33 protein-coding genes are annotated in these 43,010 nt (G+C 63.4%); 18 read left to right on the top strand and 15 right to left on the bottom strand.

Features of this window, described 5'->3' with window-relative positions; translation table 11 throughout:
* A partial coding sequence (locus HR9077_RS10560) for a type VI secretion system Vgr family protein (protein ID WP_136066964.1) occupies nt 1–1,691 on the bottom strand: 1,691 nt, incomplete at its 3' end.
* 126 nt (nt 1,692–1,817) lie between these two features.
* Here HR9077_RS10560 and HR9077_RS10555 point away from each other — a divergent pair.
* A complete protein-coding gene (locus tag HR9077_RS10555; RefSeq protein ID WP_136066963.1) occupies nt 1,818–2,087 on the top strand; it encodes a PAAR domain-containing protein in 270 nt (89 codons plus the stop codon).
* Here HR9077_RS10555 and HR9077_RS10550 read toward each other — a convergent pair.
* From HR9077_RS10550 to tssJ, 9 genes are all read right to left on the bottom strand, one after another.
* Nucleotides 2,078–3,238: a hypothetical protein gene (locus HR9077_RS10550; protein WP_136066962.1), complete on the bottom strand. Its 1,161-nt coding sequence runs from the start codon at nt 3,236–3,238 to the stop codon at nt 2,078–2,080. The two genes, HR9077_RS10555 and HR9077_RS10550, sit on opposite strands and share 10 nt — an antisense overlap.
* Before the next feature lie 2 nt (nt 3,239–3,240).
* Complete coding sequence (gene tssA, locus HR9077_RS10545) at nt 3,241–4,356, bottom strand: type VI secretion system protein TssA (protein ID WP_136066961.1); 1,116 nt, start codon at nt 4,354–4,356, stop codon at nt 3,241–3,243.
* A gap of 222 nt (nt 4,357–4,578) precedes the next feature.
* The gene (locus HR9077_RS10540) at nt 4,579–5,109 is read right to left on the bottom strand and encodes an Hcp family type VI secretion system effector (protein ID WP_136066960.1); all 531 of its coding nucleotides are present in this window, start codon (nt 5,107–5,109) and stop codon (nt 4,579–4,581) included.
* Nucleotides 5,110–5,494: 385 nt separating this feature from the next.
* Entirely contained in the window at nt 5,495–7,987 is a 2,493-nt protein-coding gene (gene tssM, locus HR9077_RS10535; protein ID WP_136066959.1) for a type VI secretion system membrane subunit TssM, read from the bottom strand.
* Nucleotides 7,988–8,006: 19 nt separating this feature from the next.
* Complete coding sequence (gene tagF / locus HR9077_RS10530) at nt 8,007–8,936, bottom strand: type VI secretion system-associated protein TagF (RefSeq protein ID WP_136066958.1); 930 nt, start codon at nt 8,934–8,936, stop codon at nt 8,007–8,009.
* 16 nt (nt 8,937–8,952) lie between these two features.
* On the bottom strand, nt 8,953–12,948 hold the full coding sequence (locus HR9077_RS10525; RefSeq protein ID WP_136066957.1) for a type VI secretion protein IcmF/TssM N-terminal domain-containing protein: 3,996 nt from the start codon (nt 12,946–12,948) through the stop codon (nt 8,953–8,955).
* 15 nt (nt 12,949–12,963) lie between these two features.
* Nucleotides 12,964–13,677: a type IVB secretion system protein IcmH/DotU gene (gene icmH, locus HR9077_RS10520; RefSeq protein ID WP_136066956.1), complete on the bottom strand. Its 714-nt coding sequence runs from the start codon at nt 13,675–13,677 to the stop codon at nt 12,964–12,966.
* Nucleotides 13,674–15,023: a type VI secretion system baseplate subunit TssK gene (gene tssK / locus HR9077_RS10515; protein WP_136066955.1), complete on the bottom strand. Its 1,350-nt coding sequence runs from the start codon at nt 15,021–15,023 to the stop codon at nt 13,674–13,676. The genes icmH and tssK overlap by 4 nt, the downstream gene beginning before the upstream one ends.
* Before the next feature lie 93 nt (nt 15,024–15,116).
* Nucleotides 15,117–15,662 (bottom strand): type VI secretion system lipoprotein TssJ, encoded by a 546-nt coding sequence (gene tssJ / locus HR9077_RS10510; RefSeq protein WP_136066954.1) that lies wholly within the window; start codon nt 15,660–15,662, stop codon nt 15,117–15,119.
* A gap of 186 nt (nt 15,663–15,848) precedes the next feature.
* On the opposite strand from tssJ, the gene HR9077_RS10505 reads away from it, so the two are divergent.
* The 17 genes from HR9077_RS10505 (at nt 15,849) to HR9077_RS10425 (ending at nt 37,925) form a co-directional block, all read left to right on the top strand.
* Entirely contained in the window at nt 15,849–16,340 is a 492-nt protein-coding gene (locus HR9077_RS10505; protein ID WP_136066953.1) for a copper resistance protein NlpE N-terminal domain-containing protein, read from the top strand.
* Nucleotides 16,341–16,590: 250 nt separating this feature from the next.
* Nucleotides 16,591–17,346, top strand: coding sequence for a hypothetical protein (locus HR9077_RS10500; protein ID WP_136066952.1), 756 nt, complete (start codon nt 16,591–16,593; stop codon nt 17,344–17,346).
* A 58-nt stretch (nt 17,347–17,404) separates the two neighbouring features.
* Complete coding sequence (tssB, locus tag HR9077_RS10495) at nt 17,405–17,938, top strand: type VI secretion system contractile sheath small subunit (RefSeq protein ID WP_136066951.1); 534 nt, start codon at nt 17,405–17,407, stop codon at nt 17,936–17,938.
* 12 nt (nt 17,939–17,950) lie between these two features.
* Nucleotides 17,951–19,450, top strand: a complete 1,500-nt coding sequence (gene tssC, locus HR9077_RS10490) for a type VI secretion system contractile sheath large subunit (RefSeq protein ID WP_136066950.1) — start codon at nt 17,951–17,953, stop codon at nt 19,448–19,450.
* A gap of 73 nt (nt 19,451–19,523) precedes the next feature.
* Nucleotides 19,524–20,009, top strand: coding sequence for a type VI secretion system baseplate subunit TssE (tssE, locus tag HR9077_RS10485; RefSeq protein WP_136066949.1), 486 nt, complete (start codon nt 19,524–19,526; stop codon nt 20,007–20,009).
* Nucleotides 20,009–21,844 carry a type VI secretion system baseplate subunit TssF gene (gene tssF, locus HR9077_RS10480; RefSeq protein WP_136066948.1) on the top strand — a complete coding sequence of 612 codons (1,836 nt, stop codon included), beginning with the start codon at nt 20,009–20,011 and terminating at the stop codon, nt 21,842–21,844. The genes tssE and tssF overlap by 1 nt, the downstream gene beginning before the upstream one ends.
* Nucleotides 21,808–22,884, top strand: a complete 1,077-nt coding sequence (gene tssG / locus HR9077_RS10475) for a type VI secretion system baseplate subunit TssG (RefSeq protein ID WP_244613152.1) — start codon at nt 21,808–21,810, stop codon at nt 22,882–22,884. Before tssF ends, tssG begins: the two co-directional genes overlap by 37 nt.
* Nucleotides 22,881–25,550, top strand: coding sequence for a type VI secretion system ATPase TssH (gene tssH / locus HR9077_RS10470; RefSeq protein WP_136066947.1), 2,670 nt, complete (start codon nt 22,881–22,883; stop codon nt 25,548–25,550). Before tssG ends, tssH begins: the two co-directional genes overlap by 4 nt.
* 41 nt (nt 25,551–25,591) lie before the next feature.
* Nucleotides 25,592–28,219, top strand: coding sequence for a type VI secretion system Vgr family protein (locus tag HR9077_RS10465; protein WP_136066946.1), 2,628 nt, complete (start codon nt 25,592–25,594; stop codon nt 28,217–28,219).
* Nucleotides 28,220–28,255: 36 nt separating this feature from the next.
* Nucleotides 28,256–29,110 (top strand): DUF4123 domain-containing protein, encoded by an 855-nt coding sequence (locus HR9077_RS10460; RefSeq protein WP_168380932.1) that lies wholly within the window; start codon nt 28,256–28,258, stop codon nt 29,108–29,110.
* Entirely contained in the window at nt 29,103–31,793 is a 2,691-nt protein-coding gene (locus tag HR9077_RS10455) for a T6SS effector BTH_I2691 family protein (protein ID WP_210725911.1), read from the top strand. Before HR9077_RS10460 ends, HR9077_RS10455 begins: the two co-directional genes overlap by 8 nt.
* 1 nt (nt 31,794) lies before the next feature.
* Nucleotides 31,795–32,871: a DUF6708 domain-containing protein gene (locus HR9077_RS10450; RefSeq protein ID WP_136066944.1), complete on the top strand. Its 1,077-nt coding sequence runs from the start codon at nt 31,795–31,797 to the stop codon at nt 32,869–32,871.
* Between the two features lie 15 nt (nt 32,872–32,886).
* Nucleotides 32,887–34,305 (top strand): T6SS effector BTH_I2691 family protein, encoded by a 1,419-nt coding sequence (locus tag HR9077_RS10445; protein WP_210725910.1) that lies wholly within the window; start codon nt 32,887–32,889, stop codon nt 34,303–34,305.
* A 1-nt stretch (nt 34,306) separates the two neighbouring features.
* Nucleotides 34,307–35,383 carry a DUF6708 domain-containing protein gene (locus tag HR9077_RS10440; RefSeq protein ID WP_136066943.1) on the top strand — a complete coding sequence of 359 codons (1,077 nt, stop codon included), beginning with the start codon at nt 34,307–34,309 and terminating at the stop codon, nt 35,381–35,383.
* A gap of 263 nt (nt 35,384–35,646) precedes the next feature.
* Complete coding sequence (gene hemN, locus HR9077_RS10435) at nt 35,647–37,035, top strand: oxygen-independent coproporphyrinogen III oxidase (RefSeq protein ID WP_136066942.1); 1,389 nt, start codon at nt 35,647–35,649, stop codon at nt 37,033–37,035.
* Nucleotides 37,036–37,039: 4 nt separating this feature from the next.
* On the top strand, nt 37,040–37,513 hold the full coding sequence (locus tag HR9077_RS10430; RefSeq protein ID WP_136066941.1) for a hypothetical protein: 474 nt from the start codon (nt 37,040–37,042) through the stop codon (nt 37,511–37,513).
* 28 nt (nt 37,514–37,541) lie between these two features.
* The gene (locus HR9077_RS10425; RefSeq protein WP_136066940.1) at nt 37,542–37,925 is read left to right on the top strand and encodes a YbaN family protein; all 384 of its coding nucleotides are present in this window, start codon (nt 37,542–37,544) and stop codon (nt 37,923–37,925) included.
* A 44-nt stretch (nt 37,926–37,969) separates the two neighbouring features.
* Here HR9077_RS10425 and HR9077_RS10420 read toward each other — a convergent pair whose 3' ends face one another.
* The 5 genes from HR9077_RS10420 to HR9077_RS10400 form a co-directional block, all read right to left on the bottom strand.
* Nucleotides 37,970–39,169: an NnrS family protein gene (locus tag HR9077_RS10420; RefSeq protein WP_136066939.1), complete on the bottom strand. Its 1,200-nt coding sequence runs from the start codon at nt 39,167–39,169 to the stop codon at nt 37,970–37,972.
* 236 nt (nt 39,170–39,405) lie between these two features.
* Entirely contained in the window at nt 39,406–40,113 is a 708-nt protein-coding gene (locus tag HR9077_RS10415; RefSeq protein WP_136066938.1) for a succinate dehydrogenase iron-sulfur subunit, read from the bottom strand.
* Nucleotides 40,114–40,232: 119 nt separating this feature from the next.
* Complete coding sequence (locus HR9077_RS10410) at nt 40,233–41,393, bottom strand: cytochrome P450 (protein ID WP_136066937.1); 1,161 nt, start codon at nt 41,391–41,393, stop codon at nt 40,233–40,235.
* A gap of 277 nt (nt 41,394–41,670) precedes the next feature.
* Nucleotides 41,671–42,180: a ubiquinone anaerobic biosynthesis accessory factor UbiT gene (gene ubiT / locus HR9077_RS10405; RefSeq protein ID WP_136066936.1), complete on the bottom strand. Its 510-nt coding sequence runs from the start codon at nt 42,178–42,180 to the stop codon at nt 41,671–41,673.
* Between the two features lie 108 nt (nt 42,181–42,288).
* Nucleotides 42,289–43,010 (bottom strand): sigma 54-interacting transcriptional regulator (locus HR9077_RS10400; RefSeq protein WP_168380931.1); only part of this gene is annotated, 722 nt, incomplete at its 5' end.

The following is a 43,010-nucleotide window of genomic DNA, read 5'->3' as shown; positions in this document are numbered from 1 at the left end:
GCTTCGGAGTTGAGACGCACCCGCTCCTGGTCGGTGGCGTCGTCGAAGACGAGTTCGTTGTACTTGCTGCCGCGATAGGTCTTGCTCTTGAACCCGGAGAGCAGGCCGTGGCTGTGCCAGTCGGGGGTCTGCTCGCCGTTGTAGACCCGGCCGGTGATCAGCGGGCGGTCGGCGTCACCCTCGAGGAAGTCGACGAGGACTTCCTGACCGATACGCGGCACGAACACGCCGCCCCAGCCGGCGCCGGCGTTGGGCTGGGAGACCCGCAGCCAGACGCTGGAATTCTCGTCGCTCTGCCCCTGACGGTCCCAGTGGAACTGGACGCGGACGCGGTTGAGGTGATCGGTGTGGATCTCCTCATTGGCAGGGCCGACCACGGTGGCGGTCTGGGGCCCGCCGATCACCGGACGCTGATGGACCAGCGGGTGGCGATAGGGCTGGCTGCGACGCTGGGCCTCGAGATCGACCAGAAAGTGGCCGGTGCCGCCGGTGGCATAGTCCTTGAGACGGCCCGCAAGGCGTTCACCGGTGGGATCGGCCGTTTCTGCCTCGAGACCGTGCGCCTTCTTGGCGGCGTCGAGCCGGGGCTGCAGGCTGCCGGGTAGCGCCTGGAGCTGGGCCGAGACCGGCAGCGCGTTCTCGGCGTGGACGGTGACGCCCAGCAGCAGGAACTGGCGTTCTTCTTCGCCACCGGTGTCGTGCAGCGGGTGCTGGCTGAGTTCGAACCAGCGCCCGGCCTGGAGCTGGCGGGCGCCGCCGCTGCCGCGAAAGCGCTTGGCCAGGGACTCGTGGGCCTCGAGGCGGTTCTCGGTGAGGCGCTCGCCGCGCTCGAAGCCGTGGTAGTAGTACTCGCCGGCGTAGTCGTAGACCTCGGTTTCCGGCAGGTTGCCCTGGTCGCTGAGCGTATCCAGCCCGGTGTGCTTGGTGAGCGAGGGCTGCTTGTAGTCGAAGGTGCCGACGCTGACCCGGGTGGGTTGCTGGGTGCGCACGCCGCCCCAGCGGGTCAGCGCATCCTCGCGCTCGGTGGCGTCCTGGCGGTGGAAGCGGATCGCCTGGGGCGAGACCGGCTGGCAGGTGTCGACGTCGTCGGTGAAGACGATGCGGTGGCCGTCGAAGTCATCGTCTTCACCGGCAAACTCGGCGTACCACCAGAGACCCTCTTCCTCGCAGAGGCGGCTGATGAAGTTCAGGTCGCTCTCGCGATACTGCACGCAGTAGCTGCGCGCGGGGTAGTCGCGACGCAGGTCGAAGCGGTAGCGGCCCCTGGCCAGTTCATGACCGTCGAACACGGCGGTGAGCACATCGACCACCGAGCGGTCCTGGAAGATCCGGCTGTCGCGGCCCAGTTCGAGCATCTTGAGCCACGGCACCAGGGTGAGCTGGTAGTAGGTGACCCCGCCATCCTCGCCCAGCAGCGCCGCCTCGGAGACCAGCCCGTGCAGGCGACGGTAGCGGCCGTCGGCCTGCAGGATCGCCAGCCGGGCCGGCTGGGCCAGCAGCGTCTTGAGCTCGAGATCGTTCTGCTGCGAGATGCAGTCCAGGGTGTAGGTGAACGGCGCGCTGACGCGCTCCTCGCCCACCAGCCGGTGGGGCACCAGCCGCGCCCCGGCGATCTCGAGGGTCAGCAGACGCTGCGACTGCGACAGGTCGATGCCGGTGTCGAATCCATTGTCGAAAACTGTTTCTGCCATATCGCCTCGCTGCCATCGCTCATCGCACGCTTGTACCGTCGCGGTGTCGATGGCTAAATTAACGCTCGCTACTGAGCCCGCTTGACCGGGCTTGTTCCATCACTTCTTGCCAGGAAGCCCGGATCGATGAAAGGCATCGTTGTACTCGGTGACGCCACCAGCCACGGCGGCAAGGTCATCACCGCGCAGAGCAGCTACCTGATCGACGGCAAACCCGTCGCCTGCGTGGGTGACAAGGTCACCTGTCCGAAGGATGGCCACGGCAGTACCACCCCCATCGTCGAAGGCCACCCGACCATGAAGATCAACGGCAAGCCGGTTGCGCTGCATGGCCATAAGACAGCCTGCGGAGCCACCTTGATTTCGTCCCACAACGGCGACAGCGGTCACGAGTGATCGCCCGGCTGCGCGGCCTCGGCCGCGCAGGAACGCAGCGCCCATACCCTCGAGCGCGTCTCGGCTTCCAGCCCCAGAACCAGCGCGCTTTCCGTCGAGGCTAACGGTGCAATCGCCAGCGCCATCATCAGCGCCGTCAGCGCCTCCCCCGGCCAACCACAGAACTGATCGACGCCGATACCCTCCTCGATCATATCGATCTCCGGCCAGCGCTCGACCAGCGCACTGCCGACTTCCACCGCCCTGCCGGGCAATCCCATGGCATCGATGACGATGCCTGACGGCACGCTGCTCTCGATCCCCTGCGGGGAAGTGGAAGGCGGCGGCCAGGCATCCGCCAACAATTCGAGCATTGCCTGGCGCCTGGCATGATCCCGACGGCTCGAACGAGCCTGGTGTTCGACGACAATCCCCTTGTCGATGCGCCAGCCATCGTCGAAGGCCAGGTCTTCCGGCAGCAGGCGTTGCACCAACAGCGCGGCGACCGCTTCACCGGGATACAGGCCTGCGCCCCGGGAGGAACGCCCCAACACACCACGATGGTCCAAGGCGCCGACATCCTCTTCATTGAGCAGCGAGTCGGCACTGATCCACAGCACGTGTGGCATCCCGCTGCCGTCCCCGACCGCCAGCGTGGAGTGTGGGTCGTCGCCATGGACGGTGTGCCGAATCTCGCCCAGCACCGAGGCGTACTGCGTTTCGACGATGGCGGCGCGCAGCTGCTCGGCGACGATGCCGACCGCCTCAGGCGACTTGAGCGGTGCCGTCAACACGACATCGAACCCGGTGTCTTCGGGCAGCGCCTCGAGCATCATCAGCGCCTCCACCACGATGGCCTGCACCAGCGTGTGCAGGCGTGGCGCCTTGGCCTCGAACCGCCCCAGACGCGGCTCGCTGACGGGCATCACATCGCCGATCTGGTGCACCAGCAGCGGAAAGCCATCCGGGTCACAAAGCGTGGAAGAGAGCCCTGGCGCCTGCTCGTCCGGCATCACGCCCGCGCTGACGAAGCCCGATGCGGTCAGCGCCACAGCGTCGACCAGGCGTAACCGATCCGGGTCATAGTCATTGCGGGCCGCGGCGGTTTCCTCGACCGGCGCGGCAACGGATTGGCGCTGATGAAGGAGATCGAAAATCGAGGCACGAGACATGGTCAGTAATCGTCATCCCTGGACTGCGTACCCAGGGTGTCGCGAATGTTGTCGATCACGCCGTGGTCCTTGATCACGTCCTTGAGCCACTCTTCCAGCGGCATGCGTCCCCATTTCACGGCACGCTCGATCAGATACGGCACCGGGCTGTGAGGTTCGCGCTCCTTGAAGTAGCGAGCGACGCCGTTGAGCATCTCGAAGGCTTCGTCACGACTGTTCGGCTTGGTGCGCAGCTCGCCGGCGGGCTGGGCCGAAGGCGGCATGTCGAAACGGGGTTCGACCCGGGCCTGGGCTTCGGTAGGCGCCGGGGCGGCGGCTTCTTGCGCTTCCGAGGTCGCGATGCCGGCACCGCGCTCACGCAACAGTCTTTCAGTGAGGTCGCGGCATTGGACCAACACCTTCTCGAGCGAGGCAAAACTCGGGGCCTCCCGGCCGAACCGTCGGTCGCCGACTTCTTCCAGTTGCGCCAGCGCCACCAGGGAAGCGGCAATGCTGGCATGGCGCTCCTGGAGGAACGCAGTGCTGCTCAGCACCACCGAACGCTGGAAGATCTCGTCGTTGATCTTGCCCTCGGCCAGGGCATGCTCCATGGCATCGGGATCGCTGCGGGCCTGGTTCTCGACCTGGCGGGATTCGTCATAGTCCGCCAGGCCATACGCCTCGCCATCGACCAGCGGCAGGCTCCTCACCACGTCGATCAAGGCGTTGCCCAGCCAGCTCAGACGCGCCGCACGCTCTTCGAGATCCTCTTCGTCGAACTCGGGGTACAGCGACGACCAGTACTCGTCGAGCAACCGCGCCGTAAATGTCAGACCGAAGCGGATACCGTCGAAGCCATGTCGATGCGCGAGCCCCTCGCAAAGCCAGCCCGCCAGTTGCAGATCCTTGCTCTGCTCGGCCAGCGCCTTGCCGGACAGGTTGACGACCTGCCCCCAGTCGGACTGCTTGAGCTCGGCCTGCCACTCCCCCTGGGGCAGATAGGTGGGGTCGGCCCGGCGTGCTTCCTTGATCTCGTCGAACAGCAATGAGAAGGCCAGATCTTCGCCACCAGCGCCATGGCTACCGCCTTCGATGGGCTCGAGAAGCGCATCGATAGAGAGTTCGCCGAGTTGATCCATGTCTTCGACCTCATGCTCATTCCGGGCCACGGCGGACTTCGGCGTTGTCCGGCCAGCGGCGGCATTGATTCACGCAGAGAAGGCAATATCACTCGGCGAGCGACATGACCTGCCTGGGTCAACCAACGCTCATGTACGCCAAACGAGGGACGACACGTCCACCGGCCGCAGCGGTGGCCGGTGGACGTGTCGTTGAACCGCTCGCGAGAACGGCGACGCGACTTAGGCGTAAACCTTGTTGCGCGTGCGGTCCCAGCCGCCCGCGACGTTGCCGCCACCCTGGCCATCGGAACGCTTCTGCTGGGTGTAGGTGATCTTGATCCGCGCGTAGTTGAACTTGACGGTCTCGTACGGTAGATCGTGGCTATCTTCGTTTTCGCTCTGCTCGAAGCCGGTGGCCGTGGAGGTGCCTTCCATCTCGGTGGACGACACGATCACTTCTTCCAGCTTGATTTCCAGGTAGCGCACCTTGTCACCACCGGCGCGGTTGACATGCAGTACCACTTCCTTGATGTGCTGGCCCTTGCAGCAGGATTCGAACAACTTGGCGGAAGCCTTGTCGACGAATTTCTGGATGCGGAATTCGCTCAGGTTGACGCGCTCGGCAGAGGCGCCGCCTGAGGAGCTTGCGGTGGCCGACGTCGCCTGGCTGGCACCGAAGTCGAAGCTTTTCAGCTCGATCCAGTCCGGGTGCTTGTCATCGAGGCTCTCGCCGGGAATACCGTCGATCTTGAGATATGCATCGAATGCCATTTTACTTGATTCTCCTGGTTTCTAGCTGGAAAAAGCCGCCTTCGCGAATCGGTGCCAGGGTGGCATCAACCCGCAATTCGTGACTCAACGTCACCCTTCGCTCGCCGCTCATGGCAGCGAAAATGAATCGAAATAGCCATTTAACAAAATGATTTCATTGGCCATTGAGAACATGCCCATGGGGAATGACAATCGAAACCCATCCGGGTTGACTCCGCAAGCCTGCCGGCAAATTTCCGAAATCACTGACATCAACCATGGCAAATCTCCTACAAGGAATTACCTATTTCTCCTAAAGCCTGCTCCGGGAAAAATCCATCCAGAAGCGTCGAGAGTACTCCACCGCCCACGCAGTGCCTGGCTGCCCCGGCGTACGCCCCGTGACTCATTGTTGCTTCCTGACCTCGATCTCGACCCGGCGATTCGGCGCCAGACACTCGATCAGCCGCGCCCTGGGCTGACTGCGGTCGCAGGACACCAGCGGCCGCTCGCTGCCCACGCCCTTGGCCTCTATCAGCCCGGCGGGCACCCCCTTGCCGACCAGATACTGGCGAACGGTCATGGCGCGCTGCAGCGACAGTTGCCGGTTGTGCGCTTCATTGCCGATGGGGTCGGCATGCCCGGTGATCAGGATCTGCCCGAGATCCTGGGTGTTGAGCAAGCGCTCGGCTAGCTCGTCCAGCGTCTCCTGCCCCGCCTTCTGCAAGCCCGCGTAGTCGCCACGCCCGAAGGCGAACAGGGTGTCCGATTCCAGCACGATGGTTTCGGTGCTGGTCAGGGTCTGCTCGAGCAGGCCATCGATGTAGTTGCGACTGCTCGATATCAGGAAGGCGTTGGATGCGATGCGCGGTACGTCCGGCTCGCTTATCTGCCGGCTGTAGAAGTCGATCTGGCGACCGGCGTAGTCATAGTCCGCCTGTCGTTCGTCGATCCGGGTCGCGGTGCGGCGCTGGATGGCGGGATACCAGAACGCGGGCAGCCGGGCACGCAGTTCGCCCGAGTCGATCTCCCCGCGCGGGAAATCGGACAGCATCAGATAGGTATCGAGGGTCGTGCGGCCGAACTTGGCCAACGACTCGGCGCTGTTGTCCTTGGGACGGGCATAGGGCGCCACGGTTTCGGGGCCGTCGACCGGATGCAACTCTTCGCTGCTGCGCCGATAGACGCCGATCGTGGTCAGCGCGAACAGCGACCGGGTGAGGTTGCGCTCGACCGGATCGAGCATCACGGGCTGGAGCCATGAGAAGTAGCGTTCGCGGACCACCGGCTCGATCGCCTCGCCCTGATAGAGGCCCCAGCCCATCGACCAGGGCACGCCAGCGCCGTGCCGCCGCTGGTAGTAATGGCTGCCCCACTCGCGCAGCGTATCCAGACTCGCCCACCGGGCATATTGCCCGGTGCTTTCGACGTCCTGGGCGTGGGCCTCGTTCAGTGCCTGGGAAAACGTCGCTATCTCGCCGTGATTGCGCACCGCCGAGGTGATCCAGAGCGCGCACATCGCCATGCCTGCCACGCCGGCCACCAGGGTCCAGCGCAGCTTGCGCCGCCGCCCGCGGCTATCGCCCGCATAGAGCCCGGCCAGGTGCTGATCGGCGACGATGACCTGACGGAACAGGTTGGCGATGAAGAAGGGATGATTGACGCGTTCCGCCACCAGGGATTCGGGCCTGGCCAGGGCGAAGTGACGGCCGACGCGATTGGCGTGCTCCCCTTCGATGACGTCACCTTCCTGGAGCGCGCTGACGAAATAGAAGCCACGCAGCAGCGGCGCACTCTGATAGGGATTGGCGTTGGTCAGCGCCTCGACGAAGTGCCTCAATGAGCCACGCATCGCCGCCAGTTCCAGGGGAAAGCGGAATGCCGCGGCATCGCGCCGGGGGTCGGCGATGTCGCCATGCACGATCTCGTCGTCGCCGACCGCCAGCCAGTGACGGCAGATAGCGTCCAGGGCGGCGTCGAACCGCTGCCCCCAGTCGACGTCATCGGGCTGCTGGTGCGGGAAGGTGTGGCCAAGCACATCGCTGCGATGCTGGGGATCGAGACGCTCGAAAAAGGTCGTGAAACCTTCGATCAGGTCGCACTTGGTGAAGACCAGATAGATCGGTAGACGCGCCTCGAGATGATCGCGTGCCTCCTGGATACGCTCGCGCAGCCGACGCGCCAGATTGCCGCGCTCACTGTCGCTGGCCTGGACTACATCGCTGATGTTGACCGCGACGATCAGGCCATTGAGCGGGCAGCGCCGACGATGCTGCTTGAGAAGCGAGAGAAAGCCTTTCCATTTGCCGGCTTCCTCCTCGCTGCTCATGTAGCGCCCGGCGGTATCCAGCAGGATGGCGTCCGAACTGAAGAACCAGTCGCAATGGCGCGTTCCGCCCATGCCGGCCACCCGCGCGTTCTCGCGCTCGGCGAAGGGAAAGTTGAGGCCGGACTGGTACACCATGGTGCTCTTGCCCGCCGCGGGCTGGCCCACGATCATGTACCACGGCAAGGCATAGAGCGCATCGCGCCCACGCCTGCCCTCCCCGTCACCGCTGTGCTTGAGCCGCTCGATCGTCTTCAGCAGGCGTTCGCGCAAGAGACCGATCTCCTCGCGGTCCTGCGGGCTCGCCTCGAGCACGGCGGCATCGGCGTCCTCGATCAACAGGTGCTCAAGATTGCGCTTCTGTCCCACGCCGCGATAGAGCAGCAGCACGTAGAACGCCGAGACCAGCAGGAACAGCACCATGCCGGCCAGCAGACTGGCCAGCGACGAGAAGCCGAGTGCCACGCCGCCCCACCAGACCAGGAAGATGGCCGCAAAGAAGAGAAGCCCCAGCACATAGGGCTGGTACTTGAAGAAAAGGTACTTCAGGTAGGCGAATCTGAAACGTTTCATCGGTACGACCTGCTCGAATTCATTCAATCAATGGCGCGCCGCCGCGCGGAAAACGGACCATGAAATCGGCCAGACTCAACCGCACATCCGGCAGCGGCAAGGTGCCCGGATGCGGCTCGTCAGCGGCGAACGGCGACAGCACGTCGATACACAGCCGTCGGTCGTCGGGATCGGACAGCACCTCGAAGAACTGCTCGGCGCTCTGCCAGACCGGCATCAGCAGCAGTCGCGGCCGCATGAAGTCGTCGATCAACAGGCTCATGACCGGCGTGCCGCCGGCGCAGGCGCTGCCCAGCCACCGCTGCCAGAGATCCGCCACCGGCCTTTTCAACCCGCGCTCCGCCGGCAGCGGCAGCATCACCGCTTGAGTACTTCCCGCATTCCAGCGCTCCAGGGCGTAGTACAGCCGATGCAGGCAGGCCCCGCTGACGAACTCCGGCCAGCCCGACTCAAGGGCCTTGGCGACGTCCTGGTAGCTGTAGTCCTGCAGGAAACGCGCATGGATCCGCTGATACAGCGCGAGATCCTGCTCGTTCAGGACGCGCAGCTCGCCGAGGGCCGCGACCGGATCGATGGGCGATGCCCCGTACACCGCGTCGGTGAGAATCTCCCGCGCCTGACCGGCGAAGATCTCTCCCAGTGTGTTGATGCAGGGCAATACCGCCGGTCGACCTGCCGCCTTGAGCATCTGGAAGATGAAGAACGGGTAACGCCGCCCCGAGGCGTCCTCCGAGCTGATCATCGCGCCCATCACGTCGCTGCCGTCGCGGGCGTGATAATTGAAGAAGCAGACCGGCAGGGCGTCGAAACGGCACTTCCAGTCCTCGTGATCGAGGAACCTGAGCAATGCGCTCTGCAACCACTGGTCGAGCTCCTGAATCACCGCGCCGGCGGCATTCACCCCCACGAAATCCGCCTCGGCGGGAATCTTGCCAAAGCAGCCGATCATGCCGACTCCCCGCTCGTCATCTGCCCACCTCGGGTATCCGAAGCGACTTGATGCGCTGCAGATCGGATACTTTCACGCCACCGAAGTTGCGCACGTCGAAACTCACCGTGCCCATCCAGGTATGCCAGCTGAAACGCTGCCGCGCGCTGTCGATCGGCGCGATATGCGCGCTTTCGATCATGCGCAGGAATCCCCAGCGGTTCGGATAGTCGAAGACCGTGTGACGCTGGCCGTCGCGGTTGATGATGTCCATCCGCGCGCCGAACGACTCGCCATCCCCCGGCCACGTCATGCGCTCCCAGGATTGGGTGTTGTTGCGATAGTGCAGGCGCTGACCGTCGATGGTCAGGATGATGTCGGTCAGCCCGGCGGTCGGATTCATCTGCACCTCGAAGCCGTTGTGCAGATCCGACAGACTGTCGATCACACGGCCCAGCGCCGTGGCGTCATCGATGCTGGCAAGCAGCCGAGGGTCGACCATGGGCGAGCGCTGGCCGCTACTCGACCCGGCCAGGTCACCGATCTCTTCGCGACGGAACGACGAGAGCACGCCCTGGTCCGGATCGATGAAGTGTTCCAGATCTCGCACCGAGGCCTCGTTGACCGAGTCGCTGACCGGGTAACGCCCGGCGATCATCCGGTCCCACGGCGTAACGACCTTGTCGCCCCAGGCCACGTTGATCTGACGACGGGCCGGGCCATTGAGTGCCGTCCAGGTATCTTCCACCGGTACGCGGAACAGCGGCTCCAGCGCCTGCACCAACGGGGCGCGGGAAGTGTCCACGCGAGAGGCGACGAAATTGCGCAGCGCAGTGATCTCGGTCGGCCGCCCGGAGAGCGTGGCCATGATCAGCGCCTTGCTGCTGCGACCAACGTCCTGGGCGCTACGCACATTGTCCACGCGCACCTTCAGCTGGCGCAGATCGAGCAGATACTGGTTCAGGATCGAGTCGTCGCTGCCGGTGGCATCATCGGCGGAGAGCATCCGGGCCACCGGACGGAAGTGACGCGTCAAGGCACCGTCGTTGATACGCGGCAGGGACGCCGGATCGACCGAGGGGGCGCCGTCCTGGCCGGGGTCGAACACGCTCATGACGCGCCCCCAGAAACTCTGATCCTGGGCCTTGCCGTCGGCGCCATCGCCACCGTCCCTCGCCTGGGGATCGTCCCACCCGGTATTCGCCTCGACCGCTTCCAGGACCCGCCGCAGCGGCGAACCCTGCAGGTCACTGAGCTCGGCGAGACGTTGGCTGGCCTGGTCGAGGGTGTCGAAATTGGCGACATGGGTGTTGTCGAGGAAACGCACCCAGGCGATGGCGTAATCACGCTTGTAGCGCGCCATCAACTGGCTGACGAAGCGTGCCTTGGACTGCACGGCATCGTCCGCGTCCTCGTCGTCCAGCACCCAGTCGGACTCGCGCTGCAGATCGCCGGACACGGTCTCGATGATCGCCGGGCGCAGGTACTCGTCCCACACCTGGCGGGTATAGAACGCCGGCACCGCGCGACTGGCGTAGAGCAGTCGCCCGGGCATCTCGGGCGCCATCCTCGACAGCGTCAACGGATCAAAGCGCTCCTCGACCTCGAGCTGGTAGCGCAGGTACTCCCGGTCGACCAGGCTGCTGTCGATCAAAAAGGCGTTGAGCCTCTCGCGACTCTCGGCGACCAGGGTTTCGTCGCGGGGCAGCTCCGGCGCGCGACCCTGCTGCAGGAAGTGCACATAGAGCGCGGCGTTTTTCATGATGCTGTCGCCCGGGATCGACAGACCCTGGCGTTCGGCATGCTCCGACCACAGCCGCGGCAGGGCCGAGGCGACGAAATCGCCCTGGTCCCGGTGCGCGGCGGGATCGGTGAGGATCAAATACAGCTTGAGCGAGGAGTAACTCTCGATCAGTCGTTCGACATCCGCCTGGCTAAGCCGGGTCAGCATCTCCTCGGACAGGGATGGTCCCTGCTCGCCGGAAAGCAGCGATGTCGAGGCGCCCTCATCGTCACCGTCACCGAGCTCGCTCCCCAGACGGCGCGTGCGATCGCGCAAGCCCTCCTCGAGGGACGTTTCGGCATTGCTGCGCGCGGAATACCAGGCATCACGGGCACTGTCGGTGGTGCGCGAACTCAGCTCGCTGCGCGCGCGGCCGCTCAACTCCGAGGCGCTGGTGGGCACGCTGCCGAGTGTCGGTCGCGAGGTCGAGCGTTCCTGCATGCGATCCAGCGCATCGTGCCCGATCGCCTCGCCACGCTCGGCGGCCGCCGTCCGGGCATCGGCGTCGCGCGCCGGGGCATCGTCAACCGCCGTATCGCCCCGCCCGACGGTATCGATGCCCTCGGCCCGCTCGGAAAAGTCTTCCAACGAATGCAACTGCCGCGCCAGGCGACGCTGCAACGGCTCCAGCACATCGCGGCGCATCAGCGTCGCCCAGGCCTGCTCGAGCGGCCCGTGCAGCGCAGCGCCCCGATACAGCCCGAGGTCGAGTTCCAGCGGCACGCCCGCGTCGCGGTGGCGTTCGATCGCCGACAACTGTTCCTCGAGGTCGTCGAGCAGCTCGCGGCGCGCCCTGGCATCGAGACGACCGCCAGTATCCGTCGCGACCCCGTCGACCTCGGCCTCGATCCGCTCGAGCCATTGCTTGTTGTTGTGGGCCGACCAGCTCTGGGCGGCGATCGCGGCCAACCCGAGCACACCGACGGTGCCGATCATGAACCCCGGCAGGGAACGGCGCTCGCCCTGCTGCGAGTAATAGCGTCCGAGGTTGCGGTCGGGGAATATCACCTCGCGGAAGGTGTCGGTGATGAAGTAGCTTTTCTCCCCGCTCGTGCCAGCGGATGTTGCATGGGCGGGCTCGGCGGCGAGCGCGAACTCGGCACGGGTTCGCTCGTCGAGCAGCGCCGGCAGCGAGGGACCGCCCTGCAACGCGCTGGTAAAATAGCAACCACGCAGGATGGGCCCCTGGCCGGCGTTGCGGTGCGTGTCGAACTGCTCGAGGAAGTCGCTCAGCACGCCGAACAGCTCGGCGAAATAGTCGGGGAAGCGCAACAGTTCGCTGTCGGCGTCGCCACCCTCTTCAACTACCCGCCGGTCGACGCGCTCGCGAAGCGCCGTCACCAGCCCCGGAAAGCGCTTCTGAAAGGCATGGATCACGCCCTGTTTGTGCAATTCGTCGAGCGAGAAGGTCAACCCCCAGGGACGCTGGCGCTCGCTGGCATCCAGCGTCTCGAAGGCGCGGGTGAATCCGGGCAGCAGGTCGGTCTTGCTGAAAAACAGATAGACCGGCGGGTTGACGCCCAGGCAGCGACGATACTCGGCGACCCGCGACACCAGCCGCTCGGCCAGCGCATGGGCCTCCTGGCGCGACTGCTCGAGCAGCTCCGGAAGACTGACCAGCAGCACCAGCCCGTTGATGGCGGGCTTGCGGCGCTGCTTGCGCAGGGTCTTGAGGAAGTCGGCGAACTCGCTGGCTGGGCGGTCCTCGACCAGATAGCGTCCGGCGGTATCGATCATCACCGCCTCCCGACTGAAGTACCAGTCGCAATGCTGGGTGCCGCTGACGGCGGAGAGGTTGCCACCGCCGGCCATGGTCGCCGACAGCGAGGAGCGGGTCAGCAGCGACGTCTTGCCCGACGCCGCCATTCCGATGACCAGATACCAGGGCAGCTCGTAGAGCGAGGCCTTGCCGCCATCGACGGAACGCGCCGCCCGCTGCATCGCCATGGCGTGCTTGAGGCGCTCGCTCAGGACCTGATAGTCGCCGGGTTCCGACTCGGCGGCCTCGCGGTGCATCTCGAGCTCGACCAGGTTCTCGATGGTGCGCTCGGCGCGGATGCGATGGTACTGGCGCATCACCACCACCAGCAGCCACAGCGCGGTGACCAGCGCCATGGCAATGAAGATCGGCTCGCGCTCGGCGACCAGCAGCGGCATGACCAGCACGCAGAGCGCGAGCCCCGCCAGCCACAGCACGATTGAAAGCGGCCAGAACCCTTTCAGCAAGCGCAGGAATCGAAGAAAACGCATCGTGTCGCTCACTCGTCAGGGGATGGGGGTGAACAGTTGGCGGATCTGCTCTATCAGCGCCTCGGTTTCGCTGCCCAGCCACCAGCTCAAGCCGGCGTAGACGATCAGGCAGACCCCCACGATCATCAGCAGGTAGACCCACAGCGGGATCTCGTAACGCAACAGCTGACCGACCTGGTCGGGCAGTTTCCAGCCATCGCCGTCAGTGGCCGAGCGCTTGCGGTAGCGGGCAATGTCGTGGCCCAGGGTGTTGGCGATATAGCGCAGCTGATCGCGGTTCTCCAGGCTGTACTTGCCCTCGAAGCCCAGCGCCAGGCACAGGTGGTAGACCTCGAGCACGTCGAGGTTGCCGCGCACGTCGCCGCGCAGGCTGTCGAGGCGGTCGTAGAACCCCTCACCGGCCAGGTGAACGCCAAAGTAGCGGTACTGGAATGGGTGCAGTTCGATATGCTCCCGGATGTTGCCCCGCCCGCCCTTCAACACGCTTTCGTCGAGGAAGGCACACAGCGCGTACTGCACATCCTTGACCGCCTCGGCACCGTAGTTCTCCGCCCGCGCCTGCTCCTCGAAGTCGCGCAGCCACTGGTCGACACGCTCCAGGAAGCGCTCGACACTCTCGGCCTGCTGGCCACGGCGCACCATAAGCACCATGGCGACGAAGTCGCGCGATAGCGTCTTGAGCGTGCGCGGTCCGGTGGCCTCGGAAGGTTGGGCAAGGGTTTCGGTCATTTCATCACCGCCATCAATTCAATGCTGAGGCTCTTGAAGCCGCTGGGGACGTAGAAGGCAATGGCCTGCGCCTCCATCATCCGTTCGTACACGGCACCGCGCGGTTCGAGAGCAAAGTAGTGGTTGTCGAGACGCACCGGGATTGCGCTGGGCAGGCGCGAAGCATGTGTCAGCGTGCCGCCGGGCATGGCGGTGTTGACCACCACCTCGATATCCTCCGGCGACCCCACCTTGAAGGCGCGCGGCACCAGTTCGAGAACGCGTGCCCCGGGCATGTCGGCATGCACGCTGATGTAGAAGTCGGCGTCCTTGAGGCGCGTATCGTTGAGACGTCCCACGTAGTAGGAGGGGCGCGTCTGCTCGAGCGGAATCGGAACGTACTGGTTGGGCACCACGATCTCGAGCAGCTCGCGCACGACCGTTTCCAGGGCAAGCAACGACACCGCCGGCTCGCGATGGTCGTATTCGGGAATGTCCGCGAGCCGATGCGACATCGAGAACGTCATCAGGCTGGCGGCGAGCTCGGCAAGGAACCGATGGAGCGCTTCGGGATGCAACTGCGGGTGGGCCAGCAGATGGGCCAGCTGCGGATAAGCACGGTTGATGGTGTAGAGCAGCCAGAACAGCGTGACGTCGCTGGAGCCGAATTCCGCGACCTGGTCGGCGCGTTCGCGGCGGCGTCCGGAAAGCGCCTCGCTGCGGGCCTGCAGCATGCCGATCAGCCGACTGGCGATATCGTGAGGCAACGAAACGGCATCGATATGCAGCGCCGGCGGCATGAAACGGGCGGTCTCGAGACTGAAGCCGCCCGCGGCGCTGCGCTTGAGCAGCGCGATCGGACAGTGGGTGAAGCCGTCGAGACTATCGCCTTCCATCAGCAGCGTGGCATTGAGTTCGAGGGTGCCCAGCTCGTTTTCGAGCGTCCCCTCGTTGAGGTCGGGCCGGGTCTCGAATCGCTGCACGTAGCGGCGGCCGCCATGGCGCGGTGCATCCGACTCGAGATAGCTCGGCGACCAGGGCTCGAGCGTGCGCAGCGCGGCGTGGATCTTCACCTCGCCATTGCGCGCCACCAGCTCGTCGAGACTGCGCGCCGGCGGTAGCGGATCGTGTTGTGGCGCGTCCATCAAGGTGCCGTCGGGAAACACCAGCTTGAGCCGGGTCAGGCGCAGCATGCCCTGTTCGAGCGCCCCCTCGTCGAACGCGATCTGCTGCACCCCCCACTGAAACGGATGCTGGGACTGGCGCGCCTCGACCAGCTGGCGCTGGTGGAACTCGTCCTGGTACTGGAAGTGCTGGGGCAGGAGGAACATCCCCTCCGACCACATGATGCGATTGTGTCTACTCACGTCCGGTCCCGATTCTGTGAATGTCAATGACGCTCCGCGGTCGCTCGCGCCCGCGACCCACTGAGCAATGCGATCTCACTGGCCCTGACGCCATCACTCGGCCAGCAGGTCCTCGCCCCGCACGACTTCGATACGGTCGTCGACCAGATGCAGCTGCACTCCGTCCGAGGCGCTTAGCCAGCCGTCGTTTCTCAGCGCCTCGGCGTCAAGGAGCACCTGCCAGTCGGCGCTGACGGTGTTGCGAAAGAAGGCAGCGACGCCGACGAACTGCGCGCTCGGAGCCAGCGCGGCGATATCGACCTTGCGCTCGCCCGGCAATAGTGTCAGCTCGCGCCGCGACAGCAGGCTGTCGCCCAGCACGCTGCCGCCGTCGCGCCACAGTTGACGCGGCGAGGCGGTCGCGAACGGCGGCTTCTCGGTGAGCTGATAGATCCTGATCACCACCGAGAGCGGCTCTCCGTCGGCGTCCGGATTGAGCGATTCATCGCTGTCGATGGTGACGCGCACACGCTCCGGGTTGGCAAAGAGATCGCCGGCCCAGGTGTCGTCGATACGATCGCCCACCCGATCGGCCACGCCACAGCCGCAGAGCGCCAAAGTCAAAAGAAAAATTCCCAGATTGCGCACGAAGATCGTCATCGCCGAACTCTTTTCGTCATTTGTCTGGCACATTTCGACCCAGTCGCGAAGCAAGTACGCGAATACCGACCGTCGAACCGTGATGCCCAGGATTGTTTCATGCAGGGCACACCCTAACCGATTTAAACGCTATAATCGCGCCGAATTTAACATTCGCTTACGTCCACCAAAAGCTTGGGGTTATACATGAAAGCACGATCCCTTAAAACGCTTCCCCTCCTCGGCTGCCTGCTCTTGACGGCCTGCGCGGGCGGCCCCGACACCCGGGTCGACTACGTCAAGACCCGCGAGAGATTCCAGGGAGTAGTGCCCTGCGTCGACTGCCGCGGCATCGACACCGACCTGGTCATCCAGCGCAACGCCGTCACCGGCAGCCCCGAAGGGTTCTACCTGCACGAGGTGAAAATCGACGCGCCCGGCGGCGAGCGCGTCAGCACGAGCTGGGGAAACTGGTCCAGGCATCAAGACGTTAGTGATCCCAGTCGGCGACTCTATGTGCTCCAGCCCGAACTCGGCAGCCCGCGTGTCTACGCCCCGCTCGAGAGCGGAAGCCTGCAGCCACTCGACGCCCGAGGGAACCCGATGGTCGATGACGCGGGCAAAACGGTGACGCTGAGCCCCCTGACGCCCGATCTTTCGCCGCGCGGCGAAACCGGTAAAGCGGGGCGGCACGATTAAGCGACAAGTTGCCACGAAGTGCAATTGGTGATTTGCCATGAAATTTGTAAGAGATATCTTACAAAGGCTATGGCAAATCTCTGTACGAGAAAGCCGTCGGAATCTGGTAAAGTCTCGTTACGATATCCTTCAGCCGCCGATATCGCTCGACTGTTTGGCATCGAGACGGCCGCTATCGTCTCGAGTCGAATCGTCAGTTGATAATCACGGGTTCACCCGACAACGCTGCCGCTTTTATCAGGGACCGAGCATGACCCAGTCATTCGACGTTGATGGATTCATCCGCTCACGCAAGCAGACGCGCGTGGTGTCGGATCTGCTCAAGGCCCAGGCGGCGGATTACCTGGCGACGCTCGCGCCGCTGGTAAGGCCTCAGCCGCTGTTCGGGGAGTATCTGCAGGGGGCGCCTCGCGGGAGTGGCCGCGAGACACAGCACCACTTCAAGGAGTTCCGCACCCTGTTCGACGCGCATGCGGGCGAACGCCCCTTCAACCTGCTCAACGAGCTCGAGGTGCCGCTCAATATCATCAACTCGACGCCGGAACTGTTTCCGCTGGAGTACGACCATGCGTTGAGCGATGGCGGCATGGTCCGCGTCACCAGCCCGGTGCGCTGGGTCGTGGGATACGCCTCGTTCGACCTGAGCCGGTTCCGCCAGGTGGTCGCCGATCCCAACCGCAGCGGCTCCGAACTTCACCGTTTCGTGCTCCACTACCTGATGCTGTTCCACTGTTTCAGCCGCGCCGGCGGGCTGGGCCGCCTGTTCAAGGGCCTGCGCTTCCCGATCAGCTTCCAGTGTCTGGACGACTTCGGCGACCTGCCCTTCTGCGTCATCAGTTCGCCGGTGACCTCGACGCTGCCCGACGACGGTGTCATCCGCCACAGCACCGAAATCTCCGGCAGCCGCAACTTCGAGGAGCTGATCTCCGAGGAAGCGATCGGCGCGATGCGCGACGAACTTCGCGAACGGCTGGTCGCCGCGGTCCGCGACGCTCCCTCGCACTGACCGCTCGCCAGGGTTTCGCTGCTCCACGATCCCGCCATCCCGAGGAAGGACGACTTCAATGGCCAAGAAAGAAAGCACTCAACACAAGCTCTCCCGCGTGCGGGCACCGCGCGTGCACCTCACCTACGACGTCGAGATCGGCGACAGTATCGAGAAGAAGGAGCTGCCGTTCGTGGTCGGCGTGATGGGCGACTACTCCGGCAACCCGCTCGAGCCGCTGCCCCGCCTGAAGGACCGCAAGTTCGTCCACGTCGACCGCGACAACTTCGACAGCGTGATGAAAGGCGTCAGGCCGCGTCTGAGCTACCGGGTCGACAACACCCTGGCCAACGACGGCTCGCAACTGCCGGTGGAACTCAACTTCAAGCGCATGGAGGACTTCGAGCCGCAGGAGGTGGTACGCCAGGTCGAGCCTCTGCGCAAGCTGCTCGAGGTGCGCAACAAGCTGGCCGACCTGCGCAACAAGATGGGCGGCAACGACAAGCTCGAGGAGCTGTTGATGGACGTTCTGCAGAACACCGACAAGCTCAATGCACTGGGTGAGGAGCTCGGCCGCGAAGCCGCCGCCCAGCCTCAGGACGAGAAGCAATAACAGGAGTCTTCCATGGCCGAGAATCAGACCGATAACCCGTCGCAGAACGAATCCCAGGAAGTCTTCGCCCCCGAGACTTCGCTGCTCGACAGCATCATTTCCGAGAGCCGTGTGGCCCGCTCGGAAACCGAGCGCACCCGCACCCGCGACCTGATCGACGAACTGGTCAACCAGGTGCTCGAGGGCGAAGTCACGCCGAGCAAGGACCTTATCGCCGTGCTCGACTCGCGCATCGCCGAAATCGACTCGCTGCTCTCCGACCAGATGAACGAGATCATGCACGCCAGCGAGTTCCAGCAGCTCGAGGCATCCTGGCGCGGGCTCAAGTACCTGACCGAGCAGACCGAGACCGGCACCAACCTGAAGATCCACATGTTGAACGCGTCCAAGAAGGACCTGGTCAAGGATCTCAAGTCGGCCTCCGAGTTCGACCAGAGCGCGCTGTTCAAGAAGGTCTACGAGGAAGAGTACGGGACCTTCGGCGGCGCCCCCTTCGGCATGCTGATCGGCGACTACGAGTTCGGCCGCCATCCGCAGGACATGTACCTGCTGGAACAGGTCTCGCATGTCGCCGCCGCGGCCCACGCGCCCTTCATCTCCTCGGCCTCGCCGGAGCTGTTCGGCTGGGACGCCTTCACCGACATGACCGGCCCGCGGGACCTGGCCAAGATCTTCGACACCGTCGAATACGCCAAGTGGAAGTCCTTCCGCAACTCGGAGGACGCCCGCTACGTCGGCCTCACCCTGCCCCACGTGCTCGGCCGCCTGCCCTATGGCGAGGAGACCACGCCGGTCGAGGAGTTCAACTTCACCGAGAACGTCGACGGCCGCGACCACCACAAGTACCTGTGGATGAACGCCGCCTACGCCATGGGCGCGCGCGTCACCGATGCCTTTGCCAAATACGGCTGGTGCGTGGCCATCCGCGGTGTCGAGGGCGGCGGCCTGGTCGAGGACCTGCCGACCCACACCTTCAAGACCGACGACGGCGAAGTGGCGCTCAAGTGCCCCACCGAGATCTCGATCACCGACCGTCGCGAGAAGGAGCTGTCGGACCTCGGCTTCATCCCGCTGGTGCACTGCAAGGGCACCGACTACGCCGCCTTCTTCGGCACCCAGTCGGCCCAGCTGCCGAAGCAGTACAACACCGACGTGGCCAATGCCAACGCCCGGCTGTCGTCGCAGCTGCAGTACATCTTCGCCACCTCGCGCATCGCCCACTTCATGAAGGCGATCATGCGCGACAAGGTGGGCAGCTTCGCGTCCCGCCAGAACGTCGAGGACTACCTCAACGAATGGCTCTCGCAGTACGTGCTGCTGGACGACAACGCCGGCCAGGAAGCCAAGGCCAAGTACCCGCTGCGCGAGGCGCGCGTGGAAGTCGCCGAGGTGCCCGGCAAGCCCGGCTCCTACAAGGCCGTCACTTTCCTGCGCCCGCACTACCAGCTAGACGAGCTGACCGCGTCACTGCGCCTGGTGTCGGAACTGCCGCAGTCGACTCGCGGTTCCTGAACCGAGCGGCGATTCGGCGGGCACCGGCAAGCGGCCGGTGCCCGCCGCACGAACGATCACGGAGTGTCGCCAGATGAGCGAGCCCTTGCAGATGGTGCCGACGCTTCTCGACCGTCTTCTCGACGACGAGCCGCAGCACACCACCGAGAGTCGTCCCGGGCACCGCTGCTCGGTGAACGAGTACAAGGCCAGCGTGGTTCGCGACCTGGAATTGCTGGTCAATACCCGGCGCGAGCTGGTCGCCGGCGAGCTCGATGCCTGGCCGACCCTGCAGGACACCCTGCTCGACTATGGCCTGCCCGACTTCATCAGCCGCGGCGTGCGCAGCAGCGACGATCGACGCCTCATCCAGCGTCAGTTGGAGCGCACCATCGAGCATGGCGACAAGCGCTTCAGCAGCGTTCGCGTCCAGTTGCTCAACCCCGACGATGGCCACGACCGGATCCTGCAGTTCCGCATCGAAGCGGTGCTCTCGCTCAGCGAAGTGAGTCAGCACGTTGCCTTCGATGCCGTATTGCAAGTCAATACCCGACAGTACAAGGTGCACAATCTAACCTGATGCTCGACGACCTGCTGCCCTACTACGAGAAGGAACTCTCGCACCTGCGCTTTCTGGGTCAGGAGTTCGCAAGCCGATATCCCAAGATCGCCTCGCGGCTGCTGCTCGAAGGCGACGACTGCGAGGATCCGCACGCCGAGCGCATGATCGAGGCGTTCGCGTTTCTCAGCGCGCGCGTGCACAAGAAGCTCGACGACGATTTCCCCGAGATCGTCGAGGCGTTCCTGGACGTGCTCTACCCGCACTATCTGCGGCCAACCCCGGCGCTGTCGATCGTCGAGTTCGACCCTGGCCCGCAGACCTCGCTGACCGGACGCTACCACCTGCCGCGCCACACCATGCTGCACTCGCGGCCGATCGAAGACTCGTTCTGCCGCTTCCGCACCTGCTACCCGGTCGATGTGTGGCCGATCGCCCTGACCGGCGCCGAACTGACACGCCTGGAACGTTCGTCGTTCAACGCCCACGGCAACGACAACGTGGCCCAGCTGACGCTGGCGCTGGAGAGCCTGGGCAATACCGATTTCGGCAAGCTGGAACTGGACCGGCTGCGTTTCTTCCTGGACGGCGAAGGCAGTCTGATGCATCCGCTCTACGAGCTGCTGTTCAACAACGTCGCGCGCATCTCGGTGAGTTTCGTCGACGCCGGCCAGCGCCGCGAGATCAGGCTGGCGCCCGATGCCATCGCTCCTGTCGGCTTTGGCCACGACGAGGGCTTGATCGACTACTCGGAACGCTCTTTCCTGGGCTACCGGCTGCTCCACGAATACTTCACCTTCCCCGAGAAGTTCCTGTTCTTCGATCTCGAGGGACTGGCACGTCCGCTGGCCGGCAAGGCGGTGACCCAGCTCCAGCTGCACTTCCTGTTTAGCGACTACGACCAGCACGAGCGGCTGGCGCGCCTGGCCCAGACCATCGGGCGCCACAATTTCCGGCTCGGCTGCACCCCGGTGGTCAACCTGTTCCCGCAACAGGCCGAACCGATCAAGCTCAGCCACACGCGCCACGAATACCCGGTAGTGCCGGATGTGCGCCATGCGCGCTCGACCGAGATCGTCTCGATCGACGACGTCACCCGGGTGATCCGCACCGCCAGTCGCGACGAAGTCGCTCCCTGCCTGCCGTTCTTCGAGCCGCGGGACAGCGACAAGCAGGCGCGGCAGAGTTACTGGATCGCTCGCCGCGTGGCCTCGGAGGACGCCCGCGACCCGGGGACCGAGATGCGCCTGCGCGTGGTCGACCGCGAGCTGGGGCTGCTCGACGGCAGCAGCGATACCCTCAGCCTCAAGCTCACCTGCAGCAACCGCGACCTCCCGCAGTTGATGACCTTCGGCGATCCCCGGGGCGACTTCACCCTCGACCGCGAGCAGGTCGTGCAGCGCATCCGCTGCCTGCGAAAGCCCACGCCATCGATCCGCCCCCCCATGGGCAAGGGCGTGATATGGCGGCTGATCTCGCATTTGTCGCTCAACCATCTGTCGCTGGTTTCGGACGGTCGCGAGGCGTTGATGGAGCTGCTGTCGCTCTACAACTACCGTCAGGCCTCGGCGATCCGCAAGCAGATCAACGGCCTCGCCGCCATCCACAGCGAGCCGGTGATGACGCGTATCGGCCATCCGCGTCCTGCCTTCGTGCGCGGCACCGGCATCACGCTGGAGTTCGACGAGAGTCAGTTCACCGGCAGCGGCATCTATCTGTTCGGCATGGTACTGGACCACTTCTTCGGCCAGTACTGCAGCCTCAACAGTTTCACCCAGCTCACCCTTCGCTCCCGGCAGCGTGAACAGCGAGTCGCCCAATGGCAGCCAAGAACCGGTACTCAGCCCCTGGTCTGATCGACCAGGCCCGTGCGGAACCCTGGCGATTCGGCTTCTTTCAGCTGGTGCGCCTGCTACGGCTGCACTACAGCCGAACCGGGCGCATCGACCCCGAAAACCGTCCGCACCAGGATCCGCTGCGCTTTCGTTCGCTGCTGTCGCTGAACTTTCCGCCCAGCGAGATCAGCGACCTCAGCTTCGAGAGCGACAAGACCCGCTCCGCCAATGGCGACCCGCTGAGCGAGATCCAGGTCACCTTCATGGGACTGGTGGGGCCCTCCGGGGTCCTGCCCCGCCCCTATACCGAGCTGCTGATCAACCGCCACATCGAGAAGCGCGATGACGCTGCCCACGCGTTCATGGACGTGTTCTCGCACCGCATGACGGCGCTTTTCTACGAGGCGTGGCAGAAGTACCGCTTCCACATCGAGTACGAACGCAAGGGCAGCGCCGACTTCGAGGACTGGCTGCTGCACCTGGTCGGGTTCACGCCGACGACGCGAGCCCAGCGACTCGACCGCGAGGACGACCCCGCTTCGCTGCGCCGCAATCTGTTCAACTGGTTTTCCGGGCTCTGGACCCAGCGCCCTCGTAACGCCGGCAATCTCGAGGCGATTCTGGAATACACCTTCCAGTTGCCTTGCCACGTGAAGCCCTTCACCGGCCGCTGGATACGCCTCGACCCCGCGCAGTACACCAGACTCGGCCAGGCCAACGCCAGGCTCGGCGAGAGCGCCATCGCGGGCACGCGGGTACGCGACTACCAGTCTGCGTTCCGGATCTCGTTCGGACCGCTGAATCTGGAGGCTTACCGCTCGCTGCTGCCGGAAACCGCCGCCCATCGGAAATTGCTGAAGCTGGTGCGCTTCTACGCCGGCATCGAACTCGACTTCGAGATCGAACTGATCCTCGACAAGCGCAGCACCCCCGCGCCCCAGTTGGGCAGGAACGGCAATCTCAGCCTGGGGCGGCTGGGTTGGCTCAACCCCACCGACCGACCGGCCGCCTCCCACGGCCATGCACTCTTCGACATTCCCTACGACGGAGCCACGGCGTGAGTCTCAAATCCCTCTTCGACAAGCTCAACGATCCCTGCCGCGAGGCCACCGAAGGCGCAGCGGCACTCTGCCTGGCCGAGCGTCAGTACGAGGTGGACATCGAGCACCTGCTGATCAAGCTGCTCGACAGCGACGACAACGACGTGTTGCGCATCGCCCGGCATTACGACGTCGTCCTCGACCGGCTGGCCTCGCAACTCGAGGAGACGATCGCCACCTTCAAGACCGGCAATACCCGCACGCCCGCGCTTTCGCCCCGTATCACCCGGCTGATCGAACGTGCCTGGGTGGTCGCCTCGATCGATCATGGCGAGGCGCAGATCCGCAGCGGCCACCTGCTGCTGGCGCTGTTGAAGGACGACGAGCTCCGCCGGGTCGTGATCGACGGCGCCCGGGAGCTCGAGCGCATCAACGTCGACGACCTGCAGGCGCATCTCGACGATCTGATCGGCGGCAGCAGCGAAGACCAGTACGTGCGTCCATTGGGCGAAGACGCGAACGGTAGAGGCCAGAGCGCTGGCCAGCCATCGGACGCCAGGCCGGGCGGCCATCGCTCCGGCAAGAGCAAGACCCCGGCGCTGGACCAGTACACCATCGACCTGACCGGCAACGCCCGCGCCGGCCGCATCGATCCGGTGCTCGGTCGCGAGGAGGAGGTCCGCCAGATGGTGGATATCCTCACCCGCCGGCGTCAGAACAATCCGATCCTCACCGGCGAGGCCGGGGTCGGCAAGACCGCGGTCGTCGAGGGTCTGGCTCTGCGCATCGTCGACGGCGACGTGCCCCCGCCGCTCGCCAACGTTGAGCTGCGCACGCTCGATCTCGGCCTTCTCCAGGCCGGCGCCGGGGTCAAGGGCGAGTTCGAGAATCGCCTCAAGAACGTGCTCGAGGAGACCAGGCGCAGCCTGCACCCGATCATCCTGTTCGTCGACGAGGCGCACACCCTGATCGGCAGTGGCGGCCAGGCCGGCCAGGGCGACGCCGCCAACCTGCTCAAGCCGGCGCTGGCGCGCGGCGAACTGCGCACCATCGCCGCCACCACCTGGGCGGAGTACAAGAAGTACTTCGAGAAGGACGCCGCCCTGGCCCGCCGCTTCCAGGTGGTCAAGGTCGAGGAGCCCGCCGAGCCGGTGGCCATCAATATGCTGCGCGGCCTGAACGAGCGCATGCAGGACCACCACAAGGTGACCATTCTCGACGACGCCATCGTCCAGGCCGTACGTCTGTCGCACCGCTACATCACCGGCCGCCAGTTGCCGGACAAGGCGGTCAGCGTGCTCGACACCGCCTGCGCCCGGGTTGCCCTCGCGCAATCCTCGCAGCCGGCGGCGCTGGAGGACGCCCACCGTCGCGTCGACAACCTCAACAGCGAGATTGCCATCCTCCAGCGCGAACAGCGTGAAGGCAGCGATCACGCCGAAACGCTGGCCGCACTCGACGAACAGCTTACCGCGACCCGCAGCGAGATCGACGACCTGAGCGCACGCTGGGAGCGTGAGCAGGAGATCGTGACGCGTCTCAAAGGATTGGAAGCGGAACGGGAAGCCATCGAGGCCGGTCAGCAAAGCGGCGATGCCGACGCGCTGAGCCGACAGATCGGCGAAGTCCGTCGCGAACTGGCCGAGGTCCAGGGCGAACATTCACTGGTGCACGGCCATGTCGACGGCAACGTGATCGCCGAGGTGATCTCCAACTGGACCGGCATCCCGCTGGGCAAGATGATGCGCGACGAGATCGCCACCGTGCAGCGCCTGCCCGAACTGCTCGGCGAGCGCGTGCTGGGCCAGGATCATGCGCTGGCCGAGATCGGCAAGCGCATCGCCATATCGCGGGCGCGGATGGAGGACCCCGACAAGCCGATCGGGGTCTTCCTGCTGCTCGGCCCCAGCGGCGTGGGCAAGACCGAAACCGCACTGTCGCTGGCCGATACGCTCTACGGCGGCGAGCGCAACGTCATCACCATCAACATGTCCGAGTACCAGGAAGCGCATACCGTTTCCAGTCTCAAGGGCTCGCCTCCCGGTTACGTCGGCTACGGCGAAGGCGGCGTGCTGACCGAGGCCGTGCGCCGCAAGCCTTACAGCGTGGTTCTTCTGGACGAGGTCGAGAAAGCGCACCCGGATGTGCTGGAACTGTTCTTCCAGGTGTTCGACAAGGGGGTGCTGGACGACGGCGAAGGTCGCGAGATCAACTTCCGCAATACCGTGATCCTGCTCACTTCCAACGTCGGCACCGACGACATCATGCCGCAGTGCCTGGGCGCCGAGTCCCTGCCCGCTCCGGATGCGATCGTCGAAAGCCTGCGCGACCGGCTCAACGCCGTGTTCAAGCCGGCGTTTTTGGGCCGCTTGAACATCATTCCCTACTACCCGGTGCAGAAGGAGATTCTGCACAACATCGTTCGGCTCAAGCTCGACCGCATCAAGCACCGCTTCGAATACAACCACCGCGCCGACTTCGAGTACGACCCGGCGATCGTCGAAGCCATCGCCGAGCGCTGCACCGACAGCGACAGCGGCGCGCGCAATATCGACAACATCCTCTCCGGCAGCCTGATGCCGACCATCGCCACGCAGGTGCTGGACCGCATGGCCAGCGGTGAATCCATCGAACAACTCACGGTCAGCCTCGACGCTCAGGGGGAGTTCGCATATGCCCTGCGCTGAGACCAAACCGCACCTAGCGAAAAAGCCAACGAGGTAGAGTCATGGCAGATTTATCAACGCTGGACAGTTTACTGGACACCTTCGACATCGACCTGTCGCAGTCGCAGCGTCTGCTGACCCTCGAGGTCGCCGGGGCGCGGCTGGTGCCCCACCGGCTGGTGGGCGAGGAGCGCGTCAGCGCGCCGTTCACCTACACCCTCGACTGCATCTCCCAGCAGAACGATCTCGAGCTCAAGACGCTGCTGGCCCAGCCGGCCCGGCTGGCGATCCTGCAGGCCGACGGCCGCTACCGTCGCCTGCACGGGCTGGTCTCCGAGGCGGCGCTGCTGGGCGAGGATGGCGGGGTCACCTACTACCAGCTCACCCTGGTGCCGTGGCTCAAGATGCTCGAACTGGGCCGCGACAGCCGCATCTTCCAGGACCGCTCGGTGGTCGATGTGCTCACCGCCGTGTTCGACGGTCATGAACTGGCCAGGGGCCGCTACCGCTTCGACCTGCGTCGCGACTACCCCGCGCGCAGCTACTGCGTGCAGTATCGCGAGAGCGATCTGAACTTCATCAGCCGCCTCTGCGAGGAGGAAGGCCTCTGGTGGTACGCCGAGTTTGCCGGTGAAGACGATGACTTCGACGGCCACCGCATCGTCTTCACCGACGACGTCGACACCTGCCAGCCGGTCTCGCCCCAGGCAATTCGCTTCCACCGCCAGGACGCCACCGAGCGTGAGGATGCGCTGACCCGCTGGGGCGGCGTGCGCACCCAGCAGCCCACCCGGGTCAGCGTCGGCACCTTCGACTACAAGCAGCCCTCGCTCACCAAGCGCACCGGGCTGGATACGCTCAGCGACCAGGGCAACCTGCCGCAAACCGAGGTCTACGACTACGCCGGCGAGTACTACTACCACGGCTTCGAGCGCGGCGAACGCCTCACCGAGAACCGCCTCGAGGCCCACGAGTCCCTGGCCAAGCGCTTTCGCGGCAGCGGCGGCGCCCGCCAGCTCCAGGCCGGGCGCTGGTTCGAGCTCAGCCAGCACCCCTTGCACGACACCGGTGGCGAAGAAGAACGCCAGTTCCTGCTGCTGGGCGTCACCGTCCACGCCGAGAACGCGCTGCCGGTTTCGGCCCAGCTCCAGGCGCTGCCCGGCAGCCTGCAGCCGCAGATCGATGCCGCCAAGAAGGCGCACGGTCTCGAGGCAGAAACGGCCGATCCCACCGGTGAACGCCTTGCGGGCCGTCTCAAGGACTATGCCACCGGCGGCACCGGCCACTTTCTGGTCGATCTTGAGGCCCAGCGCCGCACCCAGCCCTATCGCCACCCGCTGACCCATCAGCGTCCGGTGATCGGCGGCCCGCAGACCGCCACCGTGGTCGGCCCCGCCAATGAGGAGATCCACACCGACCCCCTCAACCGCGTGCGGGTGCAGTTCCACTGGGACCGTCAGGGGCAGAGCGACGAGAATTCCAGCGTCTGGCTGCGGGTCTCCCAGCCCAACGCCGGCGCCGGCTGGGGCAGTGTGTTCGTGCCGCGGATCGGTCAGGAAGTCCTCGTCGACTTCCTCGAGGGTGACGCCGACCGCCCGCTGATCACCGGCCGGGTCTACAACGGCGAGCAGACCCCCGACTGGCACAGCCACGGCCTGCTCTCCGGGTTCAAGAGCAAGACCTATCGCGGCAGCAAGTACAACGAACTCGTCTTCGACGACGCCACCGACCAGGAGCGGGTGCGTCTCAACTCCGAAGCCGAGAAGAGCCAGCTCAACCTCGGCTACCTGATCCACCAGACCGGCAATACCCGAGGCGCCTTCCGTGGCACCGGGTTCGAACTGCGCAGCGACGCCTATGGCGCCATCCGCGCCAACCAGGGGCTGTACCTCACCAGCTGGGGCCAGCTCGGCGCCAGCGGCGACCAGCTCGACCTCACCCCGGCGAAGCAGCAGCTCGACAGCGCCTACAACCTCACCGACAGCCTCAGCCAGAGCGCGGCGGACCATAACGCCGACGCCCTCGACAGCCGGACGAATCTCAGGCAGGCCGGGGATGACGCCGACGACACCTACGGCGACAGCGAGCAGCTCACGGATGCCGACCAGAGCAACGCCCGCGGCGCCTCCGACAGCGGCGGTCGGGGCCAGGCCGCGCGCATGAAAGCGCCCTGGCTGCACCTGGCCTCGCCGGCCGGCATCACGGCGAGCACCCCCGAGTCGACCCACCTGGCCCAGGGCCGTTCGCTGAGCGTTTCCAGCGGCGAGGACGTCAACATCGCCACCGGCAGGAGCCTGGTGGCGTCGATCTCGGAGAAGCTCTCTCTGTTCGTGCAGAAGGCCGGCATCAAGCTGTTCGCGGCGCGGGGCAAGGTCGAGGTCCAGGCCCAGAGCGATGCCATGGAATTGACCGCCGAAAAGGACGTCAAGATCACCTCCACCGAGGGGCGAGTCGAGATCAACGCCGCCAACGGCATCCTGTTGCACAGCGGTGGCGGCTATATCCGCATCGAAGGCGGCAACATCGACGTCCACGGCCCGGGCAAGATCGATATCAAGGGCGCGCAGCACCAGTTCGGCGGGCCGACGAGCCTGGACGTGGCGATGCCCGAGTTGCCGGAGGGAGAGTGCGAAAAGCAGTTCGCGGGCGCCGATAAATCGTCTTCAGGCAGCACGCCCGTGGGAGGCTGACCCATGTCGGCAATGAGGGAGCCATCTCCGGCTCGCATGCACGACACCAGTCTAACGGCGGCGTCGTTGCGCGAATTCGACTATGCCGTGATCAATCCCTTGGTCGTGCACGAACGTGACTGGCGCGATCTGCCTGTTCGGGCGCTGGAAACGTCGCCCGCACCCGCGCGGGCGCATCGCCTACCACAGCTCGTCGAGCTTCACGCGTTGCCCGATGAGACGTGCGAGGACCTTATCGACCGTACCCGGCGCTATCGCAAGCGTGGGGCCTTGTTCTTCTCGGCGTTGATGATGGGAAAAGCCGATATTAAGCATACGACCCATCACCTACGTCGCCAGCTATTGCAGCGGCGTCCTGATGATCGCCAATATCACTGGTTCCGCTATTACGATCCTCTCGTCTTCCGCCATCTGGCGTGGTTGTTGAAGCCGACGCAGCTGGCCCGGCTGATGGGGCCTCTCGATCAATGGTCGTGGTTCGATGTGCAGGGGCGGTCTTATGCCTTGCAACGCCCTGACGTCACGACATCCATCGATTGGATGGAACTGACTCGCGCTCAATGGACCAGCATCGATCGCTTCGCGGACCTGAACCGGAGCCTACGTCGTCTGGCCACGCTGGCGCCCGACTGGCCGCAGGACGCGCCCCACTGTCAGTGGCTGGATGACACCCTGCGGCATGCACAACGCTCGGTTCTATCGCTTGAGGATCAGCCGACGCTTGCAGAAAGAGCAGCTATGCACCTGCCGGATCTTGCCGGGCAGGACCTGGTGAGTCGATTCATGACACTGGCCACGCGGCGCTTTTCCGATGTTAGCGGTCACCTGGACGCATTGAGTGAAACCGAATGGAACACCCTCATTTCAGACTTAAGGAACGGACATGAGTAGTGCCAATAGTCCACGCCCCGATTGCAGCTTCTGTGGTGGTGGCGGCCTGCCGATCCTGCCCGTGCGCTATGCCGTGGCGCGTAGCGATGATGTCAGCCTCAAAGCCCCTGATTTGCCGTCGGATCTACAGGATGATGCCGTCTCGCAGATTGCGCTGTCGGGGGGCCAGCACTACACGCTGAGGCTGCTGCGAGAAGGCTTTCTGTATGTCTTCAACGCGGCTCGTGGACGCTGGCAAGGCTACTACGTGACCGATGAAGGCTTTCTCAGTCGCTACATCGATGTCACCAATGACGAGCTGCTGGCGCTCGATCCCGACTCGCCGGGACCGCTCGATGCCGATATCAATGCGTCGGTGGAAGATGAGGAATTCCCGTGTCGCGCCAACCCCGATCACGTCTATCCGGGACGCTGCATCACGGTACCCGCGGCCCAGGATGCTCAAGATATTTATCTGGCCTTCTCGGACGACCGCTGGACCAAACGCGTGTGGAAAGAGCACGCCTCCAACACGAATGGTCGGCGTGACACCATGCGCAAACTTTCCCTGCCGCAATGGAAACGCGGCTCGGCGGACTATGCCCGCCCGCTCGGTGAACTGGGAGAGCTTGTGGCTGAAGCCAATTTCCCTTGGGTACGACGTCGATCGCGGGACGCTGGTGACAGCGACGCGGCACAGACCACGGAAGTGAGCGCGTTGAGCCACAGCCTGGCACCCGTCAACGGGATTCGGGACGACGTCGACGGGTTCATCGATTGGTCACAGCGACAAGCCGAGCCAAGTGAAATGACGCCGGCGCTGTTCGTCCTCGACGACCCGGCCGGTGTCACCAGTGATCTCGCCGCGCTACTCGAGGCCCGCGAGCAAGAGTTCAACGAACAGGAAGCCATCAAGCGTCCCTTCGTCACAGCGGGTGTCGTCAATGCCCTGCGCGATGGGTTTCGGGAGCGGGCGCGGCAGCAACGGGCCAACGAGATCGTAGAAAACCAGCTCAAGGAAACCTACTATGGGGCGGATAAGACCGGCGGGCATCCGGGGTTTGAGCACAGCATCAAGGCCAGTTTCGAGCGCCGGCAGAAAGAAGACCCCGCTTTCCGGCAGGAGGTCGAGGCCTTTCGACGGGAGACGCTTCGAGGCATCAGCGAGGAGGAACTCGAAGAGGCCGCCGACGACGCCTGGGGCAAGTATGGCGACAAGCTCCGCCCCGGCGAGCCCGACGCCTGGATGGAAAATACCTATCGCACGCAGTTGTCAGCATACGACAAAGACAACATGCGACCACTGGCTTCAGCCTATGTGGGCTGGTTGACCGGCAATCCGCTGCTGATCTACCTCAACAGCCGGTTCGATGACGATAACGTCGAATCGGGTATCAATTTCGTCTCCGTTATCTCCTTCGTGCTGCTGGGTACCCAGAGCTACGCGCCTGCGTTCAAGCAGTATGTCGAATGGCTGTCGGCGAGCGAAATCGACAATAGCAACCTGCTTTTGCGGGGAATGGGGCTGAACCAGAAGACCTTGATTGAGCAAATCATGGCGGCGAGCGACGCCAATTTTGGCGAACCGGGCAACAACCCCGCCACCCTGCCCTGGGGGACAGTGATTGCCACTTATCTCGGGCTGACGGAAGATTATCCCGACGAGGTTGCCTCGCCCGCCAGAATGCTCGGCCATGTGCTGGGGCCGATGCAAAGTGCCGTGGGGGGCGACCAGACGCCGGCGCCGTTCCTGGTGACATTGGGGATGATCTCCGGCCGCTCGATTCAGATCACCCAAGCCAGCGTGACATTCGAGGAAGCCCTATCCCGAACGCGCGAGCCTCTCAAGCTGATCCAACCCGACTGGGGCGAGAGCGAGCTGCGCCAGTTCCAGCAGAAGGTTCGGGTAGAGACGCGCTCGCTCATTGCGGTCAATGGGGACCCCCCGGTGACCTTCGATATACGCCAGATAGACCTCACTCCACTCGAGGACTTTATGGCTGAGACGTCTTCGCCATCCAGGGCTATCAGTCTGACGGGACGAGAAAAACTGGAGTTTTCGGCGGGTATCGTGGGGGTAGCGCTGGCATATGTCAGTCTGAACGATCAGCTCGGCAAGATGAACGGCATTCTGGACGCGGGGCTCCGCGCCCAAGGGCGTCTACTCGGTATGGGGCTCGCCCTGGCCGGCGGTGCCGCCGAGCTGGTTGGCAAAACGCTGGAGCATGCCCGTGGCGTGTTCTTCGCTGAGGCACGTTTTGTAGGTACGCAGCGTACACTTCTGGCCGCCGGACGATTCCTTGGGTTGGCAGGCGGTGTCATCTTGGGAGCGATAGATATATGGGAGGGAGTCGATAAATTAAGGGCGGACAAGCTAGTGATCGGGAGACTATATATAGCTTCTGGCTTGTTCACGACCATTGCCAGCTTCTCTATATTTTTCGCCAGCATCGGCTCCGCTGCCAGAATGGCTGGGAGCACGATTCTATTGGCGAGACTAGCGGTAGCGTTATGGTGGACAGGGCTCATACTCGGCATTGTCGCCATCGCGGCCTCAGTCGCTATCTGGTACTTCACTGAGAATGACCTGCAGGAGTGGTTGGCGGAGGGTGCTTTTGGCGAGCGCGGTGACCCGGGTCCGGGTAGTGTCAGATTAGAAGCCGAGTTACAGCGCCTCGAAGCCATGGCCCATAAGGAAGGATGATATGCAATCGACGACTGCCAAAGATCTTTACAACCTATTGATCAGGGCAAACTGGGGATTCTCCAGTACTATGTCTCGCTCGAGAGGGTTTGAAGCGAAAACCCAAGTACTCGACAAGAAGCAAGCACCAAATAAAGTTGAGTCATCTCGGTTTAACGACTCGATAATTGCAACCAATTCGAGCTATATTGAAGTAGTTGATTCAGGAGGGCGTCTGCGAGGCGTCGCCTCTTTTTTTGGTCTAATAGGTGCAATCCCTTTTTTGACAGGATTTGGAGCTCTGTTTTTTAGCCTCTTCGATGATGGTGGTAGCCTCCCACTGGTTGTGCACATATTTACATGGCTGGCCATACTAACAGGAGTATTCATAGGATTTCCTATACTAAACGCTCTAGTTCGCTGGGACATGTTCCGAAAAACTCATTACCCAATGCGCTTCAATCGTCATGATCGCAAGGTCTATGCTTGGTCTCAGGATATGGGCGTGGTCACCATGAACTGGGACGATATTCAGTTCTACACGAGCCAATCGACAGCATCAGAAGATCGCCGAGGTTTGGCACGCGATGAAATCCGTGGCTACGTAAAAGATCGCGCGGGCAACATGCTTTATCACCTGGTATTTTTCAAGTACCAAGGTAGAAAGAACATGCAGGGCGCGCTGGAAATCTGGGAGCTGGTGCGTCGCTATATGGAAGAACCCGACGGCCATATTCAGGCCTACCAAGTGAATCAGCGCCTACTGGATCTGGATGGTAAGCGAGAGAGTTTCATTAATTCCTTAGTCCAAGCCACACGGTTTATCGCGGATAGCCCCATCATGGCCGCGGTCATAGCCCCAATGATCGCATGGGCAGGCACCGGCCGGATCATCGCCAAGTGGACCTGCCGCGTGCCTCGTTGGCCCGAGTGGGTCGAGGAAAAGTGTCGGGTTGATCCGAACGACCCTTACGTGCGTAATCGCCACAACGAGCGCCCGCTGACCGCAAAGGAAATCCTCTGGCCGCTGTTCTGCTACCTACTTGGCTGGGCAGAGGTGCTGGCAATTTTGTACTTCTGCTTCCGGGGATATTTTTGAAATTATAGAGCGATGATGGAGCCAAAGACATCGGCATCGGCCTATGCGAGCTGGCTGACCGGCAATCCGCTGCTGATCTACCTCAACAGCCGATTCGATGATGCGAATGTAGAATCGGGTATCAATTTCGTCTCCGTTATCTCCTTCGTACTGCTGGGCACCCAGAGCTACGCGCCTGCGTTCAAGCAGTATGTCGAATGGCTATCGGCGAGCGAAATCGACAATAGCAACCTGCTTTTGCGGGGAATGGGGCTGAACCAGAAGACCTTGATTGAGCAAATCATGGCGGCGAGCGACGCCAATTTTGGCGAACCGGGCAACAACCCCGCCACCCTGCCCTGGGGGACATTGATTGCCACTTATCTCGGGCTGACGGAAGATTATCCCGACGAGGTTGTTTCGCCTGCCAGAATGCTCGGCCATGTGCTGGGACCGATGCAAAGTGTCGTGGCAAAAGAGCAAAACCCGGCACCACTTCTGCTCACCCTGGGGATGATTTCGGGAAGCTTGATTCAGATCACCCAAGCCAGCGTGACGTTCGAGGAAGTCCTATCCCGAACCCGCGAGCCGCTCAAGCGGATCTACCCCGACTGGGACGAAAGCGAGCTGCGCCAGTTCCAGCAGAAGGTTCGGGTAGAGGCGCGCTCGCTCATCACGGTCAATGGGGAAACCCCGGTGACCTTCGATATACGCCAGATAGACCTCACTCCACTCGAGGACTTTATGGCTGAGACGTCTTCGCCATCCAGGGCTATCAGTCTGACGGGACGAGAAAAACTGGAGTTTTCGGCGGGTATCGTGGGGGTAGCGCTGGCGTATGTCAGCCTGAACGATCAGCTCGGCAAGATGAACGGCATTCTGGACGCGGGGCTCCGCGCCCAGGGGCGTCTACTCGGTATGGGGCTCGCCCTGGCCGGCGGTGCCGCCGAACTGGTGGGCAAGACGCTGGAGCATGGGCGCAGGGTGTTTTTGGCGTCAGATCATCTGCTGGCCGGCTCCAGTAAGTTTTTCCTGAAGCTGGGGGCACGCCTTGGCCTAGCCGGTGGTCTGATCCTCGGGGCCATGGACATTTGGGAGGGTGTTGAAAAAATCGGTGAAGATGAAATGGTGATTGGGTCTCTATATTTGACCTCTGGCTTCTTTACTGCTACTGCAAGTTTCGTTTTATTTCTGGCCGGTATCGGTTCTGCCGCTTCTGTTGCCGGTAGCACCGGTCTGCTCGCTACTTTGGCGATAACCCTGTGGTGGACTGGGTTAGTGCTCGGCCTTATTGCGCTTGCAGCAGCAGTAAGCATTTTATGGTTTACAGAAAATGACTTGCAGGAGTGGCTGGCCGAATGTGCCTTTGGTGAACGTGGCGAGCCGGGACCTAGTAGTGCCAAGTTGGAATTCGAACTGCGGCGCCTCGAAGCGATGACTCACAAGGAAGAGTGATATGCGATCCACGAATGCCAAGGATCTTTATAACCTGATGATAAAAGCCAATTGGGGCTTTTCCAGTACGATGTCCCGGTCAAGAGGATTTGGGGGGAAGGTACAGTCGTTAGATCGCAAATGCGCATCGAAAGACTGTGAAAAACCACTGTTTAATGATTCGGTGATATCCAGCAACTCTGCTTATGTCGAGATTATTGATTCTGGTAATCGATTAAGGGGCGTTACGTCGTTTTTTGGTCTTATGGGCCTAGCACCGATTTTAGTGGGTATGGGTGCATTGCTCTATGTCCTTTTTTCCAGCAGTGAACGACTTCCTCTAATTGTGCATGTTTTCATATGGCTGGCGATTTTGACCTTCGTGCTTATAGCTGTGCCTTGCCTGAATGCACTTGTGCGTTGGGATATGTTTCGCAAAACCCACTACCCCATGCGCTTCAATCGACGTGATCGCAAGGTCTATGCCTGGTCGCAGGATATGGGTGTGGTTACCATGAACTGGGACGATATACAGTTTTACACCAGCGAAGCGACCAAGTCTCAGGATCGTCGGGGGATGTCACGCGAGGAAATTCGCGGGTTCGTGCGGGATCAGAATGGCAACATGCTTTATCACCTGGTCTTCTTCAAGTACGAAGGCCTCAAGGGCATGCAGGGCGTGCTGGAAATCTGGGAGCTGGTGCGCCGCTACATGGAAGAGCCCGATGGCCATATCCAGGCCTACCAAGTCGATCAGCGCCTGCTGGACCTGGATGGCAAGCGCGAAAGCTTCATCCACTCGCTGATCCAGGCGACTCAGGTGTTGGCTGATAGCCGTGCGGTTCAGCTGATTTTTGCCCCCATGGTCATGTGGGCTGGCACTGGTCGCATCATTGCCAAGTGGACCTGCCGCGTGCCGCGTTGGCCCGAGTGGGTCGAGGAAAAGTGTCGGGTTGATCCGAACGACCCTTACGTGCGTAATCGCCACAACGAGCGCCCGCTGAGCGCGAAGGAAATTCTCTGGCCGCTGTTCTGCTACCTGCTTGGCTGGGCAGAGGTGCTGGCGATTCTGTATTTCTGCTTCAGAGGGTATGTCTGAGGTATCCAGTCGGCGATAGCGGCATGGTAGCGGCGCTATCCATGCTCCACGGCCCGGCGGGCATCATCAACGCGCTGCGCGACGGGTTTCGAGAGACTCGCCAGTCGAGGATGATGCCACCCTCTCACGTTCACCATGGAGATACCCATGCGGGCAGCCCCATGAACGGACGATACCGATCGCACCGAAAATGATCGAAAGCAACTTCGGTGACGGCGAGACCTCGTATAGTGCGCTCATCACTCCCCTCGGATGGCAGGATCATGAACCAAACGCAGGTCTTCGACCGTGCCCTGGTCAACAAGTACGACTTCCCCGGGCCACGCTATACGTCCTACCCGACCGCACCGCAGTTCCACGAGGCCTTCGCGATGGACGATTACCGGCAGGCCGCCGAGACGAGCAACGGCGACCCGTTGCCCAAGCCATTGTCGGTCTATGTCCATATCCCGTTCTGCATGAGCCTGTGCTACTACTGCGCCTGCAACAAGATTATTACCCAGAAGACCGAGAAAGCGGCCGAGTACCTTGATTACCTGAAGCGCGAGATCGCCCTGCAGGCCGAATTGTTCGATGACGACCGTCGGCTTACCCAACTCCACCTGGGCGGTGGTACGCCGACCTACTTTACCGACGAGCAGCTAGCCGAGCTGATGGACGCCTTGCGCCAGGCTTTTCGCTTCGATACCCGTAGCGCCCACGAGTTTTCCGTGGAAGTCGACCCGCGCACGGTCACGCCCGAACGACTTCACGCCCTGCGGCAACTGAGCTTCAACCGCCTGAGCTTCGGGTTGCAGGATTTCGATCCGGACGTGCAGGCCGCCGTCAATCGCATCCAGAGCGAAGACCAGGTCCGCAATCTGGTCGAAGCGGCTCGCGAGGCCGATTTCGATTCGATCAGCGTCGACCTGATCTATGGCCTGCCACTGCAGACCGTGGAGAGCTTCGACGCCACGCTGAGCAAGGTCATCGACATCCGCCCGGACCGCATCGCCGCCTACAGCTATGCCCACCTGCCCAGCCTGTTCAAGGCACAGCGCCTGATCCGCCCCGAGCACATGCCACCGCCGGAGCGCAAGCTGGAACTGCTCGAGTTGACCATTCAACGCCTGACCGCTGCGGGTTACGTCTACATCGGCATGGATCACTTCGCCCTGCCCGATGACGAACTGGCCCAGGCCGCTCGGAACGACACGCTGCAACGCAACTTCCAGGGCTACTCCACGCATGCCGACTGCGACCTGATCGGCCTAGGCGTCTCGGCCATCGGCAAGGTGGCCGACAGCTACAGCCAGAACGTCAAGGAACTGTCCCAGTACTATGCCCGTCTCGATGCCGGCCGCCTGCCGGTCCAGCGCGGCTACCAGCTCAACGACGACGACCGCCTGCGTCGCGAGGTCATCATGGCCCTGATGTGCCATGGCCGTATCGACATGGCCCATTTCGAGCACCGCTACAATATCGAATTCGCCAACTACTTCGCCGACTCGCTGGATCAGCTTTCCGGCCATATCGCCGACGGTCTGGTGGCGATCGAGGGTGGTGAAGTGAGGCTCTTGCCCCGGGGGAAACTGATGATGCGCAGCGTTGCCATGGCCTTCGATGCCTACCTGGGCGAAGGCCAGCGCGGGCTGTTTTCGAGAACCGTGTGACGCCATGGAATACTACTTCCTGGCCCGCGTCGTTCATGTGCTGGCCGTCGTGCTGTGGATCGGTGGCGTGGCGATGGTGACCACCGTCCTGCTGCCGGCGGTGAAGCGCTTCAAGAGCGCAGAGGAGCGCGTGGCATTCTTCGAGAAAGTGGAGGCACGCTTTGCCTGGCAGTCACGCATCACCACCTTGCTGGCGGGGCTCAGCGGTTTCTACATGCTGCATGTACTCGGCTGGCAGCGCCTGTCGATGGTCGATTACTGGTGGATCCATGCCATGATAGCGGTATGGCTGATCTTCACGCTGATGCTGTTCGTGTTCGAGCCGCTGTTCCTGCATCGCTGGTTCGACGCGCGGGCCAGACGCGCTCCCGAGTCCACGTTTCGGCTCGTCCAGGGGCTGCACTGGTTCCTGCTCGTCATCAGTCTGATCACCATCGCGGGGGCGGTGGCCGGCAGCCACGGCTGGTTCTGGCTATGAACATTCAGTACTGAATTGGGAGGTGCCCATGGCTTCGAGGGTTTCGCCACGCCGCCTGGCCTTCCTCTGCCTGGCCTATGGCTGTGTCGGGCTAGGAGCCGCCGGTGTCGTCCTGCCCCTGCTGCCTACTACCCCCTTCCTGCTGGTCGCGGCGTGGGCGGCCCCCAAGGGCTCGACGCGCCTCGATGAGTGGCTGCATCGCCATCCGCATTTCGGCCCTGCCCTGCGTGCCTGGCATGAACAGCGCGCCGTGCCGAAACGCGCCAAATGGCTGGCCTGCCTGCTGCTCCTCGTCAGTTGGCTGACACTGCTGCTGACCAGCGACAGCGCCAGGGTCCCGGTAATCACCGGGATTCTCTTCCTCGGCGTGGCTCTCTTTCTCGTCACCCGGCCCGATGCCACGTACCCATGACGGAACCCCCAAGCCGCCTCGCTTCATCGACTTCGAGCTTTCGCTCAACCGGGGCGGCCGTCAACGCGCGGTCGGCTCAGAATGGGCCAGTAGACAACGACAAAAAGCAGGAACGCGAAGACCCAGGCCACTGCCGAGACGGTGAGCGCCGGATAGAACAGTTGCGGCACGAAGGCCGCTATCACTCGCACCAACCCCGCCGTGATGATGGCTATGTAAATCCATATCGCCAAACGCGGCAGGCGCATTGCCCGTCCTGTATGCCCCATCGCTACGCGGGTCATCACGCCCAGGATCAAGGTACCGACCGCCCCGGCACCCATCGCGTGCATCCAGACACTCGATGATAGCGCCAGCCAGGGCGTCACCGCCTTGAGAAGCAGGGCAACGACGATCCAGGCCAGGGCAAAGTGAAGAATCCATATGAGGGGCTCCTCCGAGGCCTTCCAGCCTCGCCAGGCATGGAGTCGCCAACCGTTGACGAGTGCGGCGAACAATGCCATCAGGCTAGCCAACACGGGAGCGGACATCGCAAGGTCGATCGGTACCATCGCGACCGTGCTCCAGAAGGCCGCTCGATCCAACGTCTCGGAACGCCTCACCTGGGCGGGATCCCTGCCCTGCATGCGTAGCCAGTTGGCGGTGAACGCCGGCGTGATTCGACCGCCGATTACCACCATGATCACGGCAATCAAATCCAGCGCCAGAACCTCGCCCAGTTGCCCCCCGACTGGCCAGAGCCCACTGAACCCCAGGTGCATCAACAGGTTGGCTCCGGTAAGCAGGGAAAGCAGTGCAACCAGCACCAGGTTGCGGTAATTGCCATGACGCAGCAGTACTCGCGCGACATAGGCCGCCATTGCCGGCAGGAAGGCCAGGTCGGTCGTCGCGACCAGCCACAGCGGCAGCCAGCCCGACAGCCACATTGCCGCCCGCCCCGCTGTCCATAGCAGAATCAACGCCAGCAGGCCGTTCCCCTTGAGCGGCGACGCTCCCGTCCAGTTGCACATGGCGGTGAGCAGGAAGCCCGCGATGGCCGCCGGCACCATGCCGAAGAGCAGCTCGTGCGCATGCCACTGGATTGGATTCACGCCCAGCGGCAAAGGCAGCCCGCCGAACAGGAAGGCGATCCATGCCGCCACCAGGCCCGCCGCGTAGAGCGCGGTGAGCAGGAAGAAAGGCCGGAACGCAAAGGCGAGCAGCACGGGCCCGTCGTCATGGCGACGGCTGGTCGTGTCGTTCATGGCCGGATGCTCCCGATTGAAATGAGTGGCGTGGCCGCATCAGGCATTAGGTGTCTCTCCATTCTTCGAACAGACCTTCGGGAGCACACTCGGCAGATAACGCTCGTTCGAATTGAGCGGGGGTAACTACCCATGGAATATCCACCCGCCGATACAGCGTCGTTAATCCTCTTCAATAGCAAGACATACCCTCCCAAATAGCTTGAGGCTGACCGCCCCGTGAGCTTACCGACGCTCTATACCCCATCCTTGAGCAGCATTTCGCGGATCTTGCCGATCGCCTTCATTGGATTCAGGCCTTTCGGGCAGACCCACATGCAGTTGCCGATCTGGCGACAACGAAAAACGCTGAAAGGATCCTCAAGCTCAGTTAGACGCTCCCGGGACGCCGTATCGCGACTGTCGTTCAGGAAGCGATAGGCTTGTATTAGCCCCGCCGGTCCGATGAACTTGTCGGGATTCCACCACCAGGAAGGGCACTGCGAAGAACAGCAGGCACACAGGATGCATTCGTACAGGCCATCGAGCCTGTCACGCTCTTCAGGGCTTTGCAGGCGCTCTACTGCCGGTGGCGTTTCATCATTGATGAGATAGGGGCGTATCTTTTCGAACTGCTTGAAGAATAGCGTCTGATCGACCACCAGATCGCGGATGACCGGCATGCCGGGCAGCGGCCTGAGGGTCAGCGTATTTCCTTTACCCAGCACTTCGGCCACCGAGGTAATGCAGGCCAACCCATTCTTGCCATTGATGTTCATGCCATCCGAGCCACACACGCCTTCGCGGCAGGAACGTCGGTATACCAGGTCGGGATTCGTGATCTTCAGACTCTCCAGAACCTCGAGTACCATCTTCTGACGGAACTCTTCACCAAGCTCGAAGGCTTCCATATGAGGGGCAGCATCTTGTTCGGGATGATAACGGTATATTTGAACATTAATCATGGCTCCCTCACTAGCTAGAAGCGAAATTGATCATGCCCCCGGGATGTCTCGGCCGAGTCGGGACACCTCGACTGAAAGAACACTGCATAAAGGGTGGCAAGGGCGTAATCATTGAAAGCTCAGCGTTTCACCCGCGTCCAGACCCGAGAGTAGCCACCCGCCGGAAAACGCGCCCTGACGGCGGGCTTGTCCGCTACGGCAACCAGTGCCCGGGTATGGCCGAGCAGCGCTTGCAGGAACAGCTGCAATTCCATGCGCGCCAGGGGCGCCCCCGGGCAGACATGAACACCGCCGCCATACAGCAGATTCAGTTCTGGGTCGCGATCCAGCCGGAACTCATCCGGATCGCCGAATATCGCCTCGTCGCGATTGGCCGAGCCCCACAGCAGGGTCAGGCGCTGCCCGGCCCCGATAGGCCGACCGCCGATCTCCACCGGGCAGGTGGTAACGCGCCGGTTGGACATCAAAGGCGCATCGATGCGCAGGATCTCGTCGATGGCGGCCGGCAGCAGCTCGGGGTCGCGACGCAGTCGGGCCTGCAGGTCGGCATGTTCGGCCAGGTAGCGCAGCAGGATACCCACACAGGCCGAGATGGTGCCCAGCTCCCCCACCGTCCAGTTGCGGATGATGCTGATCACCTCCTCGTCGCTCAACGCACGGCCGTCCAATCGCTCGCTCATCAGCCGCGTGGTGACATCGTCCGGCGCGTCGGTGCCGGCCAGGCGTCGTTCGTCCAGCAGGCCGCGAATCACGCCGTCGAATTCCAGCGCCAGCCTCGCCAGGGCCTCCCGGTCGCCGGCCAGTGTGGCGGCTTGTTGGCGCTCCACCCATTGCCGCAGCGGCACATGCAGCTCGTCGGGCCAGCCCATGAAGGCGCACTGCACCTGGAGGGCGAACGGCTGGCCGAGCGTCGCCATGACCTCGATCTCGCCCTCCTCGGGCAGAGCATCGGCAAGCCTGGTGGCAATCTCACGACATTCGGGCTCGAAGTCGCGCATGGGGCCCGGCGCGAAATAGGGCTCGATCAGGCGCCGGTAGCGGGTATGCGCCGGCGGGTCCATGGCATTGGGCACGGAGAGGTGGCGACTGGCGGCATTGCTGAATGTCTCGTGGTCCTCCAGCACGCGCCGCACATCGGCATGGCGAAACAGCGACCACTGCAGGTAATCGCTGAAGGCGACCGGGCAACGTCGGCGCATCGTATCGTAAGCGGCCAACTGGTCGTCCAGCACGGCTTCGGCACGGGGGTCCCAGTCCTGGTGGGGAGGATATTCGCTCATTGGGTCTCCTTCGGGCACCGGGTCCGGGGTCGCCGGGCCCGTCTAGGCAGGGTAAGGCCATCAGACCAGAACGAGCACGCAGGAGCCTTGACTTTAGTCAGGGCAGGTCAATGCGATACCGCCCCGCGCGTTGGCTACGCTTTGTCTGAAAAATGCCTGCGCTCGCCCATACGGCGTTAAAAATCGACTCAAAATGCTCATTTAATCCGTGTAAACTCCGCTTTTTCGCCGATTTTTGCCTTGTCTGGCCATCGCTCGTCGATTTTTCAGACAGAGCTTAACCCATCCATCCTGTCGTCTCCGGGGCAGGCCGGGACGACTGGGTACCATGATCGCGACGCGCCAACCGCTCCAGTCGCTCCAGCCACTTGCCCAGGCGGCCCTGGGCCAGCCCTTCCTCAAGGCCGTCGAGCAGATTCTTGGCCGTCAGACCCAGCTCGGTATCGCCCTCGATCAACAGGCGGCGCTGGAAGAACAGCGCGTCGGGATCCTCGCGGCGGGTCGCCAGGCACAGGAACTCGCGCCAGCCACCGCGAATGGTCGCCTCGCCGACCTCGCGGCAGAGCATCAGGCGCCCTGCCTCGAGCCCCAGGGTCAAGATGACGCCAAGATCCTCGACCCTCAGCGAGATGCGACGCCCCTCGAGGGCGTCGAACTCGCCGTCGGCAAGCGGCTCGGCGAAGATCCGGTTGAGCAGCGGCTCGACCAGGCGGCGCTTGACGGCCAGCGGCGCCGTGTTATCCAGCGCCCGCAATAGCAGTAACGGTGATGGCAACGGCAATGCCATGATGCCCCTCCTCGATGTTCGGCAGCCGCCAAGCGTGCCACCACGAAGACGACGCGGGCCTGACATATATCAAGGCGGCCGCACTTCACGTCCCGGCTGGGTTGCCCGCTACTTGATGCCCAGCCGACGCGCCAGCTTGTGCAGATTGCTGGCATCGACCCTGAGCAGCCGCGCCGCCGCCGACCAGTTGCCGTCGGCGCGTTCGAGGGCGTGACGTATGGCTTGCCGCTGGCTGCGCGCCACGCTGTCGTGCAACGCTTCCACCGGCGCGCCCCGGGACGCTGCCACCGCCACATCCGGGGCGGCGGAAGCTATCAGTGGCAGATCGAGCAGCCCGGGCTCGAGAGTGACGATATCCTCACGGCGTGCGCCCTGGCTGAGTGCCTTGATCGCCGCCCGGCTGATGACGTGCTCGAGTTCGCGCACATTGCCCGGCCAGTCGTAGCCGCACAGCGCATCTTCGGCGGCTGGTGACAGCCGCAGGCTGCGTACCCCCAGGCGGGCCCGGTTGAGCTCGAGAAAATGCCCCGCCAGTACCAGCACGTCGCTGCCCCGCTCGCGCAGCGGCGGGATCGGCACCGGATAGACCGAGAGTCGGTGGTAGAGGTCGGCGCGAAAGTGCCCGTTGCGTACGCTGTCGTGCAGGTTGCGGTTGGTGGCGGCCATTACCCGGACATCGACGTGGCGCGGTTCATCCTCGCCCAGGCGCTGGATCTCGCCGTTCTGCAGGGTGCGCAGCAGCTTGGCCTGGATGGCGAGTGGTAGTTCGCCGACCTCGTCGAGAAACAGCGTACCGCCGTCCGCCGCCTCGAAGCGCCCCGCCCGGGGAT

The organism is Modicisalibacter radicis (assembly GCF_900961225.1).
Lineage (GTDB): Bacteria > Pseudomonadota > Gammaproteobacteria > Pseudomonadales > Halomonadaceae > Modicisalibacter.
Note: the sequence above shows the minus strand (reverse complement) of the source record. Positions and strands in the feature narration are given on the sequence as shown.

Excerpts from the sequence above, each read along its gene's own strand:
- HR9077_RS10415 (WP_136066938.1), bottom strand. The coding sequence starts at position 40,113 with ATGATTAATGTTCAAATATACCGTTATCATCCCGAACAAGATGCTGCC.
- HR9077_RS10525 (WP_136066957.1), bottom strand. The coding sequence starts at position 12,948 with ATGCGTTTTCTTCGATTCCTGCGCTTGCTGAAAGGGTTCTGGCCGCTT.
- HR9077_RS10425 (WP_136066940.1), top strand. The coding sequence starts at position 37,542 with ATGGCTTCGAGGGTTTCGCCACGCCGCCTGGCCTTCCTCTGCCTGGCC.
- HR9077_RS10445 (WP_210725910.1), top strand. The coding sequence starts at position 32,887 with ATGGAGCCAAAGACATCGGCATCGGCCTATGCGAGCTGGCTGACCGGC.
- tssC (WP_136066950.1), top strand. The coding sequence starts at position 17,951 with ATGGCCGAGAATCAGACCGATAACCCGTCGCAGAACGAATCCCAGGAA.
- HR9077_RS10410 (WP_136066937.1), bottom strand. The coding sequence starts at position 41,393 with ATGAGCGAATATCCTCCCCACCAGGACTGGGACCCCCGTGCCGAAGCC.
- tssM (WP_136066959.1), bottom strand. The coding sequence starts at position 7,987 with ATGAAACGTTTCAGATTCGCCTACCTGAAGTACCTTTTCTTCAAGTAC.
- tssG (WP_244613152.1), top strand. The coding sequence starts at position 21,808 with ATGGCAGCCAAGAACCGGTACTCAGCCCCTGGTCTGATCGACCAGGCC.
- HR9077_RS10540 (WP_136066960.1), bottom strand. The coding sequence starts at position 5,109 with ATGGCATTCGATGCATATCTCAAGATCGACGGTATTCCCGGCGAGAGC.
- HR9077_RS10460 (WP_168380932.1), top strand. The coding sequence starts at position 28,256 with ATGCACGACACCAGTCTAACGGCGGCGTCGTTGCGCGAATTCGACTAT.
- icmH (WP_136066956.1), bottom strand. The coding sequence starts at position 13,677 with ATGACCGAAACCCTTGCCCAACCTTCCGAGGCCACCGGACCGCGCACG.
- ubiT (WP_136066936.1), bottom strand. The coding sequence starts at position 42,180 with ATGGCATTGCCGTTGCCATCACCGTTACTGCTATTGCGGGCGCTGGAT.
- HR9077_RS10500 (WP_136066952.1), top strand. The coding sequence starts at position 16,591 with ATGACCCAGTCATTCGACGTTGATGGATTCATCCGCTCACGCAAGCAG.
- HR9077_RS10430 (WP_136066941.1), top strand. The coding sequence starts at position 37,040 with ATGGAATACTACTTCCTGGCCCGCGTCGTTCATGTGCTGGCCGTCGTG.
- tagF (WP_136066958.1), bottom strand. The coding sequence starts at position 8,936 with ATGATCGGCTGCTTTGGCAAGATTCCCGCCGAGGCGGATTTCGTGGGG.
- HR9077_RS10420 (WP_136066939.1), bottom strand. The coding sequence starts at position 39,169 with ATGAACGACACGACCAGCCGTCGCCATGACGACGGGCCCGTGCTGCTC.
- HR9077_RS10455 (WP_210725911.1), top strand. The coding sequence starts at position 29,103 with ATGAGTAGTGCCAATAGTCCACGCCCCGATTGCAGCTTCTGTGGTGGT.
- HR9077_RS10440 (WP_136066943.1), top strand. The coding sequence starts at position 34,307 with ATGCGATCCACGAATGCCAAGGATCTTTATAACCTGATGATAAAAGCC.
- tssA (WP_136066961.1), bottom strand. The coding sequence starts at position 4,356 with ATGGATCAACTCGGCGAACTCTCTATCGATGCGCTTCTCGAGCCCATC.
- HR9077_RS10465 (WP_136066946.1), top strand. The coding sequence starts at position 25,592 with ATGGCAGATTTATCAACGCTGGACAGTTTACTGGACACCTTCGACATC.
- hemN (WP_136066942.1), top strand. The coding sequence starts at position 35,647 with ATGAACCAAACGCAGGTCTTCGACCGTGCCCTGGTCAACAAGTACGAC.
- tssF (WP_136066948.1), top strand. The coding sequence starts at position 20,009 with ATGCTCGACGACCTGCTGCCCTACTACGAGAAGGAACTCTCGCACCTG.
- tssJ (WP_136066954.1), bottom strand. The coding sequence starts at position 15,662 with ATGACGATCTTCGTGCGCAATCTGGGAATTTTTCTTTTGACTTTGGCG.
- HR9077_RS10550 (WP_136066962.1), bottom strand. The coding sequence starts at position 3,238 with ATGTCTCGTGCCTCGATTTTCGATCTCCTTCATCAGCGCCAATCCGTT.
- tssE (WP_136066949.1), top strand. The coding sequence starts at position 19,524 with ATGAGCGAGCCCTTGCAGATGGTGCCGACGCTTCTCGACCGTCTTCTC.
- HR9077_RS10555 (WP_136066963.1), top strand. The coding sequence starts at position 1,818 with ATGAAAGGCATCGTTGTACTCGGTGACGCCACCAGCCACGGCGGCAAG.
- HR9077_RS10450 (WP_136066944.1), top strand. The coding sequence starts at position 31,795 with ATGCAATCGACGACTGCCAAAGATCTTTACAACCTATTGATCAGGGCA.
- HR9077_RS10505 (WP_136066953.1), top strand. The coding sequence starts at position 15,849 with ATGAAAGCACGATCCCTTAAAACGCTTCCCCTCCTCGGCTGCCTGCTC.
- tssB (WP_136066951.1), top strand. The coding sequence starts at position 17,405 with ATGGCCAAGAAAGAAAGCACTCAACACAAGCTCTCCCGCGTGCGGGCA.